The organism is Desulfovibrio sp., assembly GCF_034006445.1.
In the GTDB taxonomy this organism is placed as follows: Bacteria; Desulfobacterota; Desulfovibrionia; order Desulfovibrionales; family Desulfovibrionaceae; genus Desulfovibrio.
In genome coordinates this window covers 403,700-461,370 of sequence record NZ_JAVESS010000002.1, presented here as the reverse complement: position 1 = coordinate 461,370, position 57,671 = coordinate 403,700, and the positions used below count along the sequence as shown (strand labels likewise).

Here is a 57,671-nt window from a genome sequence, read left to right as displayed (position 1 = left end):
CCAGCGTCGGTAGCGGCCTTCACAGCGCCCACGTCGCCGCGCACCATAACGGTCACAAGACCGGAACCAACCTGTTCGCGGCCAATCAGGGTTACGTTGGCAGCTTTCACCATAGCGTCAGCAGCTTCCACAGCGCCCACCAGACCACGGGTTTCAATCATACCCAAAGCGTCAGTCATCATCGCCATTGTCGTCTCCTTACCTCAAGGGGTTGTTTTTCGGGGCAGACCCGAAAAATTGTTTACAGCGGGCGCTGCGCGCCGCGCCGGAATTTTTAGCGCCGGTTGTTGACCCGGAACGCCCTACTGTTAATGGAACCCGCCGTTGATGGCGGCCACGGTTTCCAGCGTGACCTTTTTCAACTCTTCGGGGTCGGTAATATTGTAGTGCTGCTTGATAATGGCGGCCACGCCAATAAGCAGTTCTTCCTGTTCCGGGCTGTGGCAGGCAGTGGCGTTTTCAGCCTTGTGATCGCCGCAACCGCAGCCGCAGCAGGATTCCGCCGGGGCGTCGGCCCAGGTGACTTCAATGCCACGTCTGGTCAGTTCGTCACGGGCTCCGGCAGTAAGTATTTTGGAACCGTCCATTGTCAGGCGGTTGCCGGTGACATAATCCTGCAGATTGTCCACAGTTATCAAAGTCTTGCTCATAAGTACCTCTCAGGCCCGCGCGGGGCGGGTTTTATGGTAGCCGCCCTGGAGCAATTCAACTTTTAAATTGCTCTGACGGCTGCGTGAGCAGACGTTCGCTACGGAGGCGTAAGCGCAGTTTATCTGCGCGGTTAAACGCCGAAGTGAGCGTGCCTTTAACTTTGAGAATGTATATTCTCAAAGTTAATCTGCTCTAGTGGCCCGTGCCTGTAAATGCCTTTATAAGTTCCGCATCGGGCTGGGGTATGACCACCATCTGTTGCAAACTCTTGCCCAGCGCGTCGGCGGCGGCTTGCGCAGCTTCGCGCACAGAGGCCACATCGCCCGTAAGCACAAAATACGATTTGCCGCCAATGCCCTGGCCCATGACCAGGCGCATCAGGCTGACGTCGGCCTTTTTAACGGCTATGTCAGCGGCCATAATGCCGTCGGCGGCATTGCGGCATTCTACCACGGCCATGGCCCTGCCAGCGAGCTGTGCGGGCTGGCGGCGCAGGGCTGCCTGCACCTGGGGCGAAACAGGGGAAATGACGTAACGCCCGGCCAGATGAAAACCCGTGGCCTCGGCGGCGCGCACAGACGTTTCCACCGCTTCGCGGTCGCCTTCCACCAGAATGATCAGGCGTCCGGCGCAGATCACCGATGCCCTTATAAGAGCAACGGGCGCGGCCTTGAGCATGGCGTCGGTAATTTCGGCTCCGGCGGCTATGCTGCGGCTGTCCACAATGCCAAGAGTATCCATGACCTAGTCGCTCTCCGGCTTTTTGCCCATCATTTCTTCCTGATCGAGAATGCCCACTATGGCGGCGTCAACGGGCGATTCCTGATTGTAAAGCGCCTTGCGGGCAGAGCTGCCAGTGGTGATGAGCACCCGCTCGCCAATGCCCGCGCCCACACAGTCAACCGCCACAAAGCTTTCAGCCAGCTTGTTGTGGGCAAGATCAAGCCGCTGCACGACCATGAGCTTCAGCCCGTTGAGGGAATCTTCCTTGCGGGTAGCCCAGACGTTACCGACAACAATGCCTATAAGCATGTGACACCTACAGATTTTTCAAAATGGTCATATGGTGGTTGGCCGCTGCCTCTTGAGCCAGGGGCGTTACCACCGCCTGACGGGGTACGCGCAGGGTCTGCGCGCCTGTCTTGGCGGCCTCGGTCACATGTTCTGCCGTTACAAGGCTCTGGCGCAGCCGTGCGTCCGCCGCAGGCGGGGCAAGCTCTGTCAGGCCAAAATTGGCAAGCGCGGCCTCGTAACCTTCATACAGCTGCAACAGGGCATAGGGAGCCGTTTCAGCGTAGGCGCGGTAGGCAAAGCCCAGCACGCGCACTTCCCTGCCCTGAAGCAGAAGTTCCAGCACCTTGCGCAGGGCAAGGCTTGAGGCTCTGCCCTGAGCCAGATCTGCCATGTCGGAACAGGCCAGTTCCGGCAAGACGTAAAATGCCGCTTCTTCAGTTTGGCCCGATGTTTCAAAGCGTACCCGCGCTTCAGGCAGGCGCGCCGAAACTTCGTGGCTCAGTTTTTCGTCAGCCGGAGCCAGAATTTCAACCACCGGCCCGCTGGCAGGCTGGACACTCTGAGGGGTAGAGGCCAGCTTTGCCAGTACGCGCTGCACCACCGCGTCCACAAGGGACTGCGTGTCCAGTGCTTGCGTGGGCCGTTCAGGATTAACGGCAATATTTTTTGCGTTGGCTTCCATGTCTGATCGCTAGTCCGTGCAGTTGAGAGCGATGCCAAGGGGCGTCACTAAAAAAGGGTTGGCAGGTTTGAACGTGGGCACGCCAGTGTACTTCTGGATGATCTCTTCCATACCGGGCAGGCAGCAGGTGCCGCCGACCAGATAGAGGGCCGACACGTTGCGCCCCTGCACATGCCTGTGGATGATGGACCCCATCTTTTCAATGACGGGCCGCACCACGGGCAGGATTTCTTTTTGCCGGGCCTTGTCCTTTTTCAGGTCTTCGGCCTCTTCAAAACTGATGTCGTAGTTACCTGCCAGCACAAGACTCACATGGGTGCCGCCAGTGGCCTCGTCAGCCACATAGACGACCTTGCCGTCTTCAAGCACCGCAATGCCTGTGGTGCCGCCGCCGATGTCCACAATGGCCCCGTCGCGCACGCCAAGCACGCTGTTGGCCGCCGTGGGCTCGTCCAGCAGGGCGGTAACCTGATAGCCTGCGCCTTCTGCCACATGGCGGTGGGTGGCGCAGTCACGTTCACTGGTGCCGGGGGGCACGGCGATGGCGGCTTTTTCAAGCTTGCGGCCCAGTTTTTCTTCCAGTTCCTCGGTAAGCTCGCGCACAATGCGCAGGCCGCCCGTGTAGTCGACGATAAGGCCGTCCTTGACCACCTGGGCAAAGCGCATGGCGCACGCCACAGGCTGTTTTTTGGCATTGACCGCCACCACGACAATATAGGCCGTGCCGAGGTCCACGCCTACATAGAGCGGCTCCGAAGGTGTGACCTTGCGGGGCTTCTTGCGGCATTTCTCAAGGGTATCCATAAGCTTGTCAGCGGCGGTAAAGTCCATATCTAGCCTCTGCTCATTCCGATGATGGTTCCGTTGGTGCCGGGCTTCCAGCCGGAGCTGTTGCCTTCGTCGGCATCAATATGCATGGCCAGCTTGAAGTCGTCGCTGACACGCACCAGCACGTTTTCCAGAATCATAGGACGTTCGGTTTCAAGCCGCACATCGACCATATCTTTGTCTTTGAGGCCAAAACGGCGGGCGTCGTCCGTGTGCATGTGGATGTGGCGCGAAGCCACGATAACGCCGCATTCCAGCCCCACAATGCCTGTGGACGACGCCAGGATGATGCCCGGCGTGCCGTCAATGTCACCGCTCTGGCGGACGGGCGGATTGATGCCAAGGGAGCGCGCGTCCGTGCGGGAAATCTCAACCTGCGAAGTGCTGCGGGAGGGGCCAAGCACGGCCACGTTATCCATAACGCCCTTGGGGCCGATGAGGCGCACACGGCCGGTGCTCAGAAACTGTCCAGGCTGCGAAAGCGGCCTGTCGGGGCGCAGGGCCTCACCAAAAAGCGTCATGGCGTCGGCCACGCTCAAATGGGCGTGACGGGCGGAAATTTCTACCGGAATGGGCCCGGCATTCATTGTGGCGGCAGGGGAGCTTGCACATTCCTGAGTCAGCACCTTGCGCACCACGCCAGCCAGAATATCTTTAAGGACTTGCTCGTTCATCTGCGTATTCATTTCGGCTCCACCGCCCGGCGGCGAACGGGGTAGGGAATCCGTCGCCGCCGGGATCGGGTGTGGGGGGGTAAGGGGTAAACTAGCCTTCGCGGTGGGGCAGAATCATCTCTACTTCGCTGTGGGGGCGGGGGATGACGTGCACACTCACGAGCTCGCCTACTTTCTTGGCAGCGGCAGCGCCAGCGTCGGTGGCGGCTTTCACAGCGCCCACGTCGCCACGCACCATCACGGTGACAAGTCCGCCGCCCACCTGGCTGCGGCCGATAAGGGTAACGTTGGCGGCCTTGACCATAGCATCAGCAGCTTCAACAGCGCCGACGAGGCCACGGGTTTCGATCATGCCAAGGGCGTTGGATGAGTTGGTCATAGCGGTATCTCCTTAGATTTTTACAATAATTTTTTTAATTGCTGGTTTGGCGGCTGCGGCGTGGCCGGGCCGGGGCTTATAAAACTTTTTTCAGTTCCGCCACGATCATTTCCGTGACGGCGTTGATGTCCAGACCGCCCACGGCCGCTGCTGCGGCAGCTTGCGGGGCCACCACGGCCTCATGGCTGGCGCCGTGGTGGCAGCAGCCTGAAAGTCCGGCGGAAGGCGGATAGCCCCCCGCCGGAGATCCAGAGGGGGAGATGCCCGCCACGGTGGAAACGCCGCACGAGGCGGGGGTTGCGCACGAGCAGCCCTGCGAGTGCAGGTCATAGGCCACGCGGCGCACGTTAAGAAGATTCAGGGGCGTCACGTTGTCGGACGTTGCGCTGCCGCCCACCGCGCCGCAGCCCAGGGTGAAGGAGGGGAAGAGGCCGGTGGAAATGCCCACGGCTCCCTGGGTCGAGGGAGTGTTCACAAGCATGCGTGACACGGGCTTTTTGAGTCCGAATTCACGGATGACTTCTTCATTCTGCGAATGGATGGCCAGGGAGTGTCCCACGCCGCCGTTGTGCAGAAGGGCGATGCACAGTTCGCAGGCTTCACGCCAGTCTTCAACCACATAGAATCCCAGCAGGGCAGTGAGCTTTTCCTTGCTGAAGGGATACTTGGGACCAACGCCCTTTTCGTCGGAAACCAGCAGACGGGTGCCCTGCGGCACTTCGATGCCAGCGACACGCGCGATGCTCAGAGCGTCGCGGCCCACGATGGCGGGGTTCATGCTGCCGTTGCCGCGTTCCATAACCTGCTTGACCTTGGTGAGCTTGTCGCCCGTGAGGAAGTAGCAGCCCTGAGCTTCCATGGTGGCGCGCACCTTGTCGGCAATGCAGGCATCAGTGACGACGGACTGCTCCGAAGCGCAGATGGTGCCGTTGTCGAAGGTTTTGCTGCTCATGATCTTGGTCACGGCGTCTTCAACATTGGCGGTACGTTCGATGTAGGCAGGCACGTTGCCAGCGCCCACGCCCAGAGCGGGCGTGCCTGAGCTGTAGGCAGCCTTGACCATGCCGGGGCCGCCGGTGGCCAGGATGAGGTCGCTGATCTTCATGAGTTCATTGGTGCCTTCAATGGAAGGCATGCTGATGCTGCTCACAAGATCGGGGGACACATGGCAGGAACGCAGGGCGCTCTGGATGATTTCCACGGTTTTGGCGATGCAGTTGCGGGCGCTGGGGTGCGGGGTGAAGACAATGGCATTGCCCGCCTTGAGCGCGATAAGCGACTTGTAGATAACTGTGGACGTCGGATTGGTGGAAGGCACGATGCCTGCAATGACACCCACCGGCACGGCGATTTCCACAATCTTGCTGACCGGGTCGGAATGCAGTTCGCCTATGGTCTTCATGTCCTTGATGCAGGCATAGACCTTTTCGCTGGCCAGCAGATTCTTGATCTTTTTGTCCTGGGGCTTGCCGAAACCGGTTTCCTCAACAGCCATGTTGGCCAGGGTTTCAGCCTGGGCAGCAGTGGCCTCGGAAACGGCCCTGACAACCTCGTTCACGCGGTCCTGGCTCAATTGCGCGAATTCGGGCTGAGCTTTGCGCGCCGCGCGTACAAGGGCGCGGGCCTCCTGAATGGAGAGTAAATCCTTATCAACCATGTTTTACTCCTTTTCCTTCCGTGCCGCCCGGTCGATGGCGTTCATCAGGGTTTGCCTGTTGGCTGAGGCGATCTGCTCACGGCTGAGATCAACCTTCATGGTCAGGGCAAGCTGACGAAGTTTGTTCATGCTCATGGTTTTGCATTTTTCGGGATCATAGGCTTCCTGTTCTTGGGCGGCTGCCTTTGTTCCTGTATCGGCCTTCGCGCCTCCTATCGGGGCTGCGGGGGCAGGGGTTTCTTCCACTATTTCCACAATTTCAATGGCTTCGGTTTCAATGGTTTTGGCCCAGGCCGCATTTTTGGCGGCGGCAGGGGCCGCGCTGGCCGGAGCCGCCGGACTTTGGCCGCCAGGTTGCAGCAGCAGGATGCTCCCAAGGCCGCTGTCCGGACGGGGAATGACGTGGCAGGACACGCACACGACCCCTTCAATACGGGAAAGGGAGGCCCGCGCCGCATCCACCGCCGACTGCACGGCGGCAACCTCGCCAGCTACGGTGATGGTCACAAGACCGCCGGTTGCCAGGGATTTTTCCAGCAGGCGAACATCCGCCGCCTTGAGCATGGCGTCAGCCGCCTCAATAGCTCCTATGAGCCCCTTGGTTTCTATGAGTCCCAGTGCCAGCATGGCTTTCTCCTGAATTTGGACCGCGATTAGTGTTTGATGACCTTCACGGCCAGGCCGTAGCCTTTGAGAATATTCTCAATGCGCTGCAAGTCGGTGTCGTCCAGAACGGGATTGTCCTTGATGGGATACTCCACGTCGATCTGGGCGTACTTGCTCACTCCCATCTTGTGATAGGGCAGCAGGTCGATGCCCTTGAAATTTTTTCTGTGGGCATGCCCGGTCAAAAAACGGCCTACGGCGTGTATTTCGGCATCGTCATCATTATAGCCCTTGAGCAGGGGCATGCGGATGTTCACGTTACAGCCGTTTTCAAGCAGCCACTTCAGGTTGGTCAGGATGACCTCATTGCGCACGCCGGTGAGTTTATAGTGCCTGTCTGCGTCCATGTGCTTGATATCGAAGAGAAAAATATCGCACACATCTGCCATGTCGCGAACCACGTCAAGCTTGGCGTAGCCCGAAGTCTCCATGGCGGTGTGGATGCCCTTGTGCCGACAGGCCAGCAGCAGGTTTGCCACAGCCTCATGCTGCGCCAGGGGTTCACCACCGCCCACCGTGACGCCGCCGCCGGAGTTTTCGTAAAAAAGCCAATCCTGTTCCACCACTTCAAGCAGTTCTGAAATGCCCTTCTGTTCTCCGGCTATGGCCAGGGCCGCTTCGGGACAGGCATGCACACACTTGCCGCAGTTTATGCAATCCTTGGTCCTGTCCACAACGTGGCAGGCACCGGCGTTGGTCATGCTGTGGATGCCCACGGGACAGACGGCCACACAGGCGCCGCAATTGATGCACACGTCCTTCTTGAACATGACTTCGTAGCGGCGGGTCTGGCTTTCAGGGTTGGAACACCACTGGCAGCGCAAGGGACAACCCTTGAAAAAAACCAGTGTACGTATGCCCGGACCGTCATACATATTGTATTTTTGTATGTTGAAAATTTTGGCTTTTCTTTCGATCACGGTGCTACCCTTGCCGTCTGTCCTGTCGTTTCACGATTGCTGTCTTTTGGGCCGCGCCCCCTCCACGAGAACAGGGGGGCGCGGCCTGCGCCAGAATTCTAAAAGTGGCGCAGTACTGTTCTGCTGATGATTTCGTCCTGCACGTCCTTGCACAGCTCCACAAAGAAGGCGCTGTAACCGGCAACGCGCACCACAAGGTCGCGGTAGTCCTTGGGGCTCTTCTGGGCTTCAAGCATGGTCTTGTTGTCCAGATAGTTGAACTGCATTTCGCCGTTGCCGAGGATGCTGGCCGAGCGGATAAGGGTGATGATGCCCTGTTCGCCTTCGGGGGTGTCCAGCAGGCCCGGCAGAAGCTTGAAGTTGTGCACCATGCCGATGTTCATGTTGTCGTTGGACATCTTGGACACGCTCTTGATGATGGCCGTGGGGCCCTTGTAGTCCGCGCCCTGGGTGGGGCTGATGCCGTCGGAAAGCGGCAGCCAGGCCTTGCGGCCGTTGGCTGACGCGCCGAGCAGCTGGCCGAAGGGCGTGTTGTTGGAAATGGAGAGCGTACCGTGGCTCAAAACGGAGTAGAGCGTCTTGTATTTGCGGTGTTCGCGTTCGGTAAAGGCCACGAGGTCGGCGGCGATGCTGTCGGCGTAGTCATCGTCGTTGCCGTACTTGGGCGCGGCAAGGCAGTCGGCCAACATGGCGTCGTAACCCTCGAAGTTGGCCTTGAGGGCCTCGTTCATCTGCTGCAGGGTGTATTTTTTGTCGTCGTACACAAGCTTCTTGATGGCGGCCATAGAGTCCGCATAGGTGGCAAGACCGCTCCAGATCACGCCGGGGCCAAAGTTGTACATGGCGCCGCCGGAGGCCACATCAAGGCCTTTTTCCATGCAGCCTTCGTACATGATGGACATGAGCGGCTTGGGGGCCAGGTCGCGCTGAACGCGCTGGGAAATGACCGTGGCCACGCTGGACCATTTGGTGATGTACTTGATCTGTTCCTTGACGGCGGCGTCGAACTTTTCATAGGTGTCGAACTGGCTCAGGTCGCCGAGGTCGGGGCAGACCTGCTTGCCGTACCAGAGGGGCACGCCATGGTTGAGCACAAGTTCGATGCAGATGGGCCATTGGGTGTAGGCGGTGGAGGTCCACTGGTAGAGACGCCCGGCTTTTTGCGGTTCCACGCAGCCCATGAGGCAGTAGTCGCGGGCGTCTTCCATGCTCACGCCCTTGGCGAGCATCATCTTTATATGGGTGTCGTCAAAGTGTACGGCGGGAAAGCCCATGCCGGAACGGATGACGGAAACGATCTTTTTCAGGTACTCCTGCGGCGAGGAGTTATGCACGCGGGTGGCCAGCGAAGGCTGGTAGATACGAACGTGGCGCACCGCATCCATGAGCAGGAAGGTCAGCTCGTTGGTGGCGTCGCGCCCTTCGCGGGTGACGCCACCCACGCACATATTGACAAAGGGCTGGTAGCCCGCGAAGAACTTGGAGCTGCCTTCGCTGGTCAGCCACATCATTTCGGACATCTTGATGAGCATGCAGCCCGCGAGGTCAAAGGCCTCGTAGGGGGTGATGCGGCCAGATTCAATGTCGGCCTTGAACAGGGGGTACATGTACTGGTCAACGCGGCCGATGGACATGCCGGTCTGGTTTTCTTCAACCACCAGCAGGGATTCCACCGTCCATACGGACTGGATGGCTTCCCAGAAGTTGGTGGGGGCGTGGGCGGGCACGCGGGCGTTGACTTCTGAAATCTTGAGCAGCTCGGCCTTGCGCTTGGGGTCATTTTCGCGGGCGGCCAACTGGGCGGCGTATTCGGACATGCGCCGGGCGTAGATCATGACGCCTTCGGTGGTTTCAATGACCGATTTGTAGAAGTAAATCTTGTCGATATCCTCAGGGCGTTCGTAGTCCAGATGCTCCAGGTGTTCGCGGGCTTCGCGCTGAATGTCCAGCATGCCCTTCTTCATCAGGATGACGTCGTAGCCGGGGTTGGAGTCGCCGCCGCCGTTGAGGGCGTGGTAGGAGCAGTCGGACACATAGGATTCGCCCGAAAGTTCCCACAGGCCGGCTTCGCGGTACTGCGCCTCGCAGTATTCGTCCACGGACCTGCCTTCCCAGTAGGGGAAGACTTCTTCGCGCAGGATTTTTTTGTCTTCTTCAGCAATATGGAAGGGGTCCTGGGGGCGGGTGGCGATGCTGTCCATCTCGTCCCGCAGCCAGCGCCAGGAAATGTCGGGCGAAAAAGCCCCGGCGCGGGGAGCGCCGTTGGGAGCGCCCACGATGAGTTCATGATCCTGAATGACCAGGGGCGCATTTTCGCAGCAGTGGCGGAAAGCCGTGGCCCGCAGCAGGATGCGCGGCATGCCGGGGTTTTCCTTGTCAATCTTGGTGATGGTGCGCGCGCGGTGAATGGTGATGCGCGGCACCTGCTTGAGGTAATTTTCTTTCAGCAGCACGTGGCGCTGGGTGGGGCCTTCAGGCACGCCAGGGCCGGACTGGGCGGCGGGAGCCGCCTGAACCGCAGTGGAGGCAGTATTGTGCGAAGGCAGGGTGGCAGTGGCGAAAATCTTGCGCAGCTGCTCACGCTCCTGGGGTGAAAGACTCTTTGTTACTTCGGCTATTTTACTTGAAAAATCATGAAGATCCACGTTGTATCCTCCATATTGTGCAGTCAGAGTGGCCTTGGGCATCTGGCTTCGACCCGGGCTACCGGGCCTGGGGCAGAGCACCCAGTGCTTCGCGCAGCACACGCCTGAGCAGGTCGTAGTTCTGCTCGTTGCTGGTCGCGCCCCGGTCGGGGGCGGACTGGGCGGCAAGATCCGCCAGGGGGGCGAAATCGCGCACGCCATAGCCTATTTTTCTGCGGTAAATGAGATTCATTGGCGAAATACTGTCCGAGGTGATGCCGTAGCCCGCCAGACCGCTGCCCTGGGTCATGGCTGGTGTGAGATTTGTTGTCATTCCCATGCCGCCAAAGGCCGCCCCTGTGTTCACCAGCAGGCGCGCCACGGGTTTTTTGAGGGCGAACTGGCTGATGACCTCTTCATCGCGGCTGTGGATGGACAGCGTCTGGGCGTGGCGTTCCTGCAGCAGCAGTTCCACGCATTTTTCACAGGCGTGCATCCAGTCCGGCTCCACATAGTAGCCAAGTACGGGCGAAAGCAGTTCCCTGATGTAAGGGTCGCGTCCTGCGACATATTTGCGTTCGGCCATGAGCACGCTTGTTCCGGCGGGAATGGCGAAGCCGGCTTTGGCGGCCAGGGCTTCGGCGGACTGGCCCACCATGTGGCGGTGGCGGCGGCCATCTTCGTAAAAAAGCACGCGGCAGAGGGCATGCGCTTCGTCGTCGCTCATGAAGTACGCGCCCTTATCCTGAAACGTGCGGCGCACCTGACGTTCAATGCAGCCGTCCACAATGACGCACTGCTCCGCCGAGGGGGCCAGCCCGTTGTCGAAGGTCTTGCTGGCAATGATGTGCCTGACGGCGGCGGGGATATCCGCGCTGCGCTCGATGAAGGCAGGGCCGTTGCCCGTGCCGCCGTAGATGAGCGGCTTGCCGCTCGCCCTGGCGGCCTCGAACATGCCGAGCACGCCTGTAACCATGACCAGGGCCACTTCGGGATGGCACATAAGTTCTTCGGTGCCGCTTTTGGCCACGATATCGAGGTAGGATATGGCCCCTTCGGGCAGGCCCTGGGACAGCCCGGCGGCAATCATGATATCAAGGGCGCGGCGCATGCTGTCCACGGCGCGGGGATGCAGGGAAAGTATGACGGCGTTGCCGGACTTGATGGCCAGCAGTACAGTATAGACTGCGGTGGACACGGGGCTGGTCACGGGGCAAAGAGCCACGATGACGCCCAGGGGAACGCCCACATCGAACACGCCTTCCTGCACCGGATCGTTGAGGCGTCCTACGCAGCGCATGCCGCGCAGGCTCTGGCGCACGCGGCGGCAGACAAAGAGGTTTTTGACCATTTTGTCCTGCCAGCGGCCACAATCGCTTTCTTCATGGCTCATGACGGCAAGGGACTGGGCGTGGGATTCCACCGCGTCGGCCATGGCCTCCACTGCGGCATCCAGGCTTTCCTGCGACATGGCGGCCAGCTTTTTGCGCGCCTCAGCGGCGTTTTCAGCCAGAATACGCGCCTGCTGTATGGAAATGAGGTCCTTGTCGCCGATCATGCTTTTGGCTCCGTAGTTGTGCCCTGCTAGGCCAGGGCGTAGCGCCGCACCAGTCTGACCAGTTGGCGGTGGGGCGTGGGGATGACGCATGAGCTGTACACATCTGCACCCATATTTTTTACGGCCTTGACCCCGGCTTCCACGGCGGACTTGCAAGCCGCCACATCGCCTTGCACCAGAGCCGAGCAGTAACCGGAGGCCACGTTTTCATAGCCGATGAGTTCCACGTCGGCGGTTTTGATCATGGCGTCGGCCGCTTCCATAAGATAGATGATGCCGAAGGTTTCAATCATGCCCAGCGAGCGCAGGCCAGGATCGTCTTCAGGCACGGAATCAAGGGCGTGGGCCATGGCGATGCCGCCCACGCCGCGCACGGGACGCGGCATGACGTTCTGCGCCGTGAGCTTGCCCACGCTGGCAGCGGCAGCGGCCCCGGCGGCCACGGCCGCCTGCACGGCCGCCACATCTCCCCTCACCATAATGGTTACGAGGGTGGAACCGACGTTTTCGTAGGCCAGAAGATCTACGTTCGCGGCTTTGAGCATGTAATCCGCGCCATAGATGGCGGGCACCATGCCCAGCGTCTCAATGAGGCCCATTGCCTCCTCACCTGCATACTGCATACATGCTCCATGCTCTTCGTATTTGTGCCGCAAGCCATTCTTGACAGCAGTGAAAATAGTGCTTGTTTAAGTTGTAAGCTTTCCCCTGTAGGGCAAAGTCAAGCCCTTTTCATTTTTTTGTTTGAAAAGATTTTTGTCGGAGGAGGAAAAAAGCAGAAAATCTAAAACAAACTGATTAAACAATCAAAATATGGGGCTGAATTTACAGGCGATTTTATTTATCAAATTATATATAAAATATAATAAGTTTTTATATATAGAGAAAAAACGCGACAATCTTGTCAGAAAAAATACACTTTTTGACGGTAACAACTGCAAACCCTGTTGACCTTCCCGTTCGGGGTAATCTTATGCTTATGCAAAGGCGGGCGAGGCGGTCTTTGCCGGGGCAAGGGCATTTCCTTCGTCATTTTCACACATCTTTTGCGAGAGAAGGAGTTATGCCATGGAGCACACGGCAAAACCCGTCGCGGTACCGGATCTGCGCGACATCCCCGCAGCGGAGGCCGCCAAGGACAAACTGGTCAGCAGTTTCAGGCGGCGCGGCATTTTCACGGCAATCATGTCGGGGATGACCTACGGCACGTATACGGCCTTTATGACCCTGGCCATGACCATGGGCGTCTGGTCTGTATGGTACGGGGGGGAGTCGGGGCTTTCCGAATTTTCAACCCTGTTTCTGCTGGGCGCTCTTGGCGCTGCCACCACTGACACGTGCAGCGCCCTCTGGGCCGTCCTCATAGCCACCTTCAGGGGCAAGATGGGCGACTTTTTCCGCTGCGTGAAAAGCAAGCCAGGGCTTATCCTTATCGGCGCGGCCGTTATCGGCGGCCCTCTGGCCAGCACGTGCTATGTGCTGGGCCTGAAGAGCGCAGGCTCCATCATTGTGCCCATCAGCGCCCTTTGCCCGGCCATCGGCACTATTTTGAGCCGGTTTCTCTTTAAGCAGCCCCTCACGCCGCGCACCCTGCTTGGCATCTTCATCTGCTTCGGGGCCAGCGCGCTTATCGGCAGCACCGGCCTTGCCGAAGACGCGCCGCCGGATCTTTTTCTGGGATTGGCTTTCGGTTTTCTGGCCGCTTTCGGCTGGGGACTTGAAGGGTGCGTTGGTGGATACGCCACGTCCATGATTGATCCTGAAATCGGCATCACCATCCGCCAGGTTACTTCCGGGCTCACCAACCTTTGCGTGCTGGTGCCTATCTTTGCCTTCTTCGGCGGCGACAGCGCCTTTACGATGATCACCACGGCCTTTACCGATACCACTGCCATGCCGTGGTTTCTCGTTGCCGGCCTGGGTGCATGGTTTGGATTCATGCTGTGGTACAAGGGCAACGCCATGTGCGGCACCGCCCTGGGCATGGCCTGCAACGGCGCGTTTTCTTTCTGGGGGCCGTTCTTCTGCTGGATCGTGCTTGGCCTGTGGTTTGGCCAGGACGGCTTTGCCTTGGCGCCCATCGCCTGGCTGGCCGCTGTGATCATGGTGATCGGCATCTTTATTATTGCGGTTAACCCGCTGGAATATTTTAAAAAGAAGGGATAGATCGCCATGAAGCCATTGAACTATGCTATCCTTAAATATATGACGACGGTGAGTGAAGCCTGCACCGAAGATGTGATGGATGCCCTTAAGGGGCAGTACAGCTCTTTTCGGGCCTTTACCAAACCTGACATCCTCACGGCCCTTATGACGGCGCAGGCCAACGGGCTTGTTGAAGAGTCACGCTATGACCTGGATGAAAACAATGAGGTACGCATGTATTTTCGGGCCAATGCCGAAAGCGTTGCGACCATAAATCGCTATATACCTGACTAAACGGCACGCATGTCTCCGGGGGAGGGTTTGCCTCCTCCCGAGGCACGCGGATTTGATGTGAGCGCAGCCGCTCCGCCCTGTCTTCTGCTCCGGCAGCGTTGCCCACGCTGGGATCATCTGCAGATGACTTGTTCCTCTCCCCCCTGCGTCACGTTGTTATGAATCAGGCCTTTCCCCATGCCAATCACAGGAAATTTCGGGTGATGCCATGACCAAACGCGGCTATACCATCAGCCAGATGAGCGATATCTCCAAGATATCCAAAAAAGCCTTGCGCTTTTATGACGATCTTGGGCTTATTTCATCCAAACGGCACGGAACCAACAATTACCGCTATTATACGCAGGAAGATCTGCTCGCTGTACCGCCCCTGAAGTATTACAAGCAGATGGGCTTTCATCTGGGAGAGATTCGCGCGGCTTTCGAGGTAGGCAGCAATACGTCGCTTACCGCTCTGCGTGAAATGTTCATGGACAAGATCGGCGCTCTGCGTGAAGAAGAAAAAGTCCTGCACCTGCGGCTTACTTCTGTGCGCGACTGGCTTGAACTGCTGCATGAGGCGGAAATGGTGCTTGAAAACTGCCTCCAGAGCGTGTCGGTGAAGTATATGCAACCCGATAAGCTGCTTTTTCACGATCAGGTTTTTACTCTGGACATCAAGTCGGCCATCATCAACCTTGAATTTACCAACTATGTCGAGTCAGTGGAAAACAGTATCACCGGGCCTGTCATCATCAATTTTTCTTCCATTGAGGACCGCATAAGGGATGTGGAACAGAAGATGCAAGTATTGCAAAAAAACATTTTCCCTTGCCCGCAGGAACAGACCAGGGATTTTGGCGGTTTTCTGGCCGCCAGCTGCTACCATATCGGGCCGCATGAAACCATCAGGGACACGTACAGGAAAATCCAGCGCTGGTGCACCGCCAATAACTATATTTGCGATAAAAGCGCTTACGAACGCTATGTCACGGATTTTTGGACCACCAGCCATGAAGACCTGTTCGTTACCGAGGTCATCGCAAAGGTCAGCCGTCCCGGCAGTGTGCGCAGGCCTTTGGAGCAGGAATAGCTTTGTGGGGGCGTGTGACCCTTTTGCAAAAGGGTCTCCCCCCCACGCCTCCACCCCCTGAAACTTTTATTATGGGGCAATGTAAAATGTTCTGTGGCCTGTGAGGGGCCAGAGACAGCGTCTTTGCGACGGCACAGCGTTTGAAAGCCTGTTTGCCCTGACTGGTCCGGACGGGCCCTGAAGCGTGCGGCGCTACAATGGCGGCAAAAGATGTTCTCAATGACACTACGTCCAAAGATTGAAGCGGTCGCAGCGCAACAACCTACGGAGTGCCTGACGCACGCCGTTCCATAACCGGAGAATAGCCATGCAGGGACTTGCTCTGGCCAAAGCCTTCTATGCTGTCTGTCGTCCCATCCTGTGGCGGGAACTGCCCGATGTCATGCCCAATGCCGCCGCAGGACTTGTGGGCGAAGGGTCTGAATGCTTCGGTTGCGACGACGAGGCTTCGCGCGATCACGATTTCGGCCCCGCGTTCTGCCTGTGGCTGCCCCGCGAAGAACTGCGCCGCAACACAGCCCGTATCGAGGCGACCATGGCCTTGCTGCCCCACCGTTTTGAGGGGTTTGAAAGCAGGCTTGCTCCCGAGTGCCGTATTGGCCGGGTGGGGCCGTTGGCTCTGGAGGATTTTTACGGATTTTTCACCGGCCTGACGCACCTTCCCGGCACATGGCAGGAGTGGTTTGCCATCCCTGAATACCAGTTGGCGGCCTGCACCAACGGCGAGGTGTTCGAGGACAACGCAGGCGAGTTCACGCGGTGGCGCACGGTGTTGCAGGGGGGCTGCCCACGTGATGTGCGGCTGAAAAAAATGGCGGCCCGCTGCATGGTCATGGCGCAGGCGGGGCAATACAATCTTCCCCGGTGCCTTATGCGCGGGGACGGACTCGCCGCCATGCTGTGCGCGGCCCGCTTTGCGGAGGCAGCGCTCTCCATGGCGTATCTGTGCAACGGGCGGTATATGCCATTTTATAAATGGGCAGGCCGCCTCGCGGCCTCTTTGCCCGTGCTTGGCGCGGAAACAGCGCGCGTGCTGACGGCCCTGGCCGCGCAGCCCCTGCGCGGCAGTGAAAATATGGAAGCAGCCCGCTTGGTGGAAAGTCTTTGCGCCCAGGTGGCCAGTCACTTGCGCAGCGAGGGACTGAGTCAGGATCCTGGCGACTGGCTCTGGGCGCATGGACCGCAGCTCATGCGTCATGTGCAGGAACCTGAATTGCGGCGCATGGACATGTTGCAGGGATAGGCAGGGCAGCAGCGAGACTTCCGCTTGATCCGTCCTGACAAACTGGAACATGTTACCTTTGAAAAAGTCCAAATGCTCCAGCGCTGTACGGGCGTGCAGCTTGCCGTAGCGTGGCGTAACTTCTGCCGAAAAAGCGAAGTTTCGGCAGAATGTCAAAGTGAAATGTAAATCAGTTCAAAGGTCCTCTGATCTACAGACGTTGCGGAGCAGTGCATGGGCTGGTTGGATTGACGAAGCTGGCCGGGGTTGACGGCCATGCCTTTAGTCGCAGGGTGAAAGCTTTTCACCGCCAGGAGTTCTCAGCCTGAAAAGGCCGTATAAGGAGACAAGCATGGATGGCAACAGGCATTGGAATGAAGAGTTGCAGGCCGCACTGGATCTGCTGGCGCAGGGCCGCCCTGAAGACTGCACCGCCAAATTGCGTACCCTACTGCGGTCTTGCGACAACGCCCCCTTGTGCCGGGCGATGGCTCTTGAAGGATTGGCGCGCGCCCTGTTCGCACAGCGTCAGGCTGCCGAGGCTGTGGCTGCCCTTGAAGAAAGCCTTGCCTTGCTTGGTGTTGCTGCCGGGCCTTCCTCTCCGTTGACGCTGGGCGTCATGCAGAATCTGGCCCACCTTCGGCTGGAATTGGGTGATATGGAAGGAAGCGCGGCCTTGGGGCAGGAAGCCGTCAGGGCCTGCAAAGCGGCCTTTGGCGAGCGGTCTCCACGTGTGGCCAGCGCGCTTTTGCATCTTTCCGCAGCGTATTACCGCAAAAAGGATTGGCATACCGCCGAAGATATCCTTTTGCAGGCCAAGGGCATCTGGGAAGAACTTGCCCGCGCATCAGGCGTGCCCGATCAGCAGTTGGGAACGTGCCTGAACAATCTTGGACGCCTCTATGAGGAGCGCGGCCTGACCGATCAGGGCATTGCCCTGCACCGCCAGGCTGTGGCCCTGCGGCAGAGCGTTTTGGGCGATCACGAAGACACGGCTTTTTCACTGGGCAACCTGGGCGTGGCGCTGGCCTCTGCCGGTCAGTGGGACGAGGCCGTCAGTATGCTGGAAGCCGCTGTGGCCTGTTATGGCCGCCTTGGCAAGGGAACTGGCTCGGAGGTTGCAAGCTACAGGAAAAACCTTGATCTGTGTCGCCGTGCCCTGGCGGAGCAGGCCGGAGCTGCGCAGATCTGCCAGGCTGAACCGGATGACCGTGCGGCCTTGCTGGCCGAGATCATTGAAAGAGAGCTTGTCATGTTTCTGGCGACGCCCAATGAGGGCGGTCCCGCCTCGTGCCAGCAGCGGCCCGACAGTTTCAGGCTCATGCGGCGCATGGCGCACGAACCCCTGAGCCGGGCCACGCTTGCCTCGTATCTGGAAGACCTGCGCCATGCTGAAGCCGAGGGGCGCAATGTCATGATTGAAAAATACGCCCGCATGGATAACCGCCTGCCGCCGCTGAAAGACGGCCCCCTGCTGGACGCAATCGCCGATGCCGAGGCCGCCTTCATGCGCGAGGCCTCTGCCAGATATCCGCATGTCATCATCTCTGACGGCAGTGCGGCCTTTAAAAATTATCTGCGCTGCGAACTGGAAACCCTTTCGCCCGCAACTCTGGAACTGTATGCGCAGGATCTGGAGCGCGCCCGGGGTGAGGGCCGCAATACTGCAATGGAGCGGTATTCCTGTCTTGCTCGCCTGCTGGGCAAGGGCAGCCTGGAAGACTTTGAAAAAGCCGCGCAGGCCGCTGCCAGACGCTGATTGCAGAAGTCATGCAAAAGGCCCGGAGGCCGCTGGCATACAGCGCCTTTCGGCATGAAAAAAGGCCGTGTCCCCGAAAGGGGCGCGGCTTTATACATCTCTCCAGGTTAGTGCTGCTGCCGCCTGTCGCGTATGATGTTAATGCGCCGGGCGTTGAGGCGTCCTTTGCCGTTGACGGCGCGGAGCTTGACCGCACGCTATCCGCCAGCGCCGCAGTGCTTGGGGCGCTCCAACGTGGGGCATATCTGCGCAATAACCTTCACCGTGCGGCCCTACATACGCTGCGGCAGTTCCGCTATGTGAGGTTTCTAAAGGCTGACTGGCGACGCCGTTTAAGGTTGCCCATAGAGCCGTATCCCAAGCCGGACGAGGTGTGCTGATAATAACACAAAAGCGGGGCTAAATGGTTGTGAGCCTCCTATCAGACATTACCACCCCAAAAGTCCGGTTTGCTTGGCACGGCAACCCGTACCAGTTGCGGCTTGTGCCCTTCATGCCCGGTGGGAGCCGGGTCTGTGTCATATACTGCCCCCATTAACAAGGCTGCCATGTTAATGGGGGCAGTATATGATTCTCCCGAAGGCAGGTTCCCATGCTGTAAAAGCATGCCAGATAGTTGGATCGTTTAGGCGATGCGGAGTCAGACTGGCTGCGTTTACCCGCGCGTTTCCAGCACGTCCTTGATATCAATACCCATGCGTTGCATGCGCGAGAGCAGGGTTGTGCGTTTGAGGCCAAGCATGGCCGCCACCCCTCGCGAACCAGCCATGACGCCGTTACAGGCCAGAATGGCGGCCACAATCCGGTCGCGCTCGCTGTTGGTCTCGCCGGGCTGGTGGTGGGTATCCGTATGGGCAGGGCGGATGGGATGCGCGGGCGCAGCCTGAGCAGAAGACTCGTGCCTGCGCTGAAAATGCGCTGCAACAGGCGCGGGAACTTCCAGCGGGCAGATATTCAGGTTGGGGCCACTGGAGAGAATCACGGCGCGCTCGATAACATTGGCCAGTTCGCGCACGTTGCCGGGCCACGGCTGTTCGCAAAGCCAGCGCAGAGCAGCTGAGGGAATATTTGTGATGTTCTTTTTCATTTGCCGCGCCATCTGCTGGGTAAAGTGCTTGGCCAGCAGAGGAATGTCCTCGCGACGCTCGCGCAGCGGCGGAATGGCGATAGGAAAAACATTAAGGCGATAGAACAGGTCGTCCCTGAAGGTGCCGTCGAGCACCATTTCCTGAAGGTTTCTGTTGGTGGCCGCCACCAGGCGCACATCCACGGGTATGATTTTATGACCACCAAGGCGTTCAATTTCGCGCGATTGCAGCACGCGCAGCAATTTGGGCTGCAATTCCAGCGGAATATCCCCCACTTCATCCAGCATCAGGGTGCTGCCTTGGGCCAGTTCAAAGCGGCCCTTGCGTTGCGCGGTCGCGCCAGTAAAAGCGCCTTTTTCGTGGCCGAAAAGCTCACTTTCCAGAAGGCCGGCAGGAACTGCGGCGCAGTTCATCTTGACCATGCGTTTGGATTTGCGCGGGCTGCGGTTGTGGATAGCCTGGGCGAAAAGTTCCTTGCCTGTACCGGTTTCACCCAGCAGCAGCACGGTGCTGTCGCTGGCGGCCACCATGTCCACTTGTTGCAACACGCGTAGTATGGCAGGGCTTTGCCCAATGATGACCCCAGGATCCGACTGGTGCAGTATCTGCTCTGAAAGATACAGGTTTTCTTGGGCAAGATGATTTTTTTGGACAGTAACCGTGGTGTAGTCGAGGGCGTTGCGCACGGCAATAGCCACGCGCGAGGCTATCTGGGCCAGCAGGCTGACAGATTCGCTGGTAAAAACATCGGGGTGGCTGTGCGCAAGCAACATGGCCCCAAGGCAGTACTGCCCAAAATACAGGGGAAAAAGCCCCGCAGCCTGGTTGCCGTTGCCAAGAATGAAATCCGAGGCCGGGTCTTTGCGCGAAAGTTTTGCAATGTCGCCCTGCCGCACCAGCAGCGGTTCGTCGATGTCGTTGCAGCGGTTGAACAGGCTTCCCGACAGCGGAAACGTTCCTGCTGGCGCTGTGGGGGATGCCTCGGACAGCGGCAGCCGCGCGCAGTGGAAGGAAAACATGTCGTCGGCTTCGCGCAGCAGCAGGGCAAAGTCGCGTATGCCAAAAAATCGCCGAATCTCGCTGGCGACCACTTCCACCATGTCATTCATTTCAAGTGTGCCGATGGCAGTGTTGGTCACGTCCACAAGAATGCTGAAATGATCCCGCTCGCGGCGCAGGTTTTCTGTTTCCAGGCGCACGCTTTCCATGTTGATAATGGCTGTTACGGAAGCCGTGACCACCCCGGCCAGCACCCTGAAAAAAACAAGCGAATCAGGGCTGAAAACGCTGCCGTCTGTTTTGAGAAAATCCATGACGCAGTGGGAGCCACCCAGCGTGGAAACGGGTACAAAAAGACAGCCGCTGGCATTACGGTACTGGTCAAGATTTGCAATGGCGGGAAAATCGCGCTGCAACTGCTCTGCATCAAGGCAGGCCACTTCGGTCTGGCTCCAGAATTCACGCTGACCCTTTTGGGGAATCAGGTCTTCTTCTGAAAGGGCAGAGCGGCCAGCGCTTTCATCAAGCATAAAGAGCCGCGCTCTTTCCTGCATGGGGGCTGCAACGACGATGTGGATGCGCTGGAAGGCCATGAGTGAATCACAGCAGTGCTTCAGCATGCGCAAAAGGCTGGGAATGTCTTTTTGCAGTGGCAGTATGCGGCTGGCGGCGAGCAGGGCTTCCTGCCAGACAATGGCTGTGTTTTTTACCATTTCAGTGGTGGTGGCTGTAAAGAACCCGGCTGGAGGCGTGCGCCCGGGGGGGATTGGGGGCGGAGTAACCACAACATTCCTCCATGCAACATAGGGCATGATTTTATCTCTGTCTACAGACAGCGCCTGTGCGGATCAGGCCACACGAGGATCAGGGCAGAATGATGTCTACCTCCATGCCTTTGCGCACCGGATTGCTGCCAGCGGGAATATCCACAAAGCAGTTGCAGTCGTCGCACAGGGCCGGTTGGCCCATGCGCCGGGCGTCTCTGGCAAAGTACACGTCCTTGCCCTCAAGGCGCGCCAGCACGATGCGCCGTTCGTCCTTGCGGAACGAGCCAAAATCGTTGCGGGCCACGGCCTTTTGCCGCACCGGCGCAAAGCGTGTCGCCCCGCTGATTTTTTTCAGTACCGGAACAGCCAGCAGTCCAAAGGTGGCGGCTGCCGCCACAGGATTACCCGAAAGCCCCAGCAGCAGTGTTTGCGGCAGGGCCGCGCCCAGCGTCATGGAGCCAGGCTTGAGGCGCAAACCCTGAAACAGCAGGCTGCCGCCCTGTTGCGCCGCAAGCTCTGCGGCTATGGCGGGCACAAGATCTCTTGGCCCCACCGAGGCGCCGCCGGTGGTGATCACAAGGTCGCTCCCGGCCAGCATTTCTGCCAGATATGCCTGCAGTTCCCGCCGGTCGTCGCCCTTTGTCGCCATATGCACGATGCGCGCGCCCATTTTGCGCAGGCGCAGACCCAGCAGGGTGCTGCTGATATTGTAAATGCCGCCCTGCGGCAGCGGCGCGCCGGGCAGAACAAGTTCGCTGCCTGTTGCCAGCAGGCTGACCCTGGGGCGGCAAAAAACGCGCACATGGGCATGCCCCTGACCAGCCAGCAGGCTGAGCGTGCCGCTGTGCAGCACGTCGCCGCTTTCGGCAAGCAGGCTGCCAGCTTCCATGTCCTGCCCACACATGCGGCAGTTGCGCAGGGCGGCCAGGCTGCGTGAAATAACCACGGTCTGGCTGTCGGCCAGGGTGTCCTCCTGCCACACGACGCAGTCTGCGCCCTGCGGCAGCACAGCGCCGGTGGTGACCCGTGCCGCCTGACCGGGTTCAAGAGGGAGGCCCGGCGCGTCCCCGGCATAGAGGTGCTGGGTCACCAGCAGCATGACGGGGCGTTCCGGCGAGGCGTCGGTAATGTCGGCACTGCGCAGGGCATAGCCATCCACCTGAACCCGATCGTAAGGAGGTTGGGGCAAGTCGGCGCGCACATGGGCAAAACATATGCGGCCATCGGCGTCAAAAAGGGGGACTTCTTCCGACGCGGTCACCGTGGGCGCGTGCCGCAAAAGCAGATCAAGGGCTTCTTCCAGCGGCAGACTTTCCCGCTCTGGCGCAAAGACGGCAAGTCGGGCATGCCCGCTCGACGTAACAAGTTGCCGGGTTTGGCTCATTTCAGCATATCCTTTGCGGGCACGTGTAAATATTGATGTTGTCGCGGCGCACAAAGCCCAGCAGGGTAATGCCGCAGGCTTCGGCCATGTTCACGGATGTGAGCGAGGGTGCGCCCGGAGCGATGAGCAGCTTTACCCCGCAGGCCACGACCTTTGAAAGCATGTCCGAGGCGAGCCGACCGCTGAAGATGAGTATTTTGCCGTCCGGGGCCAGGCCCTGCAGCAGCATGGCCCCTATGACCTTGTCCAGCGCATTGTGGCGGGCGATGTCTTCGCAGAAAAGCAGCAGGCTGTCGGGTGTGGCCAGAGCGCAGCTATGGGCTGCGCCAGTGGAGCGAAAAAGGTCGCAGCGATCGTTGAAAGCCTGTTGCAGGGCATGCACCTGCGCCGGGGCAAGGCGCACATCGCCGGAGGCTCCGGCGGCAGGCGCAGAACATGCCGCCACCGAAGCCTCAATGACGCAGTTTTTTTCGTCCACATCAAGCGACTGCAAGGCTGAAATTTCATGCAAAAGGCCAAGGGTGCGCAGCCGCCCCACGGCCAGTTCGCGCAGCAAGCTTGGCATACAGTGCATCTCGGCCACGGCAGAGCCATTGCAGACAAGTTCGTAGCGTTCTTCGCGCAGCAGCACGTCTACAACCTCGCGGCGGCCCGATGCCCCGATGCGGGTGATGGTGCGGTCAACGCTTATGGAAGGAACAATGGGCTGCTTCATGAGTATGGTTCCCCCGCGCGGATGTGGCATGGGCGCATCCGCACGGGGGATTGCTGAGGGTTATATCAATCAGGCAGGGACTTTCTGGACTGAACCGTCGGCCTTTTCTTTGCGCAGGCGCTGCTTCAGTTCGCTATACACCTGCACAACATAGCTTTCGGCCCAGGTTTGATCCTCTATTTTTTCAACACGGACAGGCACATACTTGTATTCCGGCGTCTTGGTGATGGGGCTTAGCACCTCGCCCACCAATTCGTTGCATGCGCCGACCCACCACTGGTAGGTCATGTACACCGCGCCCTGGTTGGTGCGTGGGCTGACCTGCGCCCGGGTGATGACCTTGGAGTGGTGCGACTGCACCCATACAAGTTCATGGTCGCGGATGCCGAGGGCTTCCGCATCCTTGTCGTTCATCTGCACAAAGCCGGGTTCGTCCGCCAGTGCCGCCAGAGCCTTGCAGTTGCCAGTCATGGAGCGGCAGGAGTAGTGGCCCACTTCGCGCACGGTAGAGAGCACCAGCGGGAACTCGGAGCTGGTTTTTTCCACCGGCGAAACCCAGTCCACCGTAAACAGGTGTCCCAGACCGTCGGGGGTTTCAAACTTGATGCTGCCGTCAGGCTGGGCATAAAGCACCTGGGTGCCGTTGGGGGCATCCTTGGTGCAAGGCCACTGAATGTAGCCAAGCCCGCCGTCTGCATCGAGTTTTTCATAGGTCGCTTCCGCATACTTGGGCGAAAGCGAGATCAGTTCGTCCCAGATCTCCTTGGTGTTGTTGTAGCGCATGGGATAGCCCATGGCCGTGGACAAGCGGCAGATGATGTCCCAATCCACCTTTACATCGCCCTTCGGTTCCACAGCCTTGTAGAAGCGCTGGAAACCACGGTCGGCAGCCGAATACACGCCTTCGTGTTCGCCCCACGTGGTCGTAGGAAAGATCACGTCGGCCACGGCTGCGGTCTTGGTCATAAAGCAGTCCTGCACGATGAGCAGGTCAAGCTTGCTGAAACCACTGCGCACGCCGGGAAGGTCAGGTTCTGTCTGCAAGGGGTCTTCACCCATGCAGTAGAAGGCCTTGAGCCTGCCTGAGGCAGCGCTTGAGGCGACTTCGCTCAGGTAATGGCCAACCTTTGGCGACATGCGCTCGACAGGAACGCCCCAGGCCTTGGCGAATTTCTCGCGCATGGCTGGGTCGAGCACACTCTGGTAACCCACAAACACGTTGGGCAGCGCGCCCATGTCGCAGGCGCCCTGCACGTTGTTTTGCCCGCGCACCGGCGCAACGCCGGTGTGGGGTTTGCCCAGGTTGCCGGTAATCAGAGCCATGGAGGTCAGTGCCCGCACGGTTTCCACGCCCTGATAGAACTGGCATACGCCCATGCCCCAGTATATGCCTGCCCCATCGGGGGCAGTGGCATACATGCGGGCGGTCTTGCGAATGGTTTCCGCGTCTATGCCCGTTACTTCCGTAACCGTTTCGGGAGCATAGTTGTCCACAATGGCCTTGAGTTCTTCAAAACCCGTGGTGTGCTTTTCTATGAACTCCGTGTCGGCCAGACCCTCATGGATGATGACGTGCATCAGGGCATTGACGAAGGCCACATTGGAACCGTTTTTCAGGGGCACATGCAGGTCGGCGATGCGCGCAGTTTCAATCTTGCGCGGGTCACAGACAATGATGGTCGCCCCTTTTTCCTTGGCTTTCACCACCCTGCGGGCGATGATTGGATGGGAATCTGCCGGATTCCAGCCAAAGATGAATATGCATTTGGTATCTTCAATCTCCACAATGGAGTTGCTCATTGCGCCATTGCCGACGGATTGTTGCAGACCTGCAACCGATGGGCCGTGTCAGACCCGCGCGCAGCAGTCGACATTATTGGTGCCGAGAGCCGCGCGGGCGAATTTTTGCATTATGTAGTTGGTTTCGTTGCCGGTGGAACGCGAGGACCCGGATACCATGATGGAATCGGGGCCAAAGTCATTTTTGATGGCCGTGAGGCGCGATGCGGCGTAGTCGATGGCCGTATCCCACGAGACGGCCTCAAAATCGCCGCCGCGCTTGCGGCGGATCATGGGGTTCTTGACCCTTGGGGTAAGGATTTTTGTGTCGTTGATAAAGTCCCAGCCATACAGACCCTTAAGACACAGAGCCCCCTGGTTGGTCAGGCCGTTGGCGCCTTCGGCGCCCACAACCTTGCCATTTTCAACCAGCAGGTTGATCTTGCAGCCCGAAGCGCAGTACGGGCAGACTTCTATTACTTTTTTCATGATGTCCTCTTGTATTCATTTAAACAGCGGCGGGCACTCCGCTGCTCCGGCAGACATGTGGGGCTGCACCGCAACACGACTCTGGCGTGCGGCCCAGAAATTTTTCATTGAAATGCGACAGTTCCTGCGGGCTGCACCGTTTCATCCTCCACCACAAAGAGCACGTTGGTGGGGCAGGCCCGCACGCAGGAGGGGCCTTCGGGCACGCTGGCGCACAGGTCGCACTTTTGCGCCAGGGCCTTCTGGCTGTAGCCCAGCGGTTTGCCGCAAACCGTGCGGCGTACCCTGTGGCTTGTGACCCGCATGACCCCGTAAGGACAGGCCATGATGCAGGCCTTGCAGCCTATGCACTTGTGACGCAGCACAGTGACGCTTTCGCTGTTCACCACAATGGCCCCGCAGGGACAGGCGGCGGCGCAGGGGGCGTCCTCACACTGGCGGCAGGCCACCGGCGTGCTGATGTCTTCGTACTTCAAAATCGCAACCCTGGCCTTGAAGTCAGAGGCGGTCATGTCTTCGATACGCAGTTCACTGTGCGCCAGGGCGCAGGCTATCTCACAGGTGCGGCAGCCTATGCACCGCCCCGGGTTGGCCGCTATGCGTTTTTTCATGGAAAGCCCTTGCTTGTTTGTCCGACACGGCGTGTTGCCATGCGGTTTTCATTAATTTGCAACAAGGATGCCAGAGTTTTACAAAAATAGTCTGGTATTCTATGGTCTTACGATTGCAGCACAAAGCACGGTTGTCTTCGCTTCGTCAAAATTGACGAAACATCACAGCGCAGGTTGGTGCGGAAGCTGTGCAATCGTTATTACGCTGGATAGTTAGCCATTTTTTTCTGTTTCGACATTTTTGACGAAGCGTCAGGCCAGCCAGGGAATGTCAACAAGACCTTCTGCCAGCCCGGCGTGGATGCGATCCACCGCCTGCTGCACGGCATCGGTCACTGGCAGGCAAAAGCCCACCTCCTGTGGCTGAATGCCCAGAAACACAACCTGTTCTATTACCTGTTCCAGTTCATCCATAATGAATGAAAGCGGCATGTTATGTGTACTGGCTATGCCCATGCCCCGGATGCGTTCCTTGTCCACAAAGCGTATTTCACCGGGGGCCAGCCCCAGCGCGGCAACGTCCACAATAAGCAGGCGCTGCGGCTTCATGGCCTTGACGGCATAGGTGACGTTTTCGGGCATGGAGCCGCCGTCTATGACAGTCCAGCCCGGCACGGGCGCAGCCTCCAGGCGTTCGCACAAAAGCGGACCTGCGCCGTCGTCGCCCATCAGGCTGTTGCCCACGGTCAGCACCAGGCTGCAGGTCTGGGGTGCGGGGGCGGTCATTCCATCCTCCTGGGCAGCTGCACCATGAGGTAGAGTGCTGGCTCCTGCTGGATGGCGGCCAGCTGTTCCATAAGGGCGGCGCTCCAGCCCCTGTACGGCTCGTCCATGTGGGGCATGGCTTGGGCAAAAGCCTTGCCCAGCATGCCCGCATGGTTCGCGTCTATGTGTATTTCGCCAAAGGTCAGCAGGCCCGACATCTTGCGGCGGGCCTCGCCCTGCGGCAGCAGGCCCACCCATGTTTCATAGCCGTCTTTGGGGCATTCCAGCACCTTGACGAGGCAGTCGATAACCCCCACGTGATGCCCGATGGCAAGGGAGTAGTACATGACCTGCTTTGTGGCGTCCGATTCGGGAAGATCCTTTTGGGTATCCAGAAACTTTCGCCGCAGCGCGTGGAAACGGACCATTTCAGTCATGGCAGATCCCCTGATCCTGATTCATGTTCAGGCTGTCGAAAAACATCTCGCGCAGACGGAAGAGAATCTCCGTCAGGCGTGGGTCATCGGCATCGCGAATCCACTTTTGCAGGTTGCCTTCAAGGGCCGCCGTGCTGCCTGCCTCCAGGCAGGTGAAGAAGCGGTCGCTGATTTCCCTGCCCTGACGGTAGCCCGCCAGCAGGCGCGCCTCACGTTCAATCCGCACGCGGATGTCCAGCGGAGCGTCGGGCAGCAGAGGGGCGGGGGCTGCTGCGCCGGATTCCTCGTGATTGTGTTCCTTGAGTTTCTGATCCAGCAGACCGAGGGCCATGGCAAGGCCATAAATGGTGGCCTGCGGGGTGGGCGGGCAGCCGGGAATGTACACGTCGATGGGCACGATCTTGTCGCTGCCGCCCCATACGCAATACATGTCGTGGAATATGCCGCCGCTGCACCCGCACGCGCCGTAGGATACGCAGATCTTGGGATCCGGCGCGTTGTGGAAGGCGCGCAGGGCCGGCATGCGCATGGCGCGGGTCACCGCGCCCGTAAACAGCAGAATGTCTGCATGACGGGGCGAGGGAACCACCTTGATGCCGAAGCGCTCCGCATCAAAGATGGACGTGATGGATGCGAAGATTTCAATTTCACAGCCGTTGCAGCCGCCGCAGTCGATACGGTAGACATAGGCGGAGCGCTGAATGCGCTGCAAGAGCGCAGCCTTGAGCGCCGCTACGGAATCCTCCACGCTGACAGGCTCGGTTTTATAGTGTGAAACACCGGTCGCGTAGGCATAGGGTACAATGGACATGGCTATACCTCCTGCCGGGGCTTGAGGCCGAGGGTCTGCTTGCGTTTGCACTGGGGGCAGGTCTCGAACTGCCGCCGCTGGTCGGGGTCTTCTTCCGTAATGCCGTCCGCCTGCATGGTCAGGGCCAGGGCGTAGTCCACTTCCTTTTGCGGGGCAAAGGCCGTGCCGCACTGGCTGCAGTGGCACAGGCTGAAGGTGCAGCGTTCGTACAGATCGTCCTTGCGCATGACGGCAAGTTCAAATTCCTGCGAGAGGTGCAGGGCCCTGGTGGGGCAAACCTCTTCGCACCGGCCGCAAAAGATGCAGCGCCCGGCGGAGAACTGCCAGGTGCGCACGCCCGTTTCCAGATTGGTTTCGATGGTCAGGGCATTGGGCGGGCAGGCGATGGCACAGGCTGCGCAGGCAATGCAGCGCTTGGGGTCGTATTCCGGCTTGCCGCGGAATGTGGGCGTGAATTCGGCAGGCGCGAACGGATACTTGATCGTTGCCTCGCCCGCTTCACGGATTATTTTGAGTAATTTCAGCATGACAGCGCCTCCTCAAGCATGTTGCGCAGATGCGTGGCCTTTGCAGCGGCGCTGTGCCGGGCCGCCATGTCGGCAGGGGCCGTGCTGCGCTGCTGCGCGCGGTTCTGGTGAAGATTTATGGTTTTCATACGCTTTGCCACATGCTTTAGGGCAGGGGGGAATGTTTGCGGTCAATGCCGTACTGCTCAAACTCCTGATACGGAACGGTTTTGACCTTCTTTTTGCGCACATCCACAAGGGTTACGCGGTCGGTGCAGGAGTAGCAGGGGTCAAGGCTGCCGATAATGAGCGCGGCGTCGGAGATCGTGTTGCCACGCAGGGCGTAGCGCAGCACCGGCCAGTTGGCATAGGTGGCCGCGCGGCAGCGCCAGCGGAAGACTTTCTGGTTGTTGCCGGTCATGCTCCAGTGCACATCTTCGCCGCGCGGCGCTTCGGTAAATCCCAGGGCGAACTTGTGGGGCGTGTAGGTGAAACCCTCGGTCAGCACCGGGCCGCCGGGCATGTTGTCCAGCACGTAGCGGCACTGGGCGATGGAATCGAACACTTCCTTCACCCGCACAAGGGCGCGGGAAAAGATGTCGCAGCCATCAAAGGAGAAGACATTGACGGGGATATGCCCGTAGGCTTCAAAGGGATGGTCGCCGCGCACGTCGCGGGCAAAGCCGCTGCCCCGGATCATGGGGCCCACGGGGCTGTAGTCGCGGGCAACCTTGCGATCAAGAATGCCCACGCCCCTGGCGCGCTGGTCAAAGTTGGTGGTGCTGAGGAGCATGTCCACCAGTTCGGCCACTTCTTTTTCTATGGCATTGAGCAGGGTTGTGGTGGTTTTGCGCGCATCGGCCAGGATGTCGTTGCGGATGCCGCCAATGAGGTTGAGGCCGTAGGTCTTGCGCGAACCGGTCAGCAGTTCGGCAATGGTCATGGACTTTTCACGCACACGGAAGAACTGCTGAAAACCCGCGTCAAAGCCCGTAAAGTGACAGACAAGGCCGAGGTTCAGCAGGTGGCTGTGCAGGCGTTCCGTCTCCAGCAGCAGGGTGCGTATCCAGCGGGCGCGCATGGGCACGTCAATGGCAAGGGCGTTTTCCACCGAATTGGCATAGGCAATGCTGTGGGCATAGCCGCAGATGCCGCACACACGCTCGGCAAGAAAGGTGACTTCGTTATAGCCCATGCGCACTTCTGCGGCTTTTTCCATACCGCGATGCACGTAAAACATGCGGTAGTCCGCATCTACTATATTTTCACCGTCCACAAAGAGCCGGAAGTGGCCGGGTTCGTCAGAAGTGACGTGCATGGGGCCAAGAGGCAGGATGCGGTTCTTTTTGTTGCCCAGCTCGTTGATGAAGTCGTAGGTTTCCGTGTCCGTAGTGGGCGCGGGACGCTGGCGATAGTCCATGCTGTCCTTGCGCAGGGGGTACAGGTTGTCCGGCCAGTCGTCGGGCAGCACCAGACGGCGCGTATCGGGCAGGCCCACGGGGGTGAGGCCGTACATGTCCCGAATCTCGCGCTCGCCCCACACGGCGGCGGGAACCCTTGGCGTTACGGAAGGGAACTCCTGCCGATCGGCATCCACAAAGGCACGCACCACAATCCAGCATTTTTCGCCTTCTTCCATAGAAAGGGCGTAGTAGATGGCATAACTGCCGTTGAGCGTGCGCTCGTCGTTGGCAAAAACCACCGGCAGCCAGCCGCCCTGGTCGTAGTATAGATATGAAACCACGTCGGGCAGGGCATCCAGCTTGACCGTGATGGTGAGCTGGTTGCTGGTCTGGCGTTCTTCATCAAGGACGGCGTAGGGAAAACGCTGCCGCACGTTTGCCACATACCCCGTGCCGCGGTTATCGCTGGTGGGGTTTTGGGTCTGTTTCGTGGTAGTGCTCACGTTATATCTCCTGACGGGAAGAAGTTTGCCTGGCTGCGTCGGTTTGGGCAGCCTCCTGAGAGGCGGATCGCACCATTTCACGCAGGGCGGGCTGTATCTGGGCAGTGGCGGTATCCCTGTCCAGCACGATGTTGGTGGCTGCGTTGAGCATGTTCACCACCGGGGTCGGCGTGCATGTGCCCATAACAAGCAGCAGGCCCAGCAGCGCGGCTGCGGGGATAAGGGTCATGCAGCCCTGTTCGCCTCTGGCGATGGATTCCGGCGGCGGGCCGGAAAGCGTCACCGCCACCAGATGCACCAGCGCGCCCAGGGCGACCATGAGCAGCACGGCCAGAGCCGCCACCAGATACATGTGCCCGGAGCTGATGCCGGAAACGACCACCATGAATTCGCTCAAGAACACGCTGAACGGCGGCAGGCCGCCCAGGGCCAGGGTTCCCGCCGCAAGAAACACGGCGGAGACAGGCATGATCTTGAGCATGCCGCGCACGGTGGTCATGTCGCGTGAGCTGTATTTGAGCAGCACATTGCCCGACACGCAGAACACCAGACCCTTGGCAAGGCTGTGGCTGATAACGTGGAACAGCGCGGCAAAAATGCCCAGCGGGCCGCCAAAGCCAAGCCCAACGGCGATGATGCCCATGTTTTCAACACTGCAATAGGCGTAGCGGCGTTTGATGTCGTTTTGCGAGACCATGCTGAATGCGGCCACAAGTATGGAAAGCAGTCCAAGGGCCAGCAGCATGTTTTGCGGCACAGTGCTTGAGATGCTGCGACTGATAAGTATGTAGTACCGCAGGATGACCAAGATGGCCGCCTTGAGCAGCACGGCGGAAAGCAGGGCGCTGGTGGGGCTGGGGGCTTCGCTGTGGGCATCGGGCAGCCATGCGTGCATGGGGAACAGCCCGGCCTTGGTGCCAAAGCCGATAAGCACAAAGACAAAGGCCAGATACATGAGGGTCTGGTCAAGGCCGCTGGCGTAGCGCAGGGCTTCAGTCCAGAAAATGGCGTCCGAGGGGTCGAGCCCCTGGGCGCTCATGGCCGCAGAGGCATTGGAATACACCAGCACTGTGCCATAGAGGCCAAAGGCCACGCCCACGGTGCAGATGATAATGTATTTCCAGGCCGCTTCGAGTGAAGAATTCTGGCCGTAAATGCCCACCAGAAAGGCCGATGCCAGGGTGGTGGCTTCTACGCCCGCCCACATGAGGATGAGGTTGTTGGTGGTGATCACCGAAACCATAGTGAAGATGAACAGGTGAAAGAATCCGTAATAGTTGCAAAGTGTTGCTACGGAAACTTCGCCGTGGTCCACTTCCTGCTTCATGTAGCCGTATGAGTACAGGCCTGTGATCGTCCCCAGCACGCCAAGTACGGCAAGGAAGATGGCCGAGAGGCTGTCGAGGTACAGCCACTTGCCGGCGGCAAAGAGCGCGCCATGTTCGTAAACCGCGCTCACCAGGCCAAAGGCGGTGACCAGAAGGGCCGCACAGCCAGCCGTGTTAATGATGTTGACCACTGATCGTATGCCGCGCCCGCAAAAAGCGCAGGCAAAGCACAGCAGAGATGTGACCAGTGGCGCTGCGAGCAGCAGGCAAAAAAGCATGGGGCTGCTGTTGGTCATGGCATTCATGGCTCACCCCTTCAGCGCGGAAAGATCATGCGCGCGCAACGTGTTCATGGTGGTGAAAATGCGGCGTACCATGTAAACCATGATGATGACCGCGAAGATGGCGTCTGTGGAAATACCTATTTCCACAAGGTGCGGGGCCTGATTGGCCAGCAGGGCCAGGGTCATGTGCGCGCCGTTTTCCATCAGGCAATAGCCGAATATCTGTTTGATGATGTTGCGCTGCACAACAATGCACATGACGCCGATCATGAAATGGCCGAGCGAGACGGCCAGTACAGGTTCAAGCCCGTGCTGCGTGATAATGGGCACCTGCACAGTGCTCACCACAAAGTGACACAGGAGCAGAAGAACTGCGGCAAGAATGACAACCACGGATGTGGGAATGACCATTCCCTGCGCTTCAGGGTCGTTCATGGCGCCAAGGGCCTTGTACATGATCAGCGGCACAAGGATGACCTTGGTCAGAACGGCGGTTCCGGCCCAGGTATACAGCTCGTGCGCCTGCATCAGGCCAGCCAGCGCAATGAACGAGAGCACCAGCACGGCAGACTGCACGGCATACAGCAGCGCGGATGTAGTGGCTTTTTTGCAAGTGACCACCATCAGCGATGTGACCACCAAAAGCCCGGCGAGATTGTTGATGATTATGCTTGAACTCAACATGCTTAGCCTCCGTGGTTCAACCAGTAAACGGCCATGATGCTGGAAGAGAACGACATGAAAACAAGGATGGCCAGCACCAGCTTCATGGCGGCGGGCACAGGCTGCGCCTGCGCCACAACCTCAGAGGGTTTGCCGGGTACTGTCTTGCCGAACCAGTAAAGGAACCAGGCAAAGCTGCCCACGGATTCGATCATGACCAGTATGGTCAGCACCATTACAAACCAGTGGCTCGCTCCAAGAGCAAAACCTGTGGTGAAAATGGGGTATTTGCTGAAAAAGCCGTTGAGCGGCGGCACGCCGGTGATGGCCAGTGCCGCCACGCAAAAGCCTACGCCCAGCAGAGGCAGGCGTGACAGGATTCCCTGCAACTGGGTGAGGGTGCGCGTGCCGCAGGTGTAGCTGAGCGCTCCAGCCACCAGGAAAAACAGGCTTTTTGCAAAGGCGTGGTTGAAAATGTAGGCGATTGCGCCAAAAAGCAGCACTGTGTTGCGCAGAACAGGATCCGTGCACAGGATGGCCAGTGAAATGGCAAAGAAGATGTACGAAAGCTGGGTGATGGTGGAATAGGCCAGAAGGCGCTTCATGTCGGTCTGCGGCAAATACATGATAAAGCCGTAGATGAGGGTTATCACGGCCATGACCATGCCCACATGACCCACAACCGGGGGGACATCCCCTGCGGCCATGACGGCGCGGGCAAAAATGAACACGCCCACCTTGACCATGGAGGCCGCGTGCAGGTAGGCGCTCACCGGGGTGGGCGCTTCCATGGCGTCTGGCAGCCACATGTGCATGGGAATCTGGGCTGATTTGCCCCAGGCTGCAAAGAGCACGCCGCCCACGATGATGATCTTGGCGGTATCCCCAAGCCCGGCCATGCCGGAGAGGGCAAAGGAGCCGGTCTCATGATACAGCCAGGCTGCAGCCACATAGAGGCCCAGCGCGCCAAGGTGGGTCACCAGCAGGGCCTTCATGCCCGAGCGCAGCGCCTTGGGGGTCTGGTAGTAGCCGATGAGCGCCCAGGAACAGCCGCCGGTGATTTCAAAGAACAGCAACTGGCCAAAGAGGGTGGAGGAAAGCGTAAGCCCGGCCATGGCGCCGATAAAGGCCAGCATGATGGCGTAAAAACGGGTAGTGCCCTCATGTGGGTGTTCACGGTTGCCCTTGGTCAGGTAGGCCGTGGAGTACAGCACCACCAGAAAGCCGAGAAAAACCACGGCAAAGCAGATGAGCGTGCTTACCCTGTCGATGAGTACGCCAAATATTTCCACTGTGTGTCCAGTGCCGCCAAGCAGGGTGGAGCTGTAACTCACAAGGCTGAATGTGCAGTTTTCGGGCATGCCTGCATTGAGGTATGCCAGGCCAAGGGCCGCGCTGCCCGCCGAAGCGGCAAGGGCAACCACCAGCGCCAGCGCCCGTGCCGCGTGATACGGCAGACAGGCGGCGATCAACGCGCCGATGAACGGTATCAGGATTGTTGCCAGTGCAATTTTATCCATGACTTCTTCCTCGACGCCCTAGAGCTTGCTGAAGTAAAAGACGAATGCCAGGGCCGCCACGCCAAAACCGGACCACGTGACGCGCGGCGTCAGCAGAAAGCGTCCGCGGGCAAGGCTGTTTTCGTACAGCGATGCCAGCACAAAGATGACCAGCAGCTTCAGAGCGAAGATGACGGCTGCGGCCAGCAAGGATACAGCGTTGAGGCTCTCGGGCGTTACATTGCCAAAGGGCAGAAACACGCTGATGAACACGCTGGCAACCACTGCCTGCTTGAACTTTACGCCCAGGCTGACGAGGGCAAGGCCGGGGCCGGAATATTCGGTCAGCGGACCTTCCTGAAGTTCCTGTTCCGCTTCGGGGTAGTCAAAGGGGATCTTGCCCATTTCAATAAACACGGCAAAAGCGCAGGCAGCCATGGCCAGTGCCGCCGCCGTGGGCATGGAGCCTCCCCAGTTCTGGCGAAACACCTCGCTGATAACGCCGAGGTTGGTTGAACCCGCAATAAGGGCCGCCACCAGCAGGGCCAGCATGAGCACAGGCTCCACCAGCACGCCCAGCAGCATTTCACGGCTTGCGCCCATACCGGCAAAGGGACTGCCCGAATCCAGCCCGGAAAGGGCAAAGAAAAAACGGTAAAGAGCAAAAAGATACAGCAGGGTTATGAGATCCGCCGCGCTCGCCATCTGCGAACCGGTCACGAGCACGGGCAGCGTCATGGCTATGGCCGCGGCGCTGGCAATGAGCACAAAGGGCATGATGCGGAAAATGATGCCCGACTGCGCAGGAGTCACTTCCTGCCGGGTCATGAGCTTGGCCAGGTCGCGGTAATCCTGCAGCACGCCTGCGGCGCCCAAAGGCCCAAGGCGCGAGTGCATTCTGGCCCGGATTTTACGGGAAATGCCAGACAGCAGAGGGGCCAGCAAAAGCAGAAGCAGTGTCTGCACGGCGGCCAGCAGCAAGGATACCGGCCAGGACAAGGATTGCATGGTAAACATGGTTCCCCCTAGGCGGCTTTGATGAGAAGCAGCGTGATAAGCGCGATGATGATATACAGGCAGTAGACGCGGAAATCGCCCTGCTGCAGCCGCTGCACGCATATGCCGGTCTTTTTCACGGCACGGACAATGCGGGCAAGAATGCCTTCGTCCCACATGGGTTCCACCCGCCGTGCCGTGCGTATGACCGAGTCAAGCGCGCGCGACATGGCCGGGGCGGGATCAAGCGCCTGCCGCAGGCGGTAAAGCCCCGCAAACACGTGGCGCAGCCCCTGGGTAAAGCTCCCGGCGGAGAGGGCCATGCGTTCTTCGTAGCCGTAGCCGCAGGCCCACGGGTCATTTTTGCGGCGCAGGGGCAGGCGGTCGGCCTTGCCGATCATGAAGACCAGCAAGGGCAGCAGCATGCCGCCCAGCAGCAGGAGCATTACCAGCGTGGGAGAAAGGCCGGTGGCGGCGTCCGCACCGGGAATGAGCACGCCCTGGCGCACGGCTTCAAGATGCTGCTGGCCAGCGGTGAGCGAGTCGGCCACAGCGCTGACAACAGGGGCCACACAGGCCGCGCCCACGCCCAGCGCCACGCACAGCGCGGCCAGCCCAAGCATGGAAAGCGTCATGGCAGCCGGAACTTCCGTGGCTTCCGCAGCCTTGGCGCTGCGCGCCTGACCGCAAAAACTGATGCCGTACACTTTTACAAAACACATGGCGGCCAGAGCACCGGTGATGGCCAGCATCACGATTGCCACAGGGCCGGAAAGCCGCGCGATGACGGAGGAATGCTGGCTGATGCTCACAAGCCCCTGGTAGGTGTACCATTCACTGACAAAACCGTTGAGGGGCGGCAGGGCGGAAATGGCCATGCAGCCCACCAGAAAGGCCAGGGCCGTGCGCGGCATGCGCTTGGCAAGGCCGCCCATCTTTTCCATATCCTTGGTGTGCACCGTGTAGATGATGGCCCCTGCGCCAAGGAACAGCAGGCCCTTGAACACGGCGTGGTTCAGCAGGTGGTAGAGCGCGCCCAGAAAGCCCAGTGCGGCCAGCAGCGGGTTCTTGAGGGCAAGGCCCATAAGGCCCACGCCCACGCCCATGAGGATAATGCCCACGTTTTCAACCGTGTGGTAGGCAAGCAGGCGTTTGATGTCGTGTTCCGCCAGCGCGTACATGACGCCCAGCACGGACGAAACAGCGCCAAAGGTCAGCACCACAACGCCCCACCAGACAGGCATATCCGCGCCGCCCAAAAGGTCGGCGCTCACCTTGATGATGCCGAACACGCCTATCTTGACCATCACGCCCGACATCATGGCAGAAGCGTGCGAGGGCGCAGCCGGGTGCGCTCTGGGCAGCCAGCCGTGCAGGGGCAGCATGCCAGCCTTGGCCCCAAAGCCGAAAAATGCCAGCAAAAAGGCGATGGAAGCCATGAGCGGCGAAATCTGCGCCTGACGGAAAGCCGCAAAATCAAGGCTGCTGTCAGGGGTGTGGCAGTACATGATGAAGAACGAGGCCATGATGAGCACAGATCCGGCATGTGCGATGAAAAAGTAGAGCAGACCAGCGCTGACCGCTTCGCTTTCCTGATCGGCAATGACCAGAAAATAGGAAGAAAGCGACATGACTTCAAAGAAGATGATGAAGTAGAAGGCGTTATCCATAACCATCAGCGCCACCATGGAGGCGATGAAGGTATTCATGAAAAAGCCCATGGCCGCAGCGCCCTTGCCTTCGTATTCACGTACGTAGGCCAGGGAATAGATGGAGGCGGCAAGCGCCAGCAGGGAGATGACGCCCGTCATGAAGGCTCCCAGCATGTCCAACCGTACGGCCAGATGCGCAAAGGGAAACGGCCCCGCATAGACATGGCTGAGGACGTCGGCCCGTTGCAGCAGAAAGGGCAGGACAGCATACAGCCCAAGCGCGCCGCCAAGCGCGCCAAGCAGGCCGCTGACAGTGATGGAGGCCCTTTCATTGCGGCTCAGCAGCAGGGACAGCACGCCACCCGCCATATAGGCCAGCACAGCCCAGAGCAGGATTTCAAGTGGATCACGCATGCTGCACCCCCGACATGGTTGTTGCCGCCGGGACGGCTTTGTCGTCGTGTTTTTCCATCTCAAGCGTGGCAACACGTTTGCTGTTTTGCAGTTCGGCCAGGGTTTTTTCGTCCACAAGGCGCAGGGCCATGGTGGGGCAGGCCTCCACGCAGGCCGGGCTGGAGCGGAAGTAGCAGAGGTCGCATTTTACGGCCACAGTGCGGCGGCCCACATTCCAGGCCAGAAAAGGCGGCATGGAATAGTTGCTGCCCGGGGCGTCGGCCAGTTCTTCTTCCGGCACATAGTGCTCGTACACTTCCGGGTGTCCGGCGGGCCTGTCGGCCGCCGGGGCAATGGCCCCGAAAGGACAGGCAAGACCGCACAGTTTGCAACCAATGCAGTTGCTTTCGTTGATGTGCACTGAATGTCCGGTGGCCGTGATGGCGTTCACCGGGCAGACCTTGGCGCAGGGCATGTCTTCGCAATGGCGGCAACTCACAGGCGCTGTGCCGTTGCCGTAGCGTATGACCTCAAGCCGGGGTCTGCCGAGCAGCCCCTGCTGCTCATGCACCAGCGAACACGCCGCCATGCAGGTATTGCAGCCGATGCATTTGACCGGATCCGCGAAAATGAAATGGTTCATAAGCTTCCTCATTACACAAGGGATCGTGATAATGGCCCCCTGTCAGCAGAATGCGTGCCATTATGCACAAAGCTAGTATTCATGCGCATTTTTGGGGATGTCTCGACCAGTTGCCCACGAGGTGGGCTATCCACAGGGCTGAGTTCGACACTTTTGACGAAACCCCTTCGACAGCATCGACACTTTAGTCGACAGTGGGGGAATGTTTGTGCTGTGCGGCCATACTGGCGGGCCGCTGGGCCTCGTGGCCGTGCCGCAGGTAGATGAGCCAGTGGAAGAGGCCCACGAACACGCCCCCGCCAAGGATGTTGCCCAATGTCACGGGGATGAGGTTCTTGAAGATGAAATTCTGCCAGTTCAGCACAGAGGCTATGTGCGCGGGGTCGGCCAGTTTGGCCGCCACTTCGGGGGGCATCATGTGGCTGCACAGGATGCCAATGGGAATCATGAACATGTTCGCCACGCTGTGCTCGAAGCCGCAGGCGATAAAGAGTCCCACGGGGAACAGACAGGCAATCATTTTGTCAAACAGCGAGCGGCCTGCGTAGCTCATCCACACGCCAAGGCAGACCATCAGGTTGCACATGACTCCCAGAAACAGGGCTTCAATGAAGGTATGGGTCAGCTTGTGCTCTGTGGTGTTGATGTAGAAAAGGGCAATGCTGCCGCCGTTTTCCCACGGGTGACCGCTGAGCAGTATAAGCGCCACAAGAATCAGGCTGCCCACAAAGTTTCCAGCGTAAACAACACCCCAGTTGACGAACATCTGCCCCCAGGTGATCCTTTTGCTGGCACGGGGAATAAGGGTCATGGTTGTGGAGGTGAACAGATCCGCGCCCAGAACAATGACCAGCATGAGCCCAAGGCTGAACACAAGGCCGCCCACAATTTTTCCGGCACCGCTTGCATTGGCTATGGCGCAGTAGACAAAACCCAGACCGATAAACACGCCCGCCATAACAGCAAGCAAAAACGCCTTGCTCGCAGGCTTGATGGCCTTGCCTTCCATGACGGCAGCCGCCTTGTCACACATTTGATACGGATTCAGTGCTTCGAAGGAGGAGGAATCGGCCATAACTATCTCCTTTGCAGTGATAAAAAGTGATTGAGAATATTTGCACATGTTGCAAAGACGATGCCAAGTAAAAGGCATTATATATTAGTGTGTTACAGGTATATTTTGAGGGCAGGTATTTATTGAGGTGTGTCGAAGCGCACAATTGAACCACGTGACGATGCGTGGAAACGGGGAAGCAATGGCAGGGAAGATGCACAGCAAGCCAGAGCAATTTCTCTTTGAAATTGCTCTGGCAAATGCGGGAGCAGACGCCCGCCGCGGAGGAGTAAGCGAAATTTATTTGGGCAGTTACGCACCGGAGCAGACGTCATGGAAGCATTAAGAATAGATATTTTCAATGCGAAAATGCTCTAAATCCGCAGACAAAATGCACTCGAAAGGCAAATTGCTATCCGGCTGCGAGCGTGTGCAAAAGGGATGTCAGTTGCACGTATATTTGTGAACAGTGGCGCAATCTACTCGGTGGCCCAAGGGGCCATTCGCGCATCCGCATCCAGACTACCACATAAATATAAGTTATGCCGAATAGATGGAGTGGCAACGGCATAAAAAATGAGCGTGCCAGATATGTCTGGCACTGATTTTACCCCACTGCGTATACCAGTTGTAAGTGAGTGATTCCCAATGGGTTGCAGGTTGTATTTTTCACGGGACTCTTCAAGTGTTAGCTAGCCCAATGAACTGTGTGCTCGCTGTTGGTTGTAATCTTGCCGCCATACTTCAACCGTTCTTCGGGCATCATGCAGGGACAAAAACACGTTCTGGTTTAAACACTCATCCCGAAATTTCCCGTTACCACTTTTAGAGCATTTTGCTTTTGAAACACTCCCTGTTTCAAAGCATCATTCTGGCGAAAAACGTGGTTTTCGCCAGAATCCACGCTACTTCTTGGCGGCTGCCGCCTTCGCGTCAGCAGAGCAATTTCAAAGTGAAATTGCTCTAGTATGCCCATTATTCCTCCTCAGAGGCTTCCCCGATGTTGCATTTCACCTGTCCAGCGAGAAAGCTTAATTCGCGAAATGGCTTTGTCAGCCACAGGAATTTTATCAATGCGTCTTGGAAGCACATATTCATTGCTTTTTCCCGGCAGCGCAATGGAGCATGCGGCTCTGCCGCGTTCCTGAAAGGCATTCAGATAGGGCAGATCATAGGCTATATCTCGTGCTTGTTCTTGAGTTATAGGCTCATGATATTCAATAATCACCTGCAGATGCTGGAAGTCCAGCAGAAGTTTTGCCCGGTACACAAGGCAGGTGGTATCTTTGGCAGCGACTTGCAGAGGGTGAAAAGGGTCGGCATCGGCGGTAAGCGTATACAGCGTTTCGTGCAATGTTTCGCCCTTGTAGGGGGTTGTCCCGCCTCTCAGCACCGGAAAGGGGGGATGATGGGCCGCCTCCCAGAGCCACGGGGCTTCAGTTTCAGCCAATGCCGTGATGAGCAGGCCAATATCGTTCTTGTAAGCGGCAAACCATAGCCGACCGTCCCCTGGCACGGAAAGACGTGTTGCTGGACTCAGGCTGCACCACCCAGCGGCGACCAAGCTCATATCCTTGGCTGGTGCAAAAGTGACGAATGGCCGCGCTCGCGAAATAAGTACAGGTAGATCAGCCGTGCCATTCTGTCCCATACCACGCAACGGAGGACGATCAAAAGCGTATTTTGACAGATAGACTCCGCAAAGCATCAGTGCGGCGATGCACAGAACAATTTTCATTGCACGATCCTGCCGATGCGACTAATAGTCCATGTTTTGCCACAGGTTGCTGCGCGTGCGCTTTGTGGTTTCTTCTTTGGAAAATTTTTCAGGGCCATATTTCCCCTCAGAGGCGCCATCGTCCTGTCACTTACGAGTCGCCTCGTGCTCTTCATGTTCAGGGCCTGCTATAATAAGGCAGCTACAGATTCAGCAAACGCAACAGCTGTAAGGTCAGACCGAAGTATATCCTCCATCAGGGCGAGAGTCAGCAGATCACCTTCAACATACTTGCCTTCTTTTGCTTCGGCAGTTCGGTTGTCCGAACTGCTGCGCACTATGATGGAAGTATGCTGCGAATGATAAAAGAGAGCAACAGCACCAGTACGTTGGAGATGACCCTCCCCCCGAGAAGTATGCCATTGAAAAGTTGGTGTTCCTGACATAGGAGCACAAGAATGAAACGTAGCAGATTCACCGAAGAACAAATTATTGCGATTTTGCGGCAAGCCGAGGCTGGAGTGCGCGTTGTCGATCTGTGCCGTCAGCATGGCATCTCGGATGCGACTTTTTACAAATGGCGCAGCAAGTTCGGTGGGATGAACATTTCTGATGCAAAGCGGTTGCGCCAGTTGGACGATGAGAACGCCCGGCTAAAAAGACTCGTAGGCGAGCAGGCTCTTGACACTGTCGTTCTGAAGGTTGTGCTCTCAAAAAACTTTTGAAGCCCGCAGCTAATAGGGCAGCCGTGCATAACATTCAGGCTGCGCATGGCTACTCAGAGCGGCGGGCTTGCCGAGTAATCCAGTTTAATCGCTGTTCAGCCAGACGGCCACCATCTGAAGACCGTGATCTTCTTTTGCGGACTCGGATGCTGGAACTGGCAGAAGATCGGCGGCGTTTCGGTTCTCCCCGTCTGCATGAATTATTGCGCCGGGAAGGGTTGGTGCAGAATTACAAGCGGACGGAAAGGATTTACCAGGAAGAAAACCTTTCACTGCGTACCCGGAAACGAGTGAAGCGTCCAAGCCATGCCCGTATTGTCCAGGCTGGCCCTGATGGCCCAGATGAACAATGGGCGATGGATTTTGTAAGCGACTCCCTTATGGGAGGGCGACGCATCCGGATTTTGACAATTGCTGATCTGTGGGATCGTTCAAGCCCGGCGCTCGAAGTGGATATGTCGTTGCCTGGAGTTCGAGTCGTGCGCGTCCTTGAAAAACTACGCCTCCAAGGAAGGTTACCGCAACGTATCAAGGTTGATAACGGTCCAGAATTTAGCGGTAAGGCCTTGGATGCGTGGGCTTTTGAGCATGGTGTGCAGTAGTGTTTACTCGTCCGGGGAAGCCCCCGGATAATGGGCATATTGAAAGCTTTAACGGGAAATTTCGGGATGAATGCTTAAATCAGAACGTGTTTCTGTCCCTGCACGATGCCCGCAGAACAGTCGAAGCCTGGCGGCAGGATTACAACCAACGGCGACCGCACAGTTTCTTGGGCTGGCTGACACCGGAAGAGTTCCGCGTAAAAAATATAAGCTGCAACCCATTGGGAGCCACTAACTTACAAATGGTATACGCAGTGGGGTAAGGTCACAAATCCAGTTGGTGACGCCAAATTACTAAGACACTTACAGCGTTAGCTGTAAGTGTCTCTTATTTTGTCAGGCCTGCTTTCAGCTTTTGGCTCTTTACGGACGAAATTGTTAAAGAATACCAGGGCGCATTTGCGCAAAGCGCCCATACAGGCAACGGCTTTTGACAGCCCAGACCAAGGGAGCGCGGGTTACACTTTTGTCCAGCTTGACGCACGCATGGTTAATATGCGAACAATTAATCGCATTATGTGGCGCTGCCAGTAAGGGCATTTCATTCACAATATCAACACGGCACACCAACATGAATATTGACAGACACCCTCAGATCGCCTCGCGCAAAAAACCCCAGCAGACACGATCAGCAGAACTGGTTTTAGCCATTCTGCAAGCGGCGGCTCTGGTTCTGGCCGAGGAGGGCGTAACCCGGTTTACCACGGCGCGCGTTGCGGAAAAGGCTGGGGTCAGCGTTGGCTCCATATATCAGTACTTTCCCAATAAGGTGTCGATTCTTTTTCGCCTGCAGGTGGATGAGTGGATACAGACGACCAGGATGATGCAAAGCATATTGAAAGACGCCAGCGCACCGCCTCTGGAGCGCCTGCGCACGCTCGTGCACGCCTTTTTACAGTCTGAATGCGAGGAAGCGGAGATCCGCAGTGCGCTCAATGATGCGGCCCCCCTGTATCGGGACAGTCCTGAAGCGCGCATGGCGCGTACAGAAGGCAGCGAGATGATTGATACCTTTATGGAGGGGGCACTGCCTGGAGCGCCCCTGGCAGCCCGAAAGCTTGCTGGGGATCTCATATTTGCAACGCTCAAATCCATAGGCAACAGCTTTTCACTGGCCAAGCGGACAAAAGCGGAAATCACCGCGTATGCGGACGCAACGGCAGATATGTTTTGCGCCTACCTGAAAAGCATTGAAGGGCATTCACCCCTGTAAGCGGGGCCGCACGGTACGGCTGCCCCGATTTCAGTACGCGGTCATTCCCTGCCCTGCGTAATCAAACGGCACCAGCCATAATGACAGATCAAAACGGCAACCTGACTGCTGATGACGCCTGGATTCCGGTGTCGTGGTCATGCCGGTTGCCGATCCATGTGAAAATGCCCGGCCGCATCGGGCAAACCCCAAGAAGACGAACGCCCACTTCGGGTCTGCCCGGTACAACCAGGCGTTTTTGCCCGCCCGCGCCGGGGAGCGGCAGCACCGCCGATACAGTTGGCTGTGGGATACGGACTCGCAGCGTTTTTGGCGCTGTTGCGTTGGCGCAAGCCATCCGAAGGTTTGCCCCACAGGGTTCACTGTGCTTCAAGCTGCACCGTTACTCGGCAGAATGCTCTTGCCAGCCGCCGCCCAGGGCTTTGAAAACATCAACCCGCGCCGTGCCGACCTGCTGGTCTGCCAGCGCCACCTGCAATCGCGCGTTGACAAGGGTGTCCTGAGCCACGAGTACGTCCAGGTAACTTATGGACCCGGCCCGATAGCGCTGCTCGGCCATATGAAAGGCGTTTTCGGCATGCGCTTGCGCTTCGGCCAGGGCGTTGCGCTGGTTGACGGTCCCCGCATATCTGCTCAGGGATTGTTCCGATTCCTTGAGCGCAGTCAGCACCACGCCATCGAACCGCGCAAGCGACGCCGCGCTTTGCGCCTTGCTCTGGGCAATGCGGCTGCGTGCCTTGGTAATGTTGGGGAATGACCAGGTAATCAGCGGCCCGAAAGAAAACGACCATGTATGATCGTCTTTCAGATAATCGTTGCGCAAATAGCTGAGCGAACCGCCAAGCGTGACGCGGGGATAGAGGTCGGCAACGGCAACCCCGATGCGAGCCGTGTCCGCAGCGAGCGTGCGCTCGGCCTGGCGTATGTCGGGACGCCTGCGCAGCATGGCAGTGCCGTCTCCCACAGGGATTGCGCCGCTCATTTTTGGGATTTTGCTGCAAATACGCGCGGCCTCAGGAGCCTGTGCGGGAGTGCGGCCCATCAGGGCGGCCAGCTCGAACACGGCTGCGTCCTTTTGGGCCTGAAGCCGGGGCATGGCCGCTTCTGCCCGGGCCAGTGCGCCGCTTGACCGCTCCACGTCAAAGCGCGATGCGGAGCCGAGACGCTCCTGATGTGAGACGATGTCCAGAGACTGCCGCGCAAGTTCGGTGGAGGAACGCGCCACTTCAAGGGACGCCCCATTGGCGCAGGCGTCCATGTAAGCACGCGTCGTCTCGGCCACAACCAGCACCCTGGCCGCGTCATACGCGGCGTCGGTGGCCTCGGCATCGCTGCGGGCCGCTTCCATGTCGCGGCGCACGCGCCCGAAGAGGTCCAGCTCATAGGCGACGTCCAGCCCCCCAACATAGTTCCACTGCACAGGCGCTTGCCCCTCGCCGCTCCACGTCGTCTGGTCGCGGCTGCGTTTGACGCCCCCAACCAGCGTGGTCGAGGGCAGCATCTGCCCGCGTGCCTCGCCGCTGATGGCCCGAGCCCGATCGAGGTTTGCCAGGGCAATGCGAAGATCGGTATTGGCCGCCAGAGCCTCATGCACGACGGCATCGAGCGCCGGATCGTCATACAGCCGCCACCAGTCTTCAGGCGGAGCAGCGGCAGCCACTTGCGGCGACTGGCTGACAAATGGTCCCATGGCGGTGTCTGGCAGCTTGGGTGCGTGATAGTCCGGACCGCTGGCGCAGCCCGCAGTTGTCAAAAATAAAAGCAGAATCATGGGCCGCACTGTGTTTTTAAGACGCACGGTACACCTCCGTTGATGAAAATTCACGCTGGCGAGCGCTTTTTGCGGATTCACGGTGATCTTTGGCTATAAAGCTGTAGATGGTCGGCAAAACAAAGAGCGTAAACATGGTGCCGACCAGCATGCCCATCACAACCACAATACCAATGGAAAACCGGCTGGCAGAGCCAGCGCCGTCAGCGAACACCAGCGGCAGCAGGCCAGCGACCATGGCTGCCGTGGTCATCAGCACCGGGCGCATGCGGACTGCGGCCGCCTTTTCGATGGCTTCGATCCTGCTCAGGTTTTCCTGTTGCTGAATATGGTTGGCAAACGTGACCATCAGGATGCCGTGCTTGGAGATCAGGCCGATCAGCGTGACAAGTCCTATCTGCGTATAGATGTTCAGGGTGGCGTAGCCAAGCCAAAGCGGCACCAGCGCGCCGCATACCGCCAGCGGTACAGTTACAAGAATTACCAGGGGGTCGCGCAGGCTTTCAAACTGCGCCGCCAGCACCAGAAAGATGACGACAAGCGCAAAGCCAAAGGAGAGCAGCAACTGATTGCCTTCCTGCACAAACTGGCGGCTGTCGCTGAGCCAGTCGACGCCCGTACCGGGGGGCAAGGGTTGGGATTGCAAAAAGGCCACCGCCTCGCCCATGCTGACGCCGGGGCGCGGCATCATTTCCAGGGTGGCCGAGTTCATCTGGCCAAACTGGGTCAGACCGTTGGCCTGCGGACCTGTGTGCACAGTCACCACTGTGGACAACGGCACAAGAGAGCCGGAACGTGTCTTGACGTAAAAACGCCCCAGGTCGTCCGGCGTCATGCGGTCATTGTCCTTGACCTGGGGAATGACGTCGTAAGAACGGTCGTAAAAATTGAAGCGGTTGACGTAGTTTTCGCCCACCAACACCGCCAGGGTGTCGGCAATGGCCTGCATGGTCACGCCCATTTCATGCGCCTTGCTGCTGTCAATGGCGATGTGGGCCTGCGGGCTGTCGAAGGCCAGGTCATTTTGCACGTAGAGAAACAGCCCGCTTTTGTATGCGGCGCTCTTGATTTGTTCGGCCGTCTCAAACAGCGTGGAGAAATCATCGGGCGAGCGCAGCACCATCTGCACGGGCAGCCCACCGCTGGAACCGGGAAGCGGCGGCACCTGTACCGCTGTGATGGTTTCACCATCAATGCTCGCGCCCATGGCCTGAACCTGCCCCTGAATCGCAATGGACGAACGGGAGCGCTCAGACCAATTTTTAAGAATCGCCCCGGAGAGCATCTGGTTCTGGCCGCGCCCTGTCCCTCCGATGTGCATGAAACTGCTGTCGAATTCTGGCAGGGACTCAAATATCTTCTCGACCATTTTTGCGTACTTGGTGGTATAGCCCACGCCCGCATACTGCGGAGCCTTGGCGATAACGACAACTATGCCCTGGTCTTCGGCAGGCGCGAGCTCGTGGCGTATGCCCATAAACAGCACCGCAATGGTCCCCAGCACGGCCACGCCCACCAGCAGCACCAGTCGCCGCGCGGCCAGCGTGCGTGCCAGCAGTCGCTGGTAGCTTGCCGTCAGCTGCGTCATGTACTGCTCGATGAGTCTGGCCAGTCTGGTTTCGCCCTGTCTGGAGTTGAGCAGCATGGAGCTCATCACCGGCGACAGCGTCAATGCGACCACGCCGGAGACGATGACCGAGCCAGCCAGAGTAAAGGCAAACTCCTTGAACAATGCCCCGGTCAAGCCGCCCATCAGGCCGATGGGCGCATATACCGCCGCCAGCGTGATGGTCATGGCGATGACCGGGCCGACAATTTCGCGTGCGCCAAGCAGGGCCGCGCGTGCGGGCGATGCGCCTTCCTCTATATGGCGGTGGATGTTCTCCACAACCACGATGGCGTCGTCCACGACCAGCCCGATGGCCAGCACCATTGCCAGCAATGTCAGCAAATTGATCGAAAAGCCAAAGGCCAGCATAAGGCCTGCGGTGCCAACCAGCGAAAGCGGAATGGTGACCACAGGTATGATGACCGCGCGGAAGGTTCCGAGAAACAGGAAAATTACGGCAATAACAATCACAATGGACTCGGCCAGGGCGTGTTCCACCTCAGCGATGGACGCATTGATGAACTTGGCGACGTCGTAGTTCGGCATGACCGTCAACCCGGGCGGCGCCACGGCCCGTATGTCCGGCACAAGCTCCTGCGCCTTTTTGGCTATGTCCAGGGGGTTGCCGTCCGGCGTGGGAAAAATCGCCGTGAACACCGCCGGAACGCCAGAGGCGAACGAGGCGTTGTTATAGTTCTGGCCGCCGATTTCCACTGTGGCCACATCGGCCAGCCGCACGACCCCGCCAGCGGGGCTGGACTTGATCACCATCTGGCGGAAGTCCTCCACGTTGCGCAGGTCGGTCGCGGCGCTGATGTTGGTGATGGTCATCGAGCTTTTGAGCTGGCCGGGCGCGGCCTGCACGTTGTTGGCGCGCAGGGCTGCCGCTATCTCGCCTGCCGACAGCTTGCGGGCCGCCAGCTTGAGCGGGTCGATCCAGATGCGCAGGGCCAGCGTCTGACCGCCGTTGATGTCAACGGAACCCACGCCGGGTATCCCTGCAAACAGCGGCTGGGCGACGCGGCTCACAAAGTCCGTAACCTGCGGTATCGTCAGGGTATCGCTGAAAAAAGCCACATACTGCACGGCAGTGCCGCCCTCGGTGGACTTGCTGATGATGGGGTCGGTAACTCCTGCCGGGAGCTTGTACTTGACCTGCTGCACCTTGGCCAATATTTCGGTCATGGCCCGGTCTGCATTGGCGTTGAGAATAAGACGCGCCTTAATTTCGCTGCGGCCCTGCGTTGTTGTTGAACTCAGGTATTCAATGCCGCTGGCCGTGGCGATGGACTGTGCGATGGGTGTGGTGACAAAGCCTTGCATGACCTCCTGGGTAGCGCCCGGCAAGGATGTGCTGATATTGATGGTGGCATTTTCAAGGTAGGGATACTGCCGCACCGGCAGGGAAAAGACCGAGGCCATGCCTGCCAGCAAGATGAGCAGGCTCACAACCAGGGCCAGGATTGGCCGCCGGATAAAAATATCGGTGAAATTCATGGCCGTTTCCTCACTGAGCCTTTGCTGCTGAAGTGGGGTCGGCCAGGGCGCCCACTGTTTTAGCCATGGCGCTCGCAGACGAGTCCTGGTTGACTCTTACCCTCCCGCCGGGCTGTAAGCGGTTTTGACCAGCAACAATAACGAGGTCGTCAACTTCCACGCCCTGCGTCACCAGCACCTCTTCACCAAGCCTGCGGCCCGTAATGACCGGAGTTGCCACCGTCTTGCCGACGCCCTGGGCGTCAACATCCTTCACAAGCAGGATGCTGTCGCCCGAGGCGGATGTCTGGATTGCCGTCAGCGGCAGCACAATGGCGTTGGCCGCTGTCGGCAGGGTGAGTCTGACTGTGGCGTACATGCCGGACTTCAAGACGCTACCGGTGTTGGACAGTGTGGCCTGAACGGCAATATTGCGCGTTTCCTCGTCTATGTGCGGGTCAATGGCATTGACTCTGGCCTCAAATACCTGATCTGGCACGGCATCCACCGTCACCAGCACCTGAGTGCCCAGCGCCAGCTTGGGAAGCTCCTGTTGCGGCAAGCTAAAGTTGACGTACAGGGGGTCAAGCTGCGTCAATGTGGCTATGACATCGCCAGCATTGAGGTATTGGCCCACATTGACGCGGCGGATGCCAAGCTGCCCGGAAAACGGCGAACGGATATGTTTTTGCTGGATGCGCGCATCCAGCTGTCGGACTGCGGCCATCGTCTGGGCGGCTTCCGCCTTGCGCTGCTCCAGCAGTTCGCGTGGCTCGGCCCCGCTTGGGGCAAGTTTTCGGGAGCGCTGCAACTGCAATTGCGCAAATTCCGCTTTTGCCGCTGCGGCGCTTCGCTCCGCCTGCTCGGGGGCGTCATACAACTGAACCAGAGTGGAACCTTCTTTTACGACCTGCCCGGCCGAAAAGTTGATGGCAGTGACACGACCGGAGGTGTCGGGAGCGAGCAAAACCTCACGCACCGCCTGCAGGCTGCCGACCGCCTGCAACTCGCCAGCAATGGTGCGCGGCTCTGCACGCACGACGGACACCAGTGCTGGCGGCCTGGTCGCAGGCGCGGCACTGACCTTATGAACAGCGCGCCATGCGCACAGCCCAGCCAGAATGACTGCCAGAGCGCTTACGCACACGATGGCTGTCCTGGCATTTTTAAAAAAACTATACATTGCAAAATCTCCTTTGGAGAGGGGTTCGGCCCAGCCGGACAAACAGCTCGATGGCATCGTCGAAGGGCATTCTCGGGTGGCCGTTTTCTATGGAGCGCAGGACGGCCGCCAGATTTTCCCCGGAAATTCCAGAATAAGTGCCTGCCCTTGCGGTATGCCGCGCACGCACGCTGCGTGTCAGGCGGTGTGGCGGCATGCCGGGATTGCGCGAAACGGGCGGCCACAACCCGTTCGTGCGTTCGCAAAGCGCACACTGTTCAGTTTCACTGCACAGCAGTCCATACTCTTCGGGTGAGCCAGCAATCACTGGGGCCGCTGCCCTGGTCGGCCTGTTCGAGCAGGCGGTTACACAGCGGCGCAATGCGGGCAGCGCTCAGTGTCGTGGTCATGTGGCGTCCAACTCCGGGTCGCGCTTTGGCGGCAAGCGAATTCCGCTCACGTTTATTGGAGATGCACAATACGACGAATTATTCACATTAGAAATTCGCATCAGATTCCGCGTTGGCGGGCGTGCAGTTATAAATAGGTAACATGCTGATTATACAATGAAAATTTTTATTTAGTAATCAGTCAGTGATGGCATTGAAGGACTGGCCTGACGACATTGCTCAGGTTTTTCGTCAGTAGAAGAGGCGTGGACGGTCATGACTGGATTGACCCGGTGGGCAACTGAATATCTGCGCGAGAATCGGCGCCGCTTTGTCACTCACGGGTCGTTGCATCGGAACAAATAAATTTAGTTATGACAGTATATTGCAGTCATTCGGTACCCCCGCGCCGGAATCTTCACACAGACGTTCAGCTCTCGTATTGCCACTCCTTTCTTCCGTTTGAAAAGCTGCCTCCCACCTGTTTTTCCTTTCTGTGCTTTTTTACGATTAGAGCAATTTCATTTTGAAATTGCTCTGGCCTCTGCGTCTGCCTGAGCAGACGCAGAGGCGCAAGCACAGCTTCAGCCGTTACCCGCAGGACTTGTCTGAATCGTTGACGGAAACGTCTTGCTGGGCAGGACTATAATTGAGACGGGCCGCCAGTTGCTTGCTGCAACTTGTTTTGCCGCAGCCCGTGGGGCCAAATACATAGAGCGGTTTGTCAGCCCCTTGGGGGCTGACAAACCAAACTACGATGTCCCGGCTGGATTCATGAAAGATGTAGCCATGGTCAATGGCCGGGCTGTAGGCCGAAGGTGCGGCATAGCCCCTGACCATGGTGCCAGAGGGCTTGCCACTGAAAACCTGCCCGGCGTCAAGGTCAGCGAGCTGAAGGCTGGCTTGTCCCAGGCTTGGGCCAGCAGGCCGATTTTTCCGTGTAGTTGCAACAGATGAGAATCGTGCGGCGTGTCGGACAGCTTGTCCGTACTTTTTACTTCCAGAATTCGAATAGCGTTGACGGGCGCACCCCAGATCCGCACGAAGTTCAGATGGGCCTTGATGGGCACACCCTGATGTTGCCAGTTAATTTCAAGCTGGGGCAAGACATGCAGGCCCAGCGACGCCAGCTCCAAACCAATGGCCCCGTTGCAAAACCAAAAGACGCTCCAGGCTGTCAGCAGTGGGCAGCACCTTGCGGGCCAGAGCAGCACGAGGGCACTCCCCGTGTTGGCGATGTCGCTCATGCCCACATAGGCGGCGCGGTCTCCAGACGTGCGGTGGTGTTTTGTTGCGAGACGGCCTGCAGCCCCTGACGGATTAATGCCCGCAAGCCTTCCGTGCGGTCGGTGTTTATCATGATTGCATCCCTATAAAAGTAAGAGGGCCGCCATCAGGCAGATCTCTCACGCATTGTATTTTTTATGGCTCGGTTTACTCTGCGGCATGGATATATTTCCACCACAGTTTGCGTTGCGCATTCCAGCGAAAGCCCGCGCCTGTGAGCAGTTCCTTCTTGGGCTGTGTGTTGTCGGTGGCAATACAGGGACGTCCATCCTGAGCCGTCACCTGCTGGTAGGCGATGCCCTCTACCGGCCATGTGCCAGATGCATGCTGGTGGAACACGCCGAATGGAAGAGAAAACACCGCGCCGATAAGTATACCAAAAGGTATTCGTAATAACCGTGAATAAGCAAACTGAGGAGAAGGACGCCATGATACTCGTTTTGTTTGAAGTGACGGTAAAAAAAGAAGGCATGAAAGAGTACCTTTCGTTGGCTGAGGGGCTGAAAAAGGAACTTATTCAAACGGACGGCTTTATCCGAGCGGAACGCTTTTCCAGCCTGACCCATGAAGGAAAGTTGCTCAGTTTGTCAGTTTGGGAAAGCGAGCAGGCGGTGGAAAAGTGGCGGAACGGCATGAACCACCGGATGAGTCAGCGGCAGGGGCACGATGCCCTGTTTGAAAGCTATACGATCACAATCACTTCAAAAATCAGGCAATATACCAAAACCGACAGGACGGAGTCTCCTGAAGATTCCAAAGATTTTTTTGCTTCGACTCCACAAGGTAAAAAATAGCGAAAGTTTTCGGTAATGGCATGTCGACAAAAGGCCGACCGGTTCGTGTAAACCGGCCGGCCATATGTTTCAGATTGGACTCAAGATTCAGAATGCCAAGTTTCTGAAACACTCTCATGCCGTCTTCATCGGTGAACTCTTCGAGGATCTGATTGGGCAAGTTGTTGCATGCATTCGTTTTGCTGTTATCTGGTAACTCCAGCTTTGCCGATTTGGGTGGATGAATACTCTATGGGGAATTACATCTAGGCACTCACGCCATCAGACGAAAATATTTTCATGAATTGCAAGCCATTGTGAGGCTGTTGTGGTTTTTATTCCCTGCTGAAAGTTAAAAGTCTTTGCCATACTCCATGCCACACCATCAGGACGCGCGAAAGCAAGTCGATATTTTGCAGCCATGTCATTGGGAAACTTGCTTACGCAATCAAGCAGCATTTCTTTGGTCAGCAGCTTTCTCTTAACCCTCCCTCCCCAGTGATTATCCATCAACTCTGCTACCTCGCTGTATTTCAAGGTATCTCCAGCAATATATATAATTCTATTGCGAATTTCTGGCTGATAAAAAAATATTTCAGCCGTTAGTAAGCCAACATCTTCTGGGGTGGTCAGAGTCACAGCATATTGCCAGTCGCCGAGTCCATATACAGTGTGATTTTTTATATCAACAACACCAAAACTGGGTTCAAACAGATAACTAGTAAAAATACCAGTGGAAATAATAGTCCAATCAGTCTTGCATTGCCCACGCAAAATGTGGCGCACATCAAGTTGTTCATCCCATACCTGTTGTCCGCTTCCTTTCCCAACGATGTCGTAATCAACGCCAAATTGCCAAGGAAAATAGCGTTTTACGCCTGCATTAAGTACCGCCGTGGTGATTTTAATTTGCGTTCCTGGTCCACCGACAAAACCGCTACAGTTGATTACAGCATCAAATGGCCGAAATAGGGTGCTCAATTCATCAATATTCTGCCGCTGCAAATCCCCTTCTATGACAGAAATTCCTAGCGCTTGCATTTCATCAAGCCGCGCTTTTCGCGGACCAGAGGCAGCGCGAATAGCATCTGTTTTGAGTAATACGCTGATTTTTGTAGACGGATTTTGGTGCGTTTTTTTGCTCATAGCACGCAATACTGGCATGCCGAGCTGACCAGCCCCAAGCACAAGAACCGTATTTGTGGATTGTTCTGGTAAACACGTCATATGCTCCTCCCTTAATTTTGCACTTAATTAACATAAAAAAAATTTTAACCGCAACTAGGCACATTAATGATACTGTGCCTCCAAAAAGGTGCGCCATTGAAAATTTGATATTCCTGGAATAGAAGCACAAAGATAGAAGGGCAGACTTAACAATGAACAGATTGTCGGGATGCTGGGGCAGGCCAAGGCCGGAGTTTTCATTGCAGGCCTGAGTCACCCAAATAGAATCTCGAGGATGGCCATTTACAAATGGAGCAGGAAATTTGCGGAAGAATGTTACTGACACCAACAACCTGCGGCAGCTAGGAAAGGATATAGGCCTAAAAATGATTGTAGATAAGCAAACCAAGATTTATTCGGGAGGCGACATGGGTGACTGGGACGCAACGTTGAAACTTTCAAAAAAATTGTGTGACGGGCTAAGCGAGGACGACGATGGCCTGAAGCGAGAGATACTTACACATGCGGGGAACCGATGGTCATTGGGTGTGCTACACGCCCTGGGAACTGATGGGGCTTTGCGTCATGGAGAAATCCGTCGTTATTTTTGCGAAAAAATTACACAGAGAATGCTGACGCGTACTCTACGACAATTGGAGCGAGACGGTCTTATTTCCAGATACGATTACCACAAGAAGCCTCCCATAGTTGTTTACGAGATTACAAGCATGGGCAAAGAAATGCTTATCCATATCCTTCCCCTATGGCATTGGATTATTACATCATCTGACAATTTTCGCGAAGCAAGATATCGATATGAGAGGCGTCAAAATTAATAGCCTCTTTCAAACTGGTAATCCTCTCATTTTTAGGAGTGATTACAAATAGACGTCTATGACGTCTGAGCGAGCTTCATGACGGGAGTTATGTGTTATGATTCATAGGTATCATTTCAAGTTGCCGATACTTTTCTCTTAATGGAAAAAGAAGTCCCGCAACGTCTTCAATGGGTGAAACTTTACGAGAGTCAGGATCTGCCGATCTTGTTTGTCGTCGTTGTGGGATATCTCGCCTTTTCTTATGCTGCCAAGTTTAAAAACGCATAAACTTGCATGTTCTTATTTTTTAATCGTAACTAGATAATTCTATTCGCCATAATGTGTATTCCCACACTTGCCTTTATCAGCCCGACATGCAGTAGGGCACATGCAACAATACTGGCAACGTAATTTTGATCGCTCAGACAACTTGATCCGCCAGAGCATGGGCTCCGAGGCATTCTTTAGATCCTTGAACAAGAACCATCGCCTGTGGTCTCAAGAGCCGTGCTGTCAAAGGCCACGGGGGGGCTTATTCCAGCCAAAACACTCTCAAACGAAGACGCCTTGCGCAAAGGCCCCGCTGAGCGCGTATGGGTAGGATTCAAAATTGGGTACACGCGGGCTTCTTCCGTGGCGTATATTCGAAAAAAAATCAACTATTATGGCACGTTTGAGGCGATTATGAACGATTTTACCCCACGTAGCGCCAATCAGACTGCTTCTGACAAAGAACTTTGTTGCCAATGAGTTTGCTGAGCGACAGGGCCGTGATGCGGAAGCGCTTTGCTCACTATACTACCGTAAAGAATTTGCTGAGACGATGGCAAACGAGGCCAGCACCCACATCAACCTGGGCAAGGAGTGAAGAGGACTATGGGATCTAGTTCACTAGAGGAAGCCTCGTTAGTGATTTGTCCGGACTTCAGACCCCTAACAGCTTCTCGGCGGCATGGTCGCATCCGTGCGGCTGCTTAAATGCCACTGGGGTAAGTGCTGTAGATATGAGCCACTGTTACAAAATTCAAGAGAGAGCCAGAAAGAATATTATACCATTGCAAAACGAAGGCGAAAAATAAGGCCTTGACACAAAATTTTGGTTTGGCGAACACACCTTAATATGGAAATAATTAATGATGGTAGCATATTGAAATTTCTCGGAGTACACTAAACATCACATTGTCACCTCTTCATGAGCACTCATCGCCATCCCCAGATAGTCTCGCGCAAAAAAAACAACAAACACGGTCAAGTTGGTTGCTGCTATACTGCAAGCAGCAACTCTTGTTCTGGCCGAAGAAGACATCGCCCGGTTTACCATAGCGCGTGTTGCTGAAAAAGCTGGGAGCAGCGTTGGCTCCCATATATCAGTACTTTCCCAATAAGGTGTCGATTCTTTTTCGCCTGCAGGTGGATGAGTGGATACAGACGACCAGGATGATGCAAAGCATATTGAAAGACGCCAGCGCACCGCCTCTGGAGCGCCAGCGCACGCTCGTGCATGTTTCTCTCTGAATGTGAAGAAGCTGATGTTCGTAGTGCTCTCAACGATGCCGCCACGCTCTACTTCGACAGCCCAGAGGCATGTAAGGAGCGTGCCGAAGGTGACCATGTGGTCGACATTTTTATGGCGGAAGAACTGCCAGGGGTGAGCCCAATATCCCGAAAGATGGCTGATGGGCTTATATTTACAACACTCAGCTCCGTGGGCAATAGCTTTTCACTGACTATGAGAACAAAGAGAAAAATAAATTCTTGTGCAGATGCAATGTCAGACATGTTCTATACTTATATAAAAATTTTGAGGTCATGCACTGCGGCAAGTGGCAGCCCAATCAACGCAAATTTAACTTTGAAATAATATTAAACCTCTAGTCACAACGAATTGACAATTGCATGTGGCGATACTATTATAATTATGCAAATAATAGTTTTGTCGCAGGCGTTATCGTTATCCAACGCGCCCAATTCCGAGTGGGCCTCAGCAGAGGGAACTTGGAACATAGGCGCTACGGTAATGCCTCACGTCTTCTTGGCTGTATTTTCTGGATACTCGCCGAGGTTTGACCACTCACATCTCTGCAAAAAACTTGCGGCAGAAGATCATGGGGTAACCGTAGCCTTTTCTTTAACCTGTGCAATGAAAAGGCAACAACCATGCAGACAACCGAAAACACCATCCTGATCACCGGCGGCACTAGTGGCATCGGCCGCGCATTGGCCGAAGCATTTTACGATCGTGGCAACAAAGTCATTGTCGCCGGGAGGCGTCGGTCCAATCTTGAAGAAATTATGACAAAATGTCCCGGCATCGTAGGCTTGCCTCTGGATCTGGGCTGTCCGTATTCTCTGGCCCGCCTCAAGGCCGATGTGCACACAAGATTCCCCGATCTCAACGTTCTCATTGCCAACGCAGGTATTTCACGGCCAGAGGACGTCACCGCCGATCACTGGGACAGCACCGATACTGAAGCCATCATCAACACCAACATTCTGGGTGTCGTGCGCACAACGGCAGCGTTTTTGCCTTTGCTTAAAAAGCAGCCAAACTCGACGATCATGGCGACCGGCTCAGCCCTAGCATTTATGCCTCTTGCCAGTTTTCCTACCTACTGCGCAAGCAAGGCCTTTGTACACTCGTGGCTTACAGCATTGCGGCATCAGTTGCGCCATATCCCGGTGGAAATTTTGGAACTCTCACCGCCCTATGTGCAGACCGAGCTTACGGGAGCCCAGCAAGCTGGCGATCCCCGAGCCATGCCACTTAGTGACTACATCAGGCAAGTAATGCACATGCTTGAGCAGCACGACCACCCACGCGGTGAGATTCTGCTTGAACGCGATTACGCTCGCCGCTGGGCCGAGAGAGATGGCACATACGACACCCTTTTTGTCGCTATGAACCCAAACTAATCGATATTTATCGAATTATGCCTGCGTTGCACCATGGTTGAACAACACGCCTTGGCATGCGAAGCGCCAGCGCATTGGACAGCCTCAAAGTGGTCATGTTCCTTCTTTGGGGCTGTCCGGCATTGTCAGGCGTTTTTTTGTCTGTCTCAGAGAGGCCGTGGTTCAGCAGGCACAGAACGTTAACTGCGGTATATTTCGCGCCGTCGTCCTAGTCGCCATGCAATTTTCCAGAAAATTGAACATGGCTTTGTCCTGTGGCCTCTCTGGAGTCTGGACCGTGTGCTGGCGGGGATAGGCTTTTGTTTATGCATCAGACATGCCCCTCTGGAGTAGTCGTGTGGCATTGGGCTGTGGCCTGTCACTGGCTGCTTGGAGGCTGTCTGCTTCACCCAGGGCAGAGACCGAGCGTCCTGTGTCTGTCTTGAGGGTGGCTTTGCAGATGTAGTGACACGCTGTGCCTTGGCTGGTATGGCTGACCAAGTCGATGTCTATAGCCGAATATGAGTCGGGAAAGGTCGATGAGGGCATCTTGAGGCTCCGTATTTGACGTTGTCACGCCTACAGCGCATAAGATGCCTATTTTTCATATGCGTGTGCAGGAGGACACCCGTGAGCCTTTGGGATTGGACTCTTTGGTGCGAACCTTGGCCAGATAGCTGGCGGTATACACCACGTCATCCATCTGGGCATCAACGTCAGGGGAGTTTCTTTCGATGAATTTGCCCACTTTCCCATTGCTGCTGGAGAAGTTGACCAGTCCGTCATTGTCTGCGTCCAATTTCTTTTTTACAGCCCGGTTGAATGCTTCCTTGATGGAATAGCCATTTTGTATGGCGTTGCCATTTACAAAGATGTTGAGGTGGTAATGTGGATTATCGTCTGAGGTCGTTTTCTCTGATACCCAGACAACGTGGAGATCTGGATCGTTTTTTCCATTTTTAAAGCGTGAATCTGTCTGGCGTTTAACATTTTCAATGATTCTGGTCATATCCTTGTGGCTAAGTGTGCCATCACGATATCGCTCACTACGAATGTCTAAGCGTACAGACAATGACCTTACCCCACTGCGTATACCACTCGTAAGTTACTGGTTCCCAATGGGTTGCAGGTTATATTCTTTGCGCGAAATTCTTCCGGTGTCAGCCAGCCCAAGGAACTGTGCGGTCGCCGTTGGTTGTAATCCTGCCGCCAGGCT

51 protein-coding genes and 4 pseudogenes (2 of these 55 running past the window's edge) are annotated in these 57,671 nt (G+C 57.3%); 11 read left to right on the top strand and 44 right to left on the bottom strand.

Annotated elements, in window-relative coordinates; all coding sequences use genetic code 11:
* The 14 genes and pseudogenes from RBR41_RS04720 to RBR41_RS04655 all read right to left on the bottom strand — a co-directional run.
* A protein-coding gene (locus tag RBR41_RS04720) for a BMC domain-containing protein (RefSeq protein WP_183720837.1) crosses the window boundary here: on the bottom strand, positions 1-182 show its 5' portion. It extends 97 nt beyond the left edge of the window; the window shows 182 of its 279 coding nt (coding positions 1-182); its start codon is at positions 180-182; the stop codon falls past the left edge of the window.
* Between the two features lie 126 nt (positions 183-308).
* On the bottom strand, positions 309-650 hold the full coding sequence (locus tag RBR41_RS04715) for a hypothetical protein (protein WP_320351432.1): 342 nt from the start codon (positions 648-650) through the stop codon (positions 309-311).
* A gap of 193 nt (positions 651-843) precedes the next feature.
* Positions 844-1,392: a BMC domain-containing protein gene (locus RBR41_RS04710; RefSeq protein ID WP_320351431.1), complete on the bottom strand. Its 549-nt coding sequence runs from the start codon at positions 1,390-1,392 to the stop codon at positions 844-846.
* Between the two features lie 3 nt (positions 1,393-1,395).
* The gene (locus RBR41_RS04705) at positions 1,396-1,683 is read right to left on the bottom strand and encodes a EutN/CcmL family microcompartment protein (protein WP_183720685.1); all 288 of its coding nucleotides are present in this window, start codon (positions 1,681-1,683) and stop codon (positions 1,396-1,398) included.
* A gap of 7 nt (positions 1,684-1,690) precedes the next feature.
* Positions 1,691-2,347 (bottom strand): hypothetical protein, encoded by a 657-nt coding sequence (locus tag RBR41_RS04700; RefSeq protein WP_320351430.1) that lies wholly within the window; start codon positions 2,345-2,347, stop codon positions 1,691-1,693.
* A 9-nt stretch (positions 2,348-2,356) separates the two neighbouring features.
* Complete coding sequence (gene eutJ / locus RBR41_RS04695; RefSeq protein ID WP_320351429.1) at positions 2,357-3,178, bottom strand: ethanolamine utilization protein EutJ; 822 nt, start codon at positions 3,176-3,178, stop codon at positions 2,357-2,359.
* A 2-nt stretch (positions 3,179-3,180) separates the two neighbouring features.
* Positions 3,181-3,861: a phosphate propanoyltransferase gene (locus tag RBR41_RS04690; protein WP_320351428.1), complete on the bottom strand. Its 681-nt coding sequence runs from the start codon at positions 3,859-3,861 to the stop codon at positions 3,181-3,183.
* Positions 3,862-3,940: 79 nt separating this feature from the next.
* Positions 3,941-4,228, bottom strand: a complete 288-nt coding sequence (gene eutM, locus RBR41_RS04685) for an ethanolamine utilization microcompartment protein EutM (RefSeq protein ID WP_320351427.1) — start codon at positions 4,226-4,228, stop codon at positions 3,941-3,943.
* A gap of 76 nt (positions 4,229-4,304) precedes the next feature.
* On the bottom strand, positions 4,305-5,885 hold the full coding sequence (locus tag RBR41_RS04680; protein ID WP_320351426.1) for an acetaldehyde dehydrogenase (acetylating): 1,581 nt from the start codon (positions 5,883-5,885) through the stop codon (positions 4,305-4,307).
* Positions 5,886-6,248: 363 nt separating this feature from the next.
* Positions 6,249-6,512 (bottom strand): annotated as a pseudogene (locus RBR41_RS14595) (BMC domain-containing protein); the annotation flags it as partial.
* A 26-nt stretch (positions 6,513-6,538) separates the two neighbouring features.
* Complete coding sequence (gene cutD, locus RBR41_RS04670; protein WP_320351424.1) at positions 6,539-7,471, bottom strand: choline TMA-lyase-activating enzyme; 933 nt, start codon at positions 7,469-7,471, stop codon at positions 6,539-6,541.
* Positions 7,472-7,569: 98 nt separating this feature from the next.
* Positions 7,570-10,116 carry a choline trimethylamine-lyase gene (gene cutC / locus RBR41_RS04665; protein WP_320351423.1) on the bottom strand — a complete coding sequence of 849 codons (2,547 nt, stop codon included), beginning with the start codon at positions 10,114-10,116 and terminating at the stop codon, positions 7,570-7,572.
* A gap of 58 nt (positions 10,117-10,174) precedes the next feature.
* Positions 10,175-11,653: an aldehyde dehydrogenase family protein gene (locus RBR41_RS04660; RefSeq protein ID WP_320351422.1), complete on the bottom strand. Its 1,479-nt coding sequence runs from the start codon at positions 11,651-11,653 to the stop codon at positions 10,175-10,177.
* Positions 11,654-11,679: 26 nt separating this feature from the next.
* A complete protein-coding gene (locus tag RBR41_RS04655; protein ID WP_320351421.1) occupies positions 11,680-12,276 on the bottom strand; it encodes a BMC domain-containing protein in 597 nt (198 codons plus the stop codon).
* 445 nt (positions 12,277-12,721) lie between these two features.
* Between RBR41_RS04655 and RBR41_RS04650 the strand changes: the two genes are divergently transcribed.
* The 5 genes from RBR41_RS04650 to RBR41_RS04630 all read left to right on the top strand — a co-directional run bounded on the left by RBR41_RS04650 (position 12,722) and on the right by RBR41_RS04630 (position 18,145).
* Positions 12,722-13,819 carry a hypothetical protein gene (locus tag RBR41_RS04650; RefSeq protein WP_320351420.1) on the top strand — a complete coding sequence of 366 codons (1,098 nt, stop codon included), beginning with the start codon at positions 12,722-12,724 and terminating at the stop codon, positions 13,817-13,819.
* A gap of 6 nt (positions 13,820-13,825) precedes the next feature.
* Positions 13,826-14,092: a hypothetical protein gene (locus RBR41_RS04645; RefSeq protein ID WP_320351419.1), complete on the top strand. Its 267-nt coding sequence runs from the start codon at positions 13,826-13,828 to the stop codon at positions 14,090-14,092.
* Positions 14,093-14,300: 208 nt separating this feature from the next.
* A complete protein-coding gene (locus tag RBR41_RS04640; protein WP_320351418.1) occupies positions 14,301-15,164 on the top strand; it encodes a MerR family transcriptional regulator in 864 nt (287 codons plus the stop codon).
* A gap of 307 nt (positions 15,165-15,471) precedes the next feature.
* Positions 15,472-16,407, top strand: coding sequence for a DUF4037 domain-containing protein (locus RBR41_RS04635; RefSeq protein ID WP_320351417.1), 936 nt, complete (start codon positions 15,472-15,474; stop codon positions 16,405-16,407).
* Positions 16,408-16,738: 331 nt separating this feature from the next.
* Entirely contained in the window at positions 16,739-18,145 is a 1,407-nt protein-coding gene (locus tag RBR41_RS04630) for a DUF4125 family protein (protein ID WP_320351416.1), read from the top strand.
* A gap of 655 nt (positions 18,146-18,800) precedes the next feature.
* On the opposite strand, the gene RBR41_RS04625 is transcribed toward RBR41_RS04630, so the two are convergent.
* The 21 genes and pseudogenes from RBR41_RS04625 to RBR41_RS04525 form a co-directional block, all read right to left on the bottom strand.
* On the bottom strand, positions 18,801-21,017 hold the full coding sequence (locus tag RBR41_RS04625) for a sigma 54-interacting transcriptional regulator (RefSeq protein WP_320351415.1): 2,217 nt from the start codon (positions 21,015-21,017) through the stop codon (positions 18,801-18,803).
* A 79-nt stretch (positions 21,018-21,096) separates the two neighbouring features.
* Positions 21,097-22,383, bottom strand: a complete 1,287-nt coding sequence (locus RBR41_RS04620; protein WP_320351414.1) for a molybdopterin molybdotransferase MoeA — start codon at positions 22,381-22,383, stop codon at positions 21,097-21,099.
* A gap of 1 nt (position 22,384) precedes the next feature.
* On the bottom strand, positions 22,385-23,128 hold the full coding sequence (gene fdhD, locus RBR41_RS04615) for a formate dehydrogenase accessory sulfurtransferase FdhD (RefSeq protein WP_320351413.1): 744 nt from the start codon (positions 23,126-23,128) through the stop codon (positions 22,385-22,387).
* 39 nt (positions 23,129-23,167) lie between these two features.
* Positions 23,168-25,366 carry a formate dehydrogenase subunit alpha gene (gene fdhF / locus RBR41_RS04610; protein ID WP_320351412.1) on the bottom strand — a complete coding sequence of 733 codons (2,199 nt, stop codon included), beginning with the start codon at positions 25,364-25,366 and terminating at the stop codon, positions 23,168-23,170.
* Between the two features lie 104 nt (positions 25,367-25,470).
* A complete protein-coding gene (locus RBR41_RS04605; RefSeq protein WP_320351411.1) occupies positions 25,471-25,977 on the bottom strand; it encodes a 4Fe-4S dicluster domain-containing protein in 507 nt (168 codons plus the stop codon).
* Between the two features lie 252 nt (positions 25,978-26,229).
* On the bottom strand, positions 26,230-26,703 hold the full coding sequence (gene hycI / locus RBR41_RS04600) for a hydrogenase maturation peptidase HycI (protein WP_320351410.1): 474 nt from the start codon (positions 26,701-26,703) through the stop codon (positions 26,230-26,232).
* Positions 26,700-27,119 carry a formate hydrogenlyase maturation HycH family protein gene (locus RBR41_RS04595; RefSeq protein WP_320351409.1) on the bottom strand — a complete coding sequence of 140 codons (420 nt, stop codon included), beginning with the start codon at positions 27,117-27,119 and terminating at the stop codon, positions 26,700-26,702. Before RBR41_RS04595 ends, hycI begins: the two co-directional genes overlap by 4 nt.
* On the bottom strand, positions 27,112-27,930 hold the full coding sequence (locus tag RBR41_RS04590; protein WP_320351408.1) for an NADH-quinone oxidoreductase subunit B family protein: 819 nt from the start codon (positions 27,928-27,930) through the stop codon (positions 27,112-27,114). Before RBR41_RS04590 ends, RBR41_RS04595 begins: the two co-directional genes overlap by 8 nt.
* A gap of 2 nt (positions 27,931-27,932) precedes the next feature.
* A complete protein-coding gene (locus RBR41_RS04585) occupies positions 27,933-28,457 on the bottom strand; it encodes a formate hydrogenlyase complex iron-sulfur subunit (RefSeq protein WP_320351407.1) in 525 nt (174 codons plus the stop codon).
* Entirely contained in the window at positions 28,451-28,585 is a 135-nt protein-coding gene (locus RBR41_RS04580; RefSeq protein ID WP_320351406.1) for a hypothetical protein, read from the bottom strand. The genes RBR41_RS04585 and RBR41_RS04580 overlap by 7 nt, the downstream gene beginning before the upstream one ends.
* Before the next feature lie 17 nt (positions 28,586-28,602).
* Complete coding sequence (locus tag RBR41_RS04575; RefSeq protein ID WP_320351405.1) at positions 28,603-30,342, bottom strand: hydrogenase large subunit; 1,740 nt, start codon at positions 30,340-30,342, stop codon at positions 28,603-28,605.
* 1 nt (position 30,343) lies between these two features.
* The gene (locus RBR41_RS04570; protein ID WP_320351404.1) at positions 30,344-31,975 is read right to left on the bottom strand and encodes a hydrogenase 4 subunit F; all 1,632 of its coding nucleotides are present in this window, start codon (positions 31,973-31,975) and stop codon (positions 30,344-30,346) included.
* Between the two features lie 3 nt (positions 31,976-31,978).
* A complete protein-coding gene (gene hyfE, locus RBR41_RS04565) occupies positions 31,979-32,638 on the bottom strand; it encodes a hydrogenase 4 membrane subunit (protein ID WP_179979550.1) in 660 nt (219 codons plus the stop codon).
* Positions 32,639-32,640: 2 nt separating this feature from the next.
* Positions 32,641-34,137: a hydrogenase 4 subunit D gene (locus tag RBR41_RS04560; protein ID WP_320351403.1), complete on the bottom strand. Its 1,497-nt coding sequence runs from the start codon at positions 34,135-34,137 to the stop codon at positions 32,641-32,643.
* Positions 34,138-34,155: 18 nt separating this feature from the next.
* Positions 34,156-35,133: a respiratory chain complex I subunit 1 family protein gene (locus tag RBR41_RS04555; RefSeq protein WP_320351402.1), complete on the bottom strand. Its 978-nt coding sequence runs from the start codon at positions 35,131-35,133 to the stop codon at positions 34,156-34,158.
* Positions 35,134-35,141: 8 nt separating this feature from the next.
* Positions 35,142-37,178 carry a hydrogenase 4 subunit B gene (hyfB, locus tag RBR41_RS04550; RefSeq protein WP_320351401.1) on the bottom strand — a complete coding sequence of 679 codons (2,037 nt, stop codon included), beginning with the start codon at positions 37,176-37,178 and terminating at the stop codon, positions 35,142-35,144.
* Complete coding sequence (locus RBR41_RS04545) at positions 37,171-37,800, bottom strand: 4Fe-4S dicluster domain-containing protein (protein WP_320351400.1); 630 nt, start codon at positions 37,798-37,800, stop codon at positions 37,171-37,173. The genes hyfB and RBR41_RS04545 overlap by 8 nt, the downstream gene beginning before the upstream one ends.
* A 184-nt stretch (positions 37,801-37,984) precedes the next feature.
* Positions 37,985-38,875, bottom strand: a complete 891-nt coding sequence (gene focA, locus RBR41_RS04540; RefSeq protein WP_320351399.1) for a formate transporter FocA — start codon at positions 38,873-38,875, stop codon at positions 37,985-37,987.
* Positions 38,876-39,546: 671 nt separating this feature from the next.
* Positions 39,547-39,681 (bottom strand): annotated as a pseudogene (locus RBR41_RS04535) (integrase core domain-containing protein); the annotation flags it as partial.
* Positions 39,645-39,830 carry a hypothetical protein gene (locus tag RBR41_RS04530; RefSeq protein WP_320351398.1) on the bottom strand — a complete coding sequence of 62 codons (186 nt, stop codon included), beginning with the start codon at positions 39,828-39,830 and terminating at the stop codon, positions 39,645-39,647. The gene RBR41_RS04530 and the pseudogene RBR41_RS04535, both read right to left, overlap by 37 nt.
* 9 nt (positions 39,831-39,839) lie before the next feature.
* Positions 39,840-40,592 carry a DUF4851 domain-containing protein gene (locus RBR41_RS04525; protein WP_320351397.1) on the bottom strand — a complete coding sequence of 251 codons (753 nt, stop codon included), beginning with the start codon at positions 40,590-40,592 and terminating at the stop codon, positions 39,840-39,842.
* A gap of 437 nt (positions 40,593-41,029) precedes the next feature.
* Here RBR41_RS04525 and RBR41_RS04520 point away from each other — a divergent pair.
* A pseudogene (locus RBR41_RS04520) lies at positions 41,030-42,161 on the top strand (IS3 family transposase).
* 308 nt (positions 42,162-42,469) lie between these two features.
* Positions 42,470-43,111: a TetR family transcriptional regulator gene (locus RBR41_RS04515; protein ID WP_320351396.1), complete on the top strand. Its 642-nt coding sequence runs from the start codon at positions 42,470-42,472 to the stop codon at positions 43,109-43,111.
* Between the two features lie 382 nt (positions 43,112-43,493).
* Here RBR41_RS04515 and RBR41_RS04510 read toward each other — a convergent pair whose 3' ends face one another.
* From RBR41_RS04510 to RBR41_RS04485, 6 genes are all read right to left on the bottom strand, one after another.
* Entirely contained in the window at positions 43,494-44,909 is a 1,416-nt protein-coding gene (locus tag RBR41_RS04510) for a TolC family protein (protein WP_320351395.1), read from the bottom strand.
* Positions 44,899-47,988, bottom strand: coding sequence for an efflux RND transporter permease subunit (locus RBR41_RS04505; protein ID WP_320351394.1), 3,090 nt, complete (start codon positions 47,986-47,988; stop codon positions 44,899-44,901). The genes RBR41_RS04510 and RBR41_RS04505 overlap by 11 nt, the downstream gene beginning before the upstream one ends.
* Positions 47,989-47,998: 10 nt before the next feature.
* Positions 47,999-49,150: an efflux RND transporter periplasmic adaptor subunit gene (locus RBR41_RS04500; RefSeq protein ID WP_320351393.1), complete on the bottom strand. Its 1,152-nt coding sequence runs from the start codon at positions 49,148-49,150 to the stop codon at positions 47,999-48,001.
* Positions 49,151-49,413: 263 nt separating this feature from the next.
* Positions 49,414-49,539 (bottom strand): hypothetical protein, encoded by a 126-nt coding sequence (locus tag RBR41_RS04495; RefSeq protein WP_320351392.1) that lies wholly within the window; start codon positions 49,537-49,539, stop codon positions 49,414-49,416.
* Positions 49,540-50,270: 731 nt separating this feature from the next.
* Entirely contained in the window at positions 50,271-50,765 is a 495-nt protein-coding gene (locus tag RBR41_RS04490; RefSeq protein ID WP_320351391.1) for a hypothetical protein, read from the bottom strand.
* 187 nt (positions 50,766-50,952) lie between these two features.
* Positions 50,953-51,144: a hypothetical protein gene (locus tag RBR41_RS04485; RefSeq protein WP_320351390.1), complete on the bottom strand. Its 192-nt coding sequence runs from the start codon at positions 51,142-51,144 to the stop codon at positions 50,953-50,955.
* 89 nt (positions 51,145-51,233) lie between these two features.
* Here RBR41_RS04485 and RBR41_RS04480 point away from each other — a divergent pair, with 89 nt between their 5' ends.
* Positions 51,234-51,599, top strand: a complete 366-nt coding sequence (locus RBR41_RS04480; RefSeq protein ID WP_320351389.1) for an antibiotic biosynthesis monooxygenase family protein — start codon at positions 51,234-51,236, stop codon at positions 51,597-51,599.
* Between the two features lie 261 nt (positions 51,600-51,860).
* Here the strand turns inward: RBR41_RS04480 and RBR41_RS04475 are convergent, their stop codons facing one another.
* Complete coding sequence (locus tag RBR41_RS04475) at positions 51,861-52,805, bottom strand: aromatic alcohol reductase (RefSeq protein ID WP_320351388.1); 945 nt, start codon at positions 52,803-52,805, stop codon at positions 51,861-51,863.
* A gap of 326 nt (positions 52,806-53,131) precedes the next feature.
* Here RBR41_RS04475 and RBR41_RS04470 point away from each other — a divergent pair, with 326 nt between their 5' ends.
* The 3 genes from RBR41_RS04470 (at position 53,132) to RBR41_RS04460 (ending at position 56,476) form a co-directional block, all read left to right on the top strand.
* Positions 53,132-53,581, top strand: a complete 450-nt coding sequence (locus tag RBR41_RS04470; RefSeq protein WP_320351387.1) for a helix-turn-helix domain-containing protein — start codon at positions 53,132-53,134, stop codon at positions 53,579-53,581.
* 1,483 nt (positions 53,582-55,064) lie between these two features.
* Positions 55,065-55,424, top strand: a complete 360-nt coding sequence (locus RBR41_RS04465) for a hypothetical protein (RefSeq protein ID WP_320351386.1) — start codon at positions 55,065-55,067, stop codon at positions 55,422-55,424.
* A 296-nt stretch (positions 55,425-55,720) separates the two neighbouring features.
* On the top strand, positions 55,721-56,476 hold the full coding sequence (locus tag RBR41_RS04460) for an SDR family oxidoreductase (RefSeq protein ID WP_320351385.1): 756 nt from the start codon (positions 55,721-55,723) through the stop codon (positions 56,474-56,476).
* A gap of 583 nt (positions 56,477-57,059) precedes the next feature.
* Here the strand turns inward: RBR41_RS04460 and RBR41_RS04455 are convergent.
* A complete protein-coding gene (locus RBR41_RS04455) occupies positions 57,060-57,527 on the bottom strand; it encodes an inovirus-type Gp2 protein (RefSeq protein WP_320351384.1) in 468 nt (155 codons plus the stop codon).
* Between the two features lie 5 nt (positions 57,528-57,532).
* A pseudogene (locus RBR41_RS04450) lies at positions 57,533-57,671 on the bottom strand (IS3 family transposase); it runs 968 nt beyond the window's last position.

Bases quoted from the DNA above. Each gene is read 5' to 3' on its own strand.
- RBR41_RS04715 (WP_320351432.1), bottom strand. From the start codon at position 650: ATGAGCAAGACTTTGATAACTGTGGACAATCTGCAGGATTATGTCACC.
- RBR41_RS04710 (WP_320351431.1), bottom strand. From the start codon at position 1,392: ATGGATACTCTTGGCATTGTGGACAGCCGCAGCATAGCCGCCGGAGCC.
- RBR41_RS04705 (WP_183720685.1), bottom strand. From the start codon at position 1,683: ATGCTTATAGGCATTGTTGTCGGTAACGTCTGGGCTACCCGCAAGGAA.
- RBR41_RS04700 (WP_320351430.1), bottom strand. From the start codon at position 2,347: ATGGAAGCCAACGCAAAAAATATTGCCGTTAATCCTGAACGGCCCACG.
- eutJ (WP_320351429.1), bottom strand. From the start codon at position 3,178: ATGGACTTTACCGCCGCTGACAAGCTTATGGATACCCTTGAGAAATGC.
- RBR41_RS04690 (WP_320351428.1), bottom strand. From the start codon at position 3,861: ATGAATACGCAGATGAACGAGCAAGTCCTTAAAGATATTCTGGCTGGC.
- eutM (WP_320351427.1), bottom strand. From the start codon at position 4,228: ATGACCAACTCATCCAACGCCCTTGGCATGATCGAAACCCGTGGCCTC.
- RBR41_RS04680 (WP_320351426.1), bottom strand. From the start codon at position 5,885: ATGGTTGATAAGGATTTACTCTCCATTCAGGAGGCCCGCGCCCTTGTA.
- RBR41_RS04660 (WP_320351422.1), bottom strand. From the start codon at position 11,653: ATGATCGGCGACAAGGACCTCATTTCCATACAGCAGGCGCGTATTCTG.
- RBR41_RS04655 (WP_320351421.1), bottom strand. From the start codon at position 12,276: ATGCAGTATGCAGGTGAGGAGGCAATGGGCCTCATTGAGACGCTGGGC.
- RBR41_RS04650 (WP_320351420.1), top strand. From the start codon at position 12,722: ATGGAGCACACGGCAAAACCCGTCGCGGTACCGGATCTGCGCGACATC.
- RBR41_RS04645 (WP_320351419.1), top strand. From the start codon at position 13,826: ATGAAGCCATTGAACTATGCTATCCTTAAATATATGACGACGGTGAGT.
- RBR41_RS04640 (WP_320351418.1), top strand. From the start codon at position 14,301: ATGACCAAACGCGGCTATACCATCAGCCAGATGAGCGATATCTCCAAG.
- RBR41_RS04635 (WP_320351417.1), top strand. From the start codon at position 15,472: ATGCAGGGACTTGCTCTGGCCAAAGCCTTCTATGCTGTCTGTCGTCCC.
- RBR41_RS04630 (WP_320351416.1), top strand. From the start codon at position 16,739: ATGGATGGCAACAGGCATTGGAATGAAGAGTTGCAGGCCGCACTGGAT.
- RBR41_RS04620 (WP_320351414.1), bottom strand. From the start codon at position 22,383: ATGAGCCAAACCCGGCAACTTGTTACGTCGAGCGGGCATGCCCGACTT.
- fdhD (WP_320351413.1), bottom strand. From the start codon at position 23,128: ATGCCACATCCGCGCGGGGGAACCATACTCATGAAGCAGCCCATTGTT.
- RBR41_RS04605 (WP_320351411.1), bottom strand. From the start codon at position 25,977: ATGAAAAAACGCATAGCGGCCAACCCGGGGCGGTGCATAGGCTGCCGC.
- hycI (WP_320351410.1), bottom strand. From the start codon at position 26,703: ATGACCGCCCCCGCACCCCAGACCTGCAGCCTGGTGCTGACCGTGGGC.
- RBR41_RS04595 (WP_320351409.1), bottom strand. From the start codon at position 27,119: ATGACTGAAATGGTCCGTTTCCACGCGCTGCGGCGAAAGTTTCTGGAT.
- RBR41_RS04590 (WP_320351408.1), bottom strand. From the start codon at position 27,930: ATGTCCATTGTACCCTATGCCTACGCGACCGGTGTTTCACACTATAAA.
- RBR41_RS04585 (WP_320351407.1), bottom strand. From the start codon at position 28,457: ATGCTGAAATTACTCAAAATAATCCGTGAAGCGGGCGAGGCAACGATC.
- RBR41_RS04580 (WP_320351406.1), bottom strand. From the start codon at position 28,585: ATGAAAACCATAAATCTTCACCAGAACCGCGCGCAGCAGCGCAGCACG.
- RBR41_RS04570 (WP_320351404.1), bottom strand. From the start codon at position 31,975: ATGAATGCCATGACCAACAGCAGCCCCATGCTTTTTTGCCTGCTGCTC.
- hyfE (WP_179979550.1), bottom strand. From the start codon at position 32,638: ATGTTGAGTTCAAGCATAATCATCAACAATCTCGCCGGGCTTTTGGTG.
- RBR41_RS04560 (WP_320351403.1), bottom strand. From the start codon at position 34,137: ATGGATAAAATTGCACTGGCAACAATCCTGATACCGTTCATCGGCGCG.
- RBR41_RS04555 (WP_320351402.1), bottom strand. From the start codon at position 35,133: ATGTTTACCATGCAATCCTTGTCCTGGCCGGTATCCTTGCTGCTGGCC.
- hyfB (WP_320351401.1), bottom strand. From the start codon at position 37,178: ATGCGTGATCCACTTGAAATCCTGCTCTGGGCTGTGCTGGCCTATATG.
- RBR41_RS04545 (WP_320351400.1), bottom strand. From the start codon at position 37,800: ATGAACCATTTCATTTTCGCGGATCCGGTCAAATGCATCGGCTGCAAT.
- focA (WP_320351399.1), bottom strand. From the start codon at position 38,875: ATGGCCGATTCCTCCTCCTTCGAAGCACTGAATCCGTATCAAATGTGT.
- RBR41_RS04530 (WP_320351398.1), bottom strand. From the start codon at position 39,830: ATGGGCATACTAGAGCAATTTCACTTTGAAATTGCTCTGCTGACGCGA.
- RBR41_RS04525 (WP_320351397.1), bottom strand. From the start codon at position 40,592: ATGAAAATTGTTCTGTGCATCGCCGCACTGATGCTTTGCGGAGTCTAT.
- RBR41_RS04515 (WP_320351396.1), top strand. From the start codon at position 42,470: ATGAATATTGACAGACACCCTCAGATCGCCTCGCGCAAAAAACCCCAG.
- RBR41_RS04505 (WP_320351394.1), bottom strand. From the start codon at position 47,988: ATGAATTTCACCGATATTTTTATCCGGCGGCCAATCCTGGCCCTGGTT.
- RBR41_RS04500 (WP_320351393.1), bottom strand. From the start codon at position 49,150: ATGTATAGTTTTTTTAAAAATGCCAGGACAGCCATCGTGTGCGTAAGC.
- RBR41_RS04495 (WP_320351392.1), bottom strand. From the start codon at position 49,539: ATGACCACGACACTGAGCGCTGCCCGCATTGCGCCGCTGTGTAACCGC.
- RBR41_RS04490 (WP_320351391.1), bottom strand. From the start codon at position 50,765: ATGAGCGACATCGCCAACACGGGGAGTGCCCTCGTGCTGCTCTGGCCC.
- RBR41_RS04480 (WP_320351389.1), top strand. From the start codon at position 51,234: ATGATACTCGTTTTGTTTGAAGTGACGGTAAAAAAAGAAGGCATGAAA.
- RBR41_RS04475 (WP_320351388.1), bottom strand. From the start codon at position 52,805: ATGACGTGTTTACCAGAACAATCCACAAATACGGTTCTTGTGCTTGGG.
- RBR41_RS04470 (WP_320351387.1), top strand. From the start codon at position 53,132: ATGATTGTAGATAAGCAAACCAAGATTTATTCGGGAGGCGACATGGGT.
- RBR41_RS04465 (WP_320351386.1), top strand. From the start codon at position 55,065: ATGTTTCTCTCTGAATGTGAAGAAGCTGATGTTCGTAGTGCTCTCAAC.
- RBR41_RS04460 (WP_320351385.1), top strand. From the start codon at position 55,721: ATGCAGACAACCGAAAACACCATCCTGATCACCGGCGGCACTAGTGGC.